47 protein-coding genes, 10 tRNA genes, 1 other RNA gene and 1 pseudogene (1 of these 59 only partly in view) are annotated in these 56,219 nt (G+C 69.2%); 14 read left to right on the top strand and 45 right to left on the bottom strand.

Going from position 1 to position 56,219, the window contains the following annotated elements; translation table 11 throughout:
• Positions 1–115: the final stretch of an alpha/beta hydrolase family protein gene (locus tag FQY64_RS04140; protein ID WP_146472449.1), read on the top strand. 770 nt of this gene lie to the left of the window's left edge; 115 of the gene's 885 nt are visible here — the last part of the coding sequence; its start codon lies beyond the left edge, outside the window; it ends in the stop codon at positions 113–115.
• A gap of 625 nt (positions 116–740) precedes the next feature.
• Here the strand turns inward: FQY64_RS04140 and FQY64_RS04145 are convergent.
• The 22 genes from FQY64_RS04145 to FQY64_RS04245 form a co-directional block, all read right to left on the bottom strand.
• Positions 741–1,880 carry a TrbL/VirB6 family protein gene (locus tag FQY64_RS04145; RefSeq protein WP_146472450.1) on the bottom strand — a complete coding sequence of 380 codons (1,140 nt, stop codon included), beginning with the start codon at positions 1,878–1,880 and terminating at the stop codon, positions 741–743.
• 28 nt (positions 1,881–1,908) lie between these two features.
• The gene (locus FQY64_RS04150; protein ID WP_146472451.1) at positions 1,909–2,724 is read right to left on the bottom strand and encodes a hypothetical protein; all 816 of its coding nucleotides are present in this window, start codon (positions 2,722–2,724) and stop codon (positions 1,909–1,911) included.
• A 12-nt stretch (positions 2,725–2,736) separates the two neighbouring features.
• The gene (locus FQY64_RS04155; RefSeq protein WP_146472452.1) at positions 2,737–5,193 is read right to left on the bottom strand and encodes a VirB4 family type IV secretion/conjugal transfer ATPase; all 2,457 of its coding nucleotides are present in this window, start codon (positions 5,191–5,193) and stop codon (positions 2,737–2,739) included.
• A 64-nt stretch (positions 5,194–5,257) separates the two neighbouring features.
• The gene (locus FQY64_RS04160; RefSeq protein WP_146472453.1) at positions 5,258–5,566 is read right to left on the bottom strand and encodes a VirB3 family type IV secretion system protein; all 309 of its coding nucleotides are present in this window, start codon (positions 5,564–5,566) and stop codon (positions 5,258–5,260) included.
• Complete coding sequence (locus FQY64_RS04165) at positions 5,559–5,924, bottom strand: TrbC/VirB2 family protein (protein ID WP_146472454.1); 366 nt, start codon at positions 5,922–5,924, stop codon at positions 5,559–5,561. Before FQY64_RS04165 ends, FQY64_RS04160 begins: the two co-directional genes overlap by 8 nt.
• A 30-nt stretch (positions 5,925–5,954) precedes the next feature.
• Positions 5,955–6,716, bottom strand: a complete 762-nt coding sequence (locus FQY64_RS15235; protein WP_186760851.1) for a lytic transglycosylase domain-containing protein — start codon at positions 6,714–6,716, stop codon at positions 5,955–5,957.
• 23 nt (positions 6,717–6,739) lie between these two features.
• The gene (gene virB11 / locus FQY64_RS04175; protein ID WP_146472456.1) at positions 6,740–7,777 is read right to left on the bottom strand and encodes a P-type DNA transfer ATPase VirB11; all 1,038 of its coding nucleotides are present in this window, start codon (positions 7,775–7,777) and stop codon (positions 6,740–6,742) included.
• 8 nt (positions 7,778–7,785) lie between these two features.
• Positions 7,786–9,030, bottom strand: a complete 1,245-nt coding sequence (locus FQY64_RS04180; RefSeq protein ID WP_146472498.1) for a TrbI/VirB10 family protein — start codon at positions 9,028–9,030, stop codon at positions 7,786–7,788.
• 11 nt (positions 9,031–9,041) lie between these two features.
• Complete coding sequence (locus FQY64_RS04185; RefSeq protein WP_146472457.1) at positions 9,042–9,797, bottom strand: TrbG/VirB9 family P-type conjugative transfer protein; 756 nt, start codon at positions 9,795–9,797, stop codon at positions 9,042–9,044.
• Positions 9,797–10,786, bottom strand: a complete 990-nt coding sequence (locus FQY64_RS04190; RefSeq protein ID WP_146472458.1) for a VirB8 family type IV secretion system protein — start codon at positions 10,784–10,786, stop codon at positions 9,797–9,799. Before FQY64_RS04190 ends, FQY64_RS04185 begins: the two co-directional genes overlap by 1 nt.
• Before the next feature lie 13 nt (positions 10,787–10,799).
• Positions 10,800–11,138 (bottom strand): TcpQ domain-containing protein, encoded by a 339-nt coding sequence (locus FQY64_RS04195; protein WP_229814917.1) that lies wholly within the window; start codon positions 11,136–11,138, stop codon positions 10,800–10,802.
• A 608-nt stretch (positions 11,139–11,746) separates the two neighbouring features.
• On the bottom strand, positions 11,747–13,378 hold the full coding sequence (locus FQY64_RS04200) for a type IV secretory system conjugative DNA transfer family protein (protein ID WP_229814921.1): 1,632 nt from the start codon (positions 13,376–13,378) through the stop codon (positions 11,747–11,749).
• A gap of 80 nt (positions 13,379–13,458) precedes the next feature.
• On the bottom strand, positions 13,459–13,695 hold the full coding sequence (locus FQY64_RS15020) for a hypothetical protein (protein ID WP_229814918.1): 237 nt from the start codon (positions 13,693–13,695) through the stop codon (positions 13,459–13,461).
• 139 nt (positions 13,696–13,834) lie between these two features.
• Positions 13,835–13,911: transfer RNA gene (locus tag FQY64_RS04205), tRNA-Arg, on the bottom strand.
• 92 nt (positions 13,912–14,003) lie between these two features.
• A tRNA-Ser gene (locus FQY64_RS04210) sits at positions 14,004–14,096 on the bottom strand.
• A 66-nt stretch (positions 14,097–14,162) separates the two neighbouring features.
• A complete protein-coding gene (gene csrA / locus FQY64_RS04215; protein WP_146472459.1) occupies positions 14,163–14,363 on the bottom strand; it encodes a carbon storage regulator CsrA in 201 nt (66 codons plus the stop codon).
• Positions 14,364–14,504: 141 nt separating this feature from the next.
• Positions 14,505–17,153, bottom strand: a complete 2,649-nt coding sequence (gene alaS / locus FQY64_RS04220; protein ID WP_146472460.1) for an alanine--tRNA ligase — start codon at positions 17,151–17,153, stop codon at positions 14,505–14,507.
• Between the two features lie 380 nt (positions 17,154–17,533).
• A complete protein-coding gene (locus FQY64_RS04225; RefSeq protein WP_146472461.1) occupies positions 17,534–18,046 on the bottom strand; it encodes a regulatory protein RecX in 513 nt (170 codons plus the stop codon).
• A gap of 68 nt (positions 18,047–18,114) precedes the next feature.
• Entirely contained in the window at positions 18,115–19,158 is a 1,044-nt protein-coding gene (gene recA / locus FQY64_RS04230) for a recombinase RecA (RefSeq protein ID WP_146472462.1), read from the bottom strand.
• Between the two features lie 170 nt (positions 19,159–19,328).
• The gene (gene lexA, locus FQY64_RS04235) at positions 19,329–19,970 is read right to left on the bottom strand and encodes a transcriptional repressor LexA (protein ID WP_146472463.1); all 642 of its coding nucleotides are present in this window, start codon (positions 19,968–19,970) and stop codon (positions 19,329–19,331) included.
• A 60-nt stretch (positions 19,971–20,030) separates the two neighbouring features.
• Positions 20,031–20,558 carry a CinA family protein gene (locus tag FQY64_RS04240; RefSeq protein WP_146472464.1) on the bottom strand — a complete coding sequence of 176 codons (528 nt, stop codon included), beginning with the start codon at positions 20,556–20,558 and terminating at the stop codon, positions 20,031–20,033.
• A gap of 288 nt (positions 20,559–20,846) precedes the next feature.
• Positions 20,847–23,444, bottom strand: coding sequence for a TonB-dependent receptor (locus FQY64_RS04245; RefSeq protein WP_146472465.1), 2,598 nt, complete (start codon positions 23,442–23,444; stop codon positions 20,847–20,849).
• 251 nt (positions 23,445–23,695) lie between these two features.
• Here FQY64_RS04245 and mutS point away from each other — a divergent pair, with 251 nt between their 5' ends.
• Both mutS and ffs read left to right on the top strand, forming a co-directional pair.
• Positions 23,696–26,233, top strand: a complete 2,538-nt coding sequence (gene mutS / locus FQY64_RS04250; RefSeq protein ID WP_146472501.1) for a DNA mismatch repair protein MutS — start codon at positions 23,696–23,698, stop codon at positions 26,231–26,233.
• Between the two features lie 217 nt (positions 26,234–26,450).
• An RNA gene (gene ffs / locus FQY64_RS04255) (signal recognition particle sRNA small type) lies at positions 26,451–26,547 on the top strand.
• Positions 26,548–26,640: 93 nt separating this feature from the next.
• Here the strand turns inward: ffs and moaC are convergent.
• The 3 genes from moaC to FQY64_RS04270 are packed head-to-tail and all read right to left on the bottom strand — an operon-like array spanning position 26,641 to position 28,683.
• Positions 26,641–27,132, bottom strand: a complete 492-nt coding sequence (moaC, locus tag FQY64_RS04260) for a cyclic pyranopterin monophosphate synthase MoaC (RefSeq protein WP_146472466.1) — start codon at positions 27,130–27,132, stop codon at positions 26,641–26,643.
• Between the two features lie 43 nt (positions 27,133–27,175).
• Positions 27,176–27,934, bottom strand: a complete 759-nt coding sequence (locus FQY64_RS04265; protein WP_146472467.1) for an MBL fold metallo-hydrolase — start codon at positions 27,932–27,934, stop codon at positions 27,176–27,178.
• Positions 27,934–28,683 (bottom strand): 3-deoxy-D-manno-octulosonic acid kinase, encoded by a 750-nt coding sequence (locus FQY64_RS04270; RefSeq protein ID WP_146472502.1) that lies wholly within the window; start codon positions 28,681–28,683, stop codon positions 27,934–27,936. Before FQY64_RS04270 ends, FQY64_RS04265 begins: the two co-directional genes overlap by 1 nt.
• 21 nt (positions 28,684–28,704) lie before the next feature.
• Here FQY64_RS04270 and FQY64_RS04275 point away from each other — a divergent pair, with 21 nt between their 5' ends.
• Positions 28,705–29,754 (top strand): glycosyltransferase family 9 protein, encoded by a 1,050-nt coding sequence (locus FQY64_RS04275; protein ID WP_186760849.1) that lies wholly within the window; start codon positions 28,705–28,707, stop codon positions 29,752–29,754.
• A gap of 87 nt (positions 29,755–29,841) precedes the next feature.
• On the opposite strand, the gene FQY64_RS04280 is transcribed toward FQY64_RS04275, so the two are convergent.
• Positions 29,842–29,932, bottom strand: a tRNA-Ser gene (locus tag FQY64_RS04280).
• Positions 29,933–30,029: 97 nt separating this feature from the next.
• Here FQY64_RS04280 and FQY64_RS04285 point away from each other — a divergent pair.
• Positions 30,030–30,437, top strand: a complete 408-nt coding sequence (locus FQY64_RS04285; protein WP_146472468.1) for a DUF6165 family protein — start codon at positions 30,030–30,032, stop codon at positions 30,435–30,437.
• A gap of 112 nt (positions 30,438–30,549) precedes the next feature.
• Complete coding sequence (locus FQY64_RS04290; RefSeq protein WP_146472469.1) at positions 30,550–31,254, top strand: PP2C family protein-serine/threonine phosphatase; 705 nt, start codon at positions 30,550–30,552, stop codon at positions 31,252–31,254.
• Between the two features lie 113 nt (positions 31,255–31,367).
• Here the strand turns inward: FQY64_RS04290 and dnaQ are convergent, their stop codons facing one another.
• From dnaQ to FQY64_RS04305, 3 genes are read right to left on the bottom strand one after another with little or no spacing between them, the layout of a single operon-like run.
• The gene (gene dnaQ, locus FQY64_RS04295) at positions 31,368–32,108 is read right to left on the bottom strand and encodes a DNA polymerase III subunit epsilon (protein WP_146472470.1); all 741 of its coding nucleotides are present in this window, start codon (positions 32,106–32,108) and stop codon (positions 31,368–31,370) included.
• 37 nt (positions 32,109–32,145) lie between these two features.
• Complete coding sequence (gene rnhA, locus FQY64_RS04300) at positions 32,146–32,610, bottom strand: ribonuclease HI (protein WP_146472471.1); 465 nt, start codon at positions 32,608–32,610, stop codon at positions 32,146–32,148.
• A gap of 7 nt (positions 32,611–32,617) precedes the next feature.
• Positions 32,618–33,352: a methyltransferase domain-containing protein gene (locus tag FQY64_RS04305; RefSeq protein WP_146472472.1), complete on the bottom strand. Its 735-nt coding sequence runs from the start codon at positions 33,350–33,352 to the stop codon at positions 32,618–32,620.
• A gap of 78 nt (positions 33,353–33,430) precedes the next feature.
• Between FQY64_RS04305 and gloB the strand changes: the two genes are divergently transcribed.
• The 3 genes from gloB to FQY64_RS04320 all read left to right on the top strand — a co-directional run bounded on the left by gloB (position 33,431) and on the right by FQY64_RS04320 (position 36,305).
• Entirely contained in the window at positions 33,431–34,207 is a 777-nt protein-coding gene (gene gloB, locus FQY64_RS04310; protein WP_146472473.1) for a hydroxyacylglutathione hydrolase, read from the top strand.
• Between the two features lie 41 nt (positions 34,208–34,248).
• Positions 34,249–35,439, top strand: a complete 1,191-nt coding sequence (locus FQY64_RS04315) for a lytic transglycosylase domain-containing protein (protein ID WP_386112933.1) — start codon at positions 34,249–34,251, stop codon at positions 35,437–35,439.
• Positions 35,440–35,519: 80 nt separating this feature from the next.
• A complete protein-coding gene (locus FQY64_RS04320) occupies positions 35,520–36,305 on the top strand; it encodes an enoyl-ACP reductase FabI (protein ID WP_146472475.1) in 786 nt (261 codons plus the stop codon).
• A gap of 84 nt (positions 36,306–36,389) precedes the next feature.
• On the opposite strand, the gene FQY64_RS04325 is transcribed toward FQY64_RS04320, so the two are convergent.
• From FQY64_RS04325 to FQY64_RS04385, 13 genes are all read right to left on the bottom strand, one after another.
• Entirely contained in the window at positions 36,390–38,366 is a 1,977-nt protein-coding gene (locus FQY64_RS04325) for a SurA N-terminal domain-containing protein (protein WP_146472476.1), read from the bottom strand.
• A 489-nt stretch (positions 38,367–38,855) separates the two neighbouring features.
• Positions 38,856–38,932: transfer RNA gene (locus tag FQY64_RS04330), tRNA-Asp, on the bottom strand.
• A gap of 71 nt (positions 38,933–39,003) precedes the next feature.
• Positions 39,004–39,078: transfer RNA gene (locus FQY64_RS04335), tRNA-Val, on the bottom strand.
• Between the two features lie 11 nt (positions 39,079–39,089).
• Positions 39,090–39,362: an HU family DNA-binding protein gene (locus FQY64_RS04340; protein ID WP_146472477.1), complete on the bottom strand. Its 273-nt coding sequence runs from the start codon at positions 39,360–39,362 to the stop codon at positions 39,090–39,092.
• A gap of 216 nt (positions 39,363–39,578) precedes the next feature.
• Positions 39,579–42,023 (bottom strand): endopeptidase La, encoded by a 2,445-nt coding sequence (gene lon / locus FQY64_RS04345; RefSeq protein ID WP_146472478.1) that lies wholly within the window; start codon positions 42,021–42,023, stop codon positions 39,579–39,581.
• Positions 42,024–42,241: 218 nt separating this feature from the next.
• Positions 42,242–43,525: an ATP-dependent Clp protease ATP-binding subunit ClpX gene (clpX, locus tag FQY64_RS04350; RefSeq protein WP_146472479.1), complete on the bottom strand. Its 1,284-nt coding sequence runs from the start codon at positions 43,523–43,525 to the stop codon at positions 42,242–42,244.
• A 145-nt stretch (positions 43,526–43,670) separates the two neighbouring features.
• Positions 43,671–44,297 carry an ATP-dependent Clp endopeptidase proteolytic subunit ClpP gene (gene clpP, locus FQY64_RS04355; protein ID WP_146472480.1) on the bottom strand — a complete coding sequence of 209 codons (627 nt, stop codon included), beginning with the start codon at positions 44,295–44,297 and terminating at the stop codon, positions 43,671–43,673.
• 101 nt (positions 44,298–44,398) lie between these two features.
• Positions 44,399–45,694 carry a trigger factor gene (tig, locus tag FQY64_RS04360; protein WP_146472481.1) on the bottom strand — a complete coding sequence of 432 codons (1,296 nt, stop codon included), beginning with the start codon at positions 45,692–45,694 and terminating at the stop codon, positions 44,399–44,401.
• 199 nt (positions 45,695–45,893) lie between these two features.
• Positions 45,894–45,978, bottom strand: a tRNA-Leu gene (locus FQY64_RS04365).
• A 65-nt stretch (positions 45,979–46,043) separates the two neighbouring features.
• Positions 46,044–46,119, bottom strand: a tRNA-Lys gene (locus FQY64_RS04370).
• Positions 46,120–46,165: 46 nt separating this feature from the next.
• Positions 46,166–46,242 (bottom strand) — tRNA-His (locus tag FQY64_RS04375).
• A gap of 24 nt (positions 46,243–46,266) precedes the next feature.
• Positions 46,267–46,343, bottom strand: a tRNA-Arg gene (locus FQY64_RS04380).
• Between the two features lie 42 nt (positions 46,344–46,385).
• Positions 46,386–46,462: transfer RNA gene (locus FQY64_RS04385), tRNA-Pro, on the bottom strand.
• 139 nt (positions 46,463–46,601) lie between these two features.
• Between FQY64_RS04385 and FQY64_RS04390 the strand changes: the two genes are divergently transcribed.
• Complete coding sequence (locus FQY64_RS04390) at positions 46,602–47,363, top strand: Bax inhibitor-1/YccA family protein (protein WP_146472504.1); 762 nt, start codon at positions 46,602–46,604, stop codon at positions 47,361–47,363.
• A gap of 82 nt (positions 47,364–47,445) precedes the next feature.
• Here FQY64_RS04390 and FQY64_RS04395 read toward each other — a convergent pair whose 3' ends face one another.
• The 3 genes from FQY64_RS04395 to grxC form a co-directional block, all read right to left on the bottom strand.
• Positions 47,446–48,453: an isocitrate dehydrogenase gene (locus FQY64_RS04395; RefSeq protein WP_146472482.1), complete on the bottom strand. Its 1,008-nt coding sequence runs from the start codon at positions 48,451–48,453 to the stop codon at positions 47,446–47,448.
• A 175-nt stretch (positions 48,454–48,628) separates the two neighbouring features.
• On the bottom strand, positions 48,629–49,024 hold the full coding sequence (locus FQY64_RS04400) for a carboxymuconolactone decarboxylase family protein (protein WP_146472483.1): 396 nt from the start codon (positions 49,022–49,024) through the stop codon (positions 48,629–48,631).
• An 87-nt stretch (positions 49,025–49,111) separates the two neighbouring features.
• Entirely contained in the window at positions 49,112–49,381 is a 270-nt protein-coding gene (gene grxC, locus FQY64_RS04405) for a glutaredoxin 3 (RefSeq protein ID WP_229814919.1), read from the bottom strand.
• Between the two features lie 190 nt (positions 49,382–49,571).
• On the opposite strand from grxC, the pseudogene FQY64_RS04410 reads away from it, so the two are divergent.
• The 4 genes and pseudogenes from FQY64_RS04410 to ppk1 all read left to right on the top strand — a co-directional run bounded on the left by FQY64_RS04410 (position 49,572) and on the right by ppk1 (position 56,216).
• A pseudogene (locus FQY64_RS04410) lies at positions 49,572–51,211 on the top strand (M48 family metalloprotease).
• Between the two features lie 741 nt (positions 51,212–51,952).
• Positions 51,953–52,651 (top strand): phosphate regulon transcriptional regulator PhoB, encoded by a 699-nt coding sequence (gene phoB / locus FQY64_RS04415; protein ID WP_146472485.1) that lies wholly within the window; start codon positions 51,953–51,955, stop codon positions 52,649–52,651.
• A 149-nt stretch (positions 52,652–52,800) separates the two neighbouring features.
• A complete protein-coding gene (phoR, locus tag FQY64_RS04420) occupies positions 52,801–54,123 on the top strand; it encodes a phosphate regulon sensor histidine kinase PhoR (RefSeq protein ID WP_146472486.1) in 1,323 nt (440 codons plus the stop codon).
• The gene (gene ppk1, locus FQY64_RS04425; protein ID WP_146472487.1) at positions 54,123–56,216 is read left to right on the top strand and encodes a polyphosphate kinase 1; all 2,094 of its coding nucleotides are present in this window, start codon (positions 54,123–54,125) and stop codon (positions 56,214–56,216) included. Before phoR ends, ppk1 begins: the two co-directional genes overlap by 1 nt.
• The last annotated feature ends 3 nt before the right edge of the window (positions 56,217–56,219 follow it).

Consider the following 56,219-nt stretch of genomic DNA (forward strand, 5'->3'; position numbering starts at 1 on the left):
CGAGCTGGACGGCGATACGCTCGGCACGCGAGCGGATCACTTCGCGTGGATGAAGCGGCCCGATGCGGTCGTCGACGGTCTGTTGTCGGCGCGCGCGGCGCCGGCGCTCGCCTGAGCACCGCGACATGCCGCCCGGTTGGCGACGGAAGCGGATACGGCGCTGTTCGCCTGTCCGCCCGAGGCTCCCCATCCGCATGCGGATCACCGGAAGGGCGGCTCGCCTCGGATCGGCTTCGCAGTCGCCGGCCGATCCAGCTCATGGCCTGCAACCGCTGCCGCGACAACGGGCAGCAGATGGCAGTCAGCACGCGCCGTGACGCTCCGCGGCGCGGCCGCCGCTTCCGGACAGGCGCCTGTCGCCCTCGCGCAGCCTCAGATACCTGGGCGCGGGCCGGACGAGGGGTCGGGGTGAGGGCGTACGCCGCAGGGGCATGGCTTCGTCGCATCGCGGCGGGACCAGTCCCGCCCTACGCCGCTGTAGAGACGCGTGACAGGCAGGCGCCTCATGACGCTCGCGCCCCCGCCCCGAACCGGTCCGCGTGCCGCACACGGAACGCACGCAGCGCCCAGCCGGTCAGCCATCCGCGTGGTGAAGAGAGCGCATCGCTCCGCCCTTTTCGACAACAGCCTCGCTAAAGACAGTCTTCACCATCCGCTGCGCTTCGCTTGGCAGGTTCCGAACGAGCGCCGCCCACCCGGTGGACGTGCCCGCCCCACTGGCGCGTAAATGCGCCTCATCGCTATCCACGCTCGCGTCCCGTAAGGGGGGTGCTTGCCGGCGGCGGCTTTACCGTGTCCTCAGCACCGGGACGGAGACCCGCGGCCGGCATGAGGATGCGCTCGGAGGGCCTGACCTCTCCGCGATCCACCGCATGGGCTCCAGTCGCGGAATAGCCGCGGAAGTTCGGCTCGCCAGGCCTTGACCCGACACTGCCATTGGCGGAACCAAACTGAGAATAGGGAGTGAACTGACCGAGCGTGCCCTGGAAAAAGCTGGCGGCCATCGGCGGGGCGGTAATGATCAGGACGGTCAAGATCAATCCCAGCCCCCCCTGCTGCAGCGCCAGACTGTTGATGCCTTCGGGGTTCGCGCCAAGAAACTTACCGGTCCAGAACATGATCGACACAGCCAGCACCGCATCAAGCGCGATCGTCACCATCACACTCAGGACCGCCAACGAAAAGAGCGTCCCTACCGCGTACCACAACCAGCGATGGAACAGTTGCTTGGTCTGCTCGAACAACAGGCACAAAACGAAGAAGGGGCCAAGCCCGACCACCAGAGCCATGGCGATCTTGTTCAACAGCAGCAACGCGCCTCCCGTGATGGCTGGCCCCGCGATGCCAATACCGGTGAACCACATATTGCGGTCCTTCTCCTGTTGAACTGCTTCGCTTCCTCCCGTGTGGAGCGAATCGATGCTGCTGAGTGCCAACTGCATGTACCCAAGGCTTCGATCGATCTTCTTTTCCGTGTCGTCATCATCGCCGCTGACGACTTCGGCGATCTCCTCCTTCAGTCCCTCGGTGAGATATTCGGAAATGCTGTTTCCCGCGATCGAGAAAGTGGTTGCCGCCGTCACGATGAGCATCGCCCTCAAGGAATGAGTGACGAACTGCATCATCGAGTCGCGACTTTGCCCGCTGACGATGCGGTAGCCCTGGATCATGATCCACAACGTCATGGCCGACAGCGCAACCCCGCCAACCCAGGTCATGGTTCGCGCCAACAGGTTTTCCTGGAACTCCTTCAGCTCATCGCTGATGAACGAGACCAGCTCGTGGAAGAACATGAGTTGGGATGCGTCGCTCAGCAACCCGGCTTTCGCCGGAAGCATCGACGAAAGGCCACCCAACGACGCAAGCAGATTCTGCTCCATAGGAAAGCTCACCTGAGTGATGCCCTGATCAACGTTCTCTCCTCCGCGCCTTTTGCAGCGCCATCCTCAGCGTGGCGCCCTGCGCAACCGTACCGAGCACGGCCTTCTTGCCGCGCATGGCGGCCTGCGCAAGCCGCTGCTGCTCCTGATTCAGCAGGTCCAGGTAGGCGTCGTACGCTGCCATGGATGCCTGCCAGAACTGGAGGTCCTGCTGCAGCCGGCCGACAAAACGGTTGACGTCGTTGTTGCTGCCCTCGATGTTGCCTTGGGTGTTACTCAACAGCCGCCGGGCCTCGATCAACCTCCACTCGGCCTCCACCTTCTGAAGGTGTTTCAGGATCTTGATGGTCTCGTTGAACTTCTTGTTCCGGGTGACCACGATCTGCCGACAGACGTTGACCTGCTGCGGACCGATCTCGCCATCGAGATCCGCCTTGAGCCAGCTCAACGCAATCGATGCGAGCGACCCGCCCTGCGGATCGCAATCCTCGATGCCGTAGGTCTCGTCACGCTCCTCGAGCAGGACGCCCTTGCCATGCATCTGCCCGACGAAGGCTTGCAGTGCGAACAGCTGCTGCCTCATATGCTGGTACGTCTGCACCCAGCGTCGCGCCTGCTGGGCATACTCGGCGTAGTCCTGGTATCGCTGCTGGTACGTGTTGAGCTGATTGAGGATGCTTTGAAACAGATTCGGCCCGATCTCGATGACACTCATGGTGTACGCCCGCGGCGCGGTGACCCATAGTCCGAGCGCAGTGGCCAGCAGAAGCGCACCCAGCTTCCGTCGCCGAACCGGCACGCCCGCTCGGGCGTGGACTGCTTCCCTACAGCCAAGGTTTTTCATGATGTCCTCCTTTCAGTCGTTCCGGGCCAATGTGGCCGTTGCGGGCTGCAGGCCCTTGCCGGAGCCTTTGCGATTCCGATAGAACTCGCTGAGCCACTGCTCGGGGCGCAGTTCATCGGACGTGGTGCCCAGTGCGCGCGCTTGCTGTTCCAGAACCCGATGCATGATCTCGATGTTGTCGGTCGACGCCGAGATGACCGCCAGATAGTCGTCGAGGCCGCGCAGGTTGAGCTGGCAGACCGTGGAGCCGTGGCCCTGTTTGACCAGGAAGCAACGCGAGCGCTCGTCGAGGTTCTTCACTACCTGGTATTCCGCCTCCGTGAGCTTCAGGCCGTCGACGTAGTCGTCGCGGCTGGCATTCGGGTTCGGAAGCAGGATCATCGTGGCCGTCTGTTCGACCAGCGCCGCGGCGATGTCGCTACGCAGCGCATCCTCCGGGCTTTGGGTGGCGAAGATGCCCAGACCGTTCTGCTTGCGGATGGTCTTCTGCTTGTTCTTGGCGAACTCCTTCAACCCGCCGCCGCCGTCGAGAATCTTCCAGAACTCGTCCATGACGTAGATCAGCGGGCGCCCGTCGATCAGCTCCTCCAGACGGTGCAGGAGGTAATTGATGACCGGCACTCGGACCTCGGGGTTGTCGATCACATCCGTATAGTCGAAGCCGATGATCGGCGCGCGTTCGAGATCGATCGTGTCGACCGGGTTGTCGAACACCCAGCCGAGCGAATTGCCCGCCGTCCACTTGCGCAGCCGCGAGAAAAGCCCGTCGTCGCCCATGTTGGGCAGGCTTTTCTGGAAGTTGGTCATGCTGCGCAGATGCATCGGCGTGTCGAGAATGCTCTCGACCGCGCGGAAGATGTCCTCCTCCTCCCGCGCGGTATAGACCGTCTTGCCGGCCAACACCTTGATCAGGTCCGCGAGGAACTGGACGTTCGCCTCGTTACGCTCGCACTGGAACGGGTTGAAGCCGGTCGGTCTGCCGTTCTCCAGCGCCAGATAGTTGCCGCCGCAGGCGCGGACGAAGATCTCGGCGCCGCGGTCCTTGTCGAAGAAGAAGATCGTGGGCACCGGCGTGAGCTTCTGCGCCTGACTGAGCAGGAAGTTGATCAGCGCGGTCTTGCCGGTGCCCGACTTGCCGATCACCATCGTGTTGCCGATCGCCTTCTCGCCCAGCGAGTCCTCGGCCGGATGGGTGGCATGGAAGTTGAAGTAGTACGGCTGACCGTTCGGGGTCTGCAGCGTGGTGATGCACTCGCCCCACGGATTGCGGTCCTTCTTTCCGGTGGCGAAGTTGTGCAGCGGGCACAGACCGAGGAAGTTGAGCGAACTTACATTCGCCAACCGCGTCCGATAGCGCCAATTGCCCGGCAATTGCGCGTAGAACGATGAGGCGACGGCGAGATCTTCCTTGGTCGAGACGAACCCGGCGTTCGATAGTTCCGCCCGTGCGGCGGCGACGTGCCGGGCGAGCTTCTCCTGGGCGTCCGCGTACACCGCGAGGGTGCAGTGGTACTCGCCGAGCACGAAGTTGCCGGAGGCGAGTTGGTCCATCGCGTGATCGAGCTCGGCGATCTGGCTGACGGCCTTGTCGCCGGACGAGATCATCATGCCTTTGGTGCGATCCAGCACCTTGAGCGCATCCTGGCGACCCATGGGGCTGAACGAGTGCGTGAGGACGTACTCGAAATCGAGATACTTCAGGCCGTTGAGGATGCCGGGGTAAGTGCCGTCCGGATACTCCTTGAGGTTGAGCATCGCCCCGAAATGGTTGGTGCCGTTCGGGGTCCGGATGACGAAGTCGCCGGTCTTGGCGGAGAACAGATGGCGGCTCACCGGCAGATAGCCGTACACCGGCGCATCCAGCACCGGGACCGGCTCGTCCACGCGATTGATGACATAGCCGAAGAACTCCAGCGTCTCCGAAAAGACGATGCCGTTCTCCGCCTCGTACATGCCGAGCCGGCATGGGGCGTAGTCGCGAAGCACCGCCTCCACGTTTCCGGCAAGTTCCATCACCTTGGCGATGGCCTCGTCCTGCTGGGTCTTCAGCACGCCGAGATCGGACGAGCGCTCGACGAAGCCTTTGCCGGTCACCACCGGACGATAGATCAGCGTCAGATACAGCTCGTTCTGCATCAGCTTCTGTTCCGACAGCGATGCGAAGTAGGCGTCGGACAGCGCCTGGTTGAATGGCTGCTCGAAGTGGCTGCGCACCTTCAGCCGCTGGCGGCGCCGCACGTCGTGCACCCAGAAGGCGACGTTGACGAAATCCGGCGCACGCAGCGTCTGCAGCAGGCGGTTGAACGTCTGGTGGCGATGCTCGATGTCCCATTCCTCGCGGCCCACGAACGGCAGCCCTTCCAACCTCCAGACGAGCAGGAAGTCCCCACCGCGGGTCTTCACGACCGATGGCGAGACATGGGTGGAAAGCGGGACGAAGTCGCTGATGGGCGTGTCGGGGGTGAACATCGGTGTGGCCTGGAAAAGTGCGCCGGCCGCGGCGTCCTTGCGTGCGGCCGGCGCGAAACGCGTGTCAGTTCCGGCGCGCGGGACGCTGCCGGTACTCGTTCGGCGAGAACACCCACATGCCTCCATGCAGCCCGAGGTTGCGCACCCGCGCCCGGAACTGCCAGCGCAGGCCGAGCAACCGGAAGATCATCTCGTCGCGCCGTGCCATCTGACGCATGACGAAGATCACCACCGGAATCAGGCCGAGGAAGAACAGGTTGATGTAGAAGGCCAGCAGCAGGCAGCCTCCGGCACCGAAGAAGAACGGCACGTACGGCACGCCGAGGAACATCGCCGGCCGCGTGCAGCCCCGGAACATGACGTCCTTACGCATGCAGCAGCGGCAGAACCGTGGTCAGCATCGCCGTGCAGTCCTGCGCCTCGTCGCCGATCAGCATCTTCGCGATCTGGCCGGCCGCGCCGATCAGCAGGCCGCCGATCAGGATCGGCGCCACGTCGGCGATGCGCTTGTGCGCGAACGCGATTTGATAGCCGGCGAAGATGATCGCGATCGTGACGATCGCGATCGACGCCATGTTGAGCAGACTGTTGATGTTGCCGAGGAAGCCGCAGACCTTCTCGTCGGTTCCGGCCAGCGCCTGCGCGAACGCCGTGACCGACACGAGGGCGGCGGTGAGACCAACGCCCGCCTGGGCGATGCAGCGGGTGACGATGGAGCGATGGGTCTTCATGGCTTCTCCTTGCGTTGGGAGTGGTGGGACTCAGAAAACGAAGGCTTCGTCCGTTGCGGCCGCCTCTGACGCGGCGCGAGGCGTCGACGGAGCGGAAGCCGACGTGGAAACTGCCTGTCCGGCCGCGACCAGTGTGGTGGGCATCGCCACGCCGACCGGCGCGACCGGTGGCGCGCTTGCCGGAGCAGCGGTCATGTCGCGCCGCGGCGACGTCTGGCCGGCATCCGGCACCGACGGCTCGACGCGGGTCACCGCCTCGAGGCGGCTTGGCGGACGTGCGAGTGGATAGCGCGAGACGGGGACGACACGACGGTCCACCCGACCGACCACCCGGATCGGCTCGTGCTGCGCGTCCACGGGCAAGCCACTGCGCTCGCGCATGGACGCATAGATCTTCTGGACGTAGCCGTGGCGGAAACCGGTGACGAAGTTGCCCGAGTAGTAGCAGCTGAAGGCCTTGCCCCAGTCGCCCTTCGAGCGGCCATAGCACTCTGCGAGGATGCGCGAACCCGCCTGCAGGTTCGGACAGGGTTCGAACGCCCTGGTGTACGAGTCGAGGCCGTACTTGTCGAGGTTGTAGCGGTTCACCTGCGCCAGGCCGAGGGAGAAGTTGTAGCCCTTCTGTTCCAGCATGCGCACGGTCGCCAGCGCCTCGTTGAGGTTCCGCGGCTGCCGGACGAGATGCCCGCCCACCACGCCGATCGCGTAGGGGTTGAAGGAGGACTCGACACGGACCACGTGCTGCATGACCTCGCGCGGAACCGCCAGATCCGGACAGGCCATCAGCTCCATTCCAGGCAGCATGCGCGTGCTCCTCAGGCGTCGAGCGTGCGCAGGGGATCGAAATCGATCCCGGTGATGTAGCGACGGCCGGCATGGGCCTTGATGTGCACGACGATATCGATCGTCAGCATCAGCAAGCGCTTGATCACCGCGAACTCGAGCCCCGCGCCTTCGTGCGAAGCCTTCACCATCAGCGCGAGCTGGTCCCAGGTCTGCGCGGTGCTGCCGGCGTGGCAACTGGTGATCGAGCCTGGGTGACCCGACGCGCAATTGCGGATGAAGTAGAAGGACTCGTCGCCGCGCAGCTCGGCGAGGATGATCCGGTCCGGCTTCATGCGCAGGCAGGCCTCCATGCAGCTCTTCGCGGTGACGTTGCTCGCGCTTTGTCCGCCTTTCGAGTACAGCAGGTGGACGACGTTGGGCTGCGGGATGAACAGCTCGCGCGCATCCTCGATCGTGATCAGCCGTTCGTCGTGCGGGATGTGGTGCACGAGCGCCTTCATGAACGTCGTCTTGCCGCTTCCGGTGGCGCCGGAGACCACGATGTTCTTCCGGTACTGCACCGCCTTGCGGAAGAATCCGCCGTAGTCGCGCGCCTTGCGCAGATCCAGCAGCTCGCGGTCGTGATCGCTCAGCTCCTGCCGCTGTTCGAGGATCTCGTCGAAGAAGCCGTCCTGCTGGTACTGCTCCAGCGTCCGGGTCTGGCGGGCGGGCAGACGGATGGTGATCGAGACCGATCCGGCCTCGCAGGCGGGCGGGATCACGAACTGCGCGCGCTGGCCGGTGGGAAACGTCAGCGACACCACCGGATCGACGTCCGTGATCCGCTGCCCGGTGCGGCTCTCGTTGACGACGGCGGTGCAGAACTGGCGCGCGCGCTCGAACGTGAGCGTCGGCACCTCGATCCGTTGCCAACCCTGGCGCGTCTCGATGTACAGCTCGCCAGGCCGGTTCACGCAGATTTCGGTGACGTCCGGCGACTCCATGAACTGACGGATGCCCAGCACCTCGTACTGGTACGCCAGGAAGTCGCCGGAAACGTGCGCGAGCGGTGCGTCGTCGAGCGGCATGGGTCGCCTCAGCGGGACAGCACGGCGGAGAAGTCCACATCGCGCGCGACGTAGACGTTGACCATCGTGCCGTGGTTGATGGTGACGGTCGCCGGGCGGTTCGCCGCGCGGTTGAGGGCCTGGTGCGCGAGACGTTCGACCGTGTGCGCGGTGTTGCTTTCGAACGGGCGCGAGACGACGACGCCGCCGCTGGTCACCTCCGTGGTGCTCGGTCCTTCCTCGGCAGCCGCGTACTTGAACGCGTCGCTGATCAGGCTGATCAGCAGCGCGGCGCTGATGCGGCTTCCCCAGTGCGCGCTGTAATGGCCCGGATGGCCTGCGCCGCCGAGGTTGTCGATGCCCGGACTGGCCATCGTCACGTCGATGCCGTTCGGGGTGAGCACGCGATCCCACATCACCGCCACGCGCGGGCCGTTCGGCTCGCCTTCGTAGCGGCCGAGCACCTTCGAGCCTTTCGGCAGCAGCAGCCGGCGGCCGTTGATGGAATACACCGGCTCGGTGACGACGCAGGAGGTGTAGCCGGGCACGTCGGTGACGATGCGGGTTTCGAGGATGCAGCGGATGTAGGTTCCGCGCGCGAGCAGCGCGTCGGGATTCTGGATCGCCTGCGCGCTGGTCCTCGGCTCGGCCTGCGGCGCCGGCTGGGGGCTGCCGCCCTGCGCGGCTTGCAGGCTCGCCTGCATCGCCTTGATGTACAGCTCGCTGGTGGGATCCTGCGGCGCGTCGGCGCCATCGGCCGGGCCCATCGCACCGATCCGGCGTTCGAGCAGCGACGGCGGCATCGGCGCGGGCGAAGGCGGCTCGTCCGCCGGCGCGAACGGATCGTCGGTGGGCGGCAGCGGCGGCAGTTCCGGCTGCTGCGCCAGCGCGATCGGATCCGCAGCCGCCGCCGGCTGCGCACCGGCAGTGGGCGGCAACGGGGCCGTCGGCGCCTGGAGCTCGGGCACCACCACAGCTTCCTCGCGCGGCTTCTTGGCCTCCTCGTCGGAGGTGCCGGCCGCCTTCAGTACCAGGAAGCCCATCACGCCGATCAGGCCGAGAATGCCGGCCAGGAACGCGAGCGCCTTGCGGTTGAGACGCTGCGCGTCGGTGGTGCGAAGCACCGGCGCGCCGGCATCGAGATCGGGAACCGCAGTACCGGCGCCGCCCGTCTGGCCGCCAGCCGGCCCATGGGCGCTGTAGTACGGGTTGTCGGCGAACGCCGCCTGCGATGCGCCGTCCTGGCGCGGGTCATGCTGGGGGCCGGAGCCCATCTGGTTCGGGTTCACTTGTGCGTCTTCCTGCGCAGACCGACCACGTTGTCGCCGTGGCGGATCACCAAGTAGGGGTACGTGCCGTGGACGATGATGGTGTTGTTCTCGACCGTCGTATTGACCACGAAGTCCTCGCCGTCCTTGCGATGGCGCGCGAACACGGCCGGGAAATTGCCGGTCGGGAACACGGTCAGATCCGCCATCCGCACGTAGGTGAACTTGCCGTCGTCGTAGACGTTCACCGGGATCAGCCACTTCTGCTTCGTGCGTGTGGCGTACTCGTAGTCGAAGTGGTAGGGCCGATCCTTGGCGATCGCCGTGCTGACTTCGGTCTCGTCCTTGACTTCGGCGACGGCGTCCGGGTCGACCGGATATTTGAACGCGATCTTGTAATGCACACCGGCCTGCTTGGCCTGATCCAACGCGCGCCAGTCGGTCGCGACCACCTTCAGCTCGAAGATGTAGGAGCGCCTTTCCGTGCGCACCAGCATGTTGGTGTCGACGTCGACATTCTTCGGCTTCAGATAGAAGACGTTGTCGCGCCGCGTCAGTTCCCAGCCATTGCTGAAGCCGGTGCTGTAGTCCAGCACCTTGTCGTTCGCGTCCAGCTCGATCTGGGTCGTGAGCCCCAGGCCCGTTCGCACCGGGTAGATGCGGTTGGTTTCGTACTCGTACTCCTGGATCACCTGCGCGGGGGCCGGCGCGGCCCAGACGGCGACAGCCGCGCACAGCAGGCCGGGGAGAATGCGGTCGCTCCAGCGGGACATCAGTGTTGCGCTCCATTTTGGGTCGCGGGTGCCACCGGGGCGGCGGCGCCTGCGGACGGGGATGAGGTCGTCGGCGCCGGTGCGGACGGCGAAACCGCGCCGGCCACCGTCGCACCCGGCGCACCGGGTGCTGCGCCGACCTGCAAGGCCGCAGCATCGGCCGCGGCACCGCCGATAACCGGCGCGGCACCCGGGGCTGCAGGCAGCACGGGCATCTGCGCGCCGGTCTGCACCGGCACGGTCGCTTCGAGCGGCGGCGCAGCCGAATAGTCGTTGTCGACCCGGTAGCTGGTGACGCGGAAGCCGAGCGGATTGGCGATCCGCTGCTCCTCGCTCATCTTCAGATTGCTCTTGTAGGTGAAGGTCAGCGTGGCGATCTTGCTGTCGAGCGGCCGGGTGGTTCCGGAGCTCTTGTCGTACAGGCTGCGCTGGAAGCGCACGGTCGCGCCGGTCGGGCGGGTCTTCTTGCCGTCGCCTCCCAGCAGCGTGATGCTGAGGATCTTCACGCGGATGGCCTTGCCCGGGCCGTACAGATGGAACGGCGCCTGCGGATTGCGGTCGTTGTGCAGCCCGAGGTATTCCGACGCCACTTCCGGCTCGGACATGGTGTTCACCAGCACCCAGTCGCGCAGCACCTGCTGTTCGAGGTCCCACGATTCGCGGGCGATGACGAAATGCGCGACGTTGCTGCGGTTGATCGCCTCCGCGGCGGTGATGTCGTGGGTGGAGAAATCCCCGCGCAGGCGCGCGACCGTCGCGGTGCCGGTGTAGGCATCCGCCATCACCAGGTACGGCACCCGCTCCTTCAGCGGCAGCAGCACGATGTACCCGGCACCGAGCATGAGCGCCATCGCGAGCGCGCCGACGGCGACCCACCATGCGCGGCGCTCGCTCCGGCGTGCCATGTCGGCAAGCGTCAGTTCGAAGTTCACCGCCTTGGCGACGGCGCCCTCCACCTGCGGGGTCGCGGCCTTCTTCCCGAATCGCATGCGAGCCCCCGCGTCAGTGCGAGGCGGCCGACTGGCCGCCGGCGGCGACCTCGCCGGAGTCTGCGGTCGCCGCCCGCACGACGATCCGGTTGCCCTGCAGTTCCACGGTCACCCCCTGCGCGGCGTAGGCCTGCGTGAGTTGCGCCGCGGCCTCGCGCACGTCGGTGGTGCGGACCTGCGAGGCCGCGCGGTGCAACGTGTAGTCGTAGGCATGCTCGTAAGCGAGCACGAGCCTGGCATCGCCGGCCCATCGCGCCAGCATCGACTTCAGCGTGCCGTCGGTCGGCGACGCCTGGAACACGTAGGCGCTGTGCAGCGGAATCGCCTGCGGCGTCTCGGCGAACTGATTCACCGGCTTCCAACGCCCGCGCACGCCCGGTGCATCGGGCGTCGCGCAGGCGAGCAAAACAAGGCAAAGCGTCGCGAGCGACGCCACGCGGAACATGCGGACGGTACCCACCTTCCAACCCCTGGCAATACGAAAGACGCGCGCACGCCGAACGCGTGCACGGACGGTCGCGTCGGGCCGGACGGCCCCGACGATCGAGCGAAGCGACTGGGAAACGGCCACCGGGCGGGCGGCCTGCAGAGGATCAGCGGCGGACCCGACGCGTGCGGCGTCGTGCGCTGTCCCGTTCCTTTCGAGATTTCTCCCCGACATGCGAAATCCATTCCGGGCGGGGCATCCGATGCACCGCCACCAACAAGCCCTGTTTCCTTCGTACCCTGCCCTTTCAGGTCAGCCGACCGGGCAGGCTCCCCAACTCAACAATGCCACATTGTGCGAATTTTTTGCACTTGCCGCAATCGTCTCGTGACCATCCGCACCCGGGAATGACGCACGGCGTCCAGTCTCCAGGGGCACCGGCGTCGCCGACCGTGAGGACTGTACGCGACCGCGTGCGACGCGCCCATGGGACGACGCCGGTCCCGGCACTCGGATTCTTCCGACGGACCTGCTCAGACTTCGAGCCGCGGCACCCCAACCTGCGGCAGCAGGCGCGATGTGAAGCGCTTCTCGCGGTAGTAGCGGATCTTCTCGCACATCACCGGATGCGGAATCCCTTCGTAAACGAAGACTTCCTTGTCGGGGCCCATCGCCTTGAGCTCCTGCGGCAGCATCAGCGCGCGCCGTTCCTCGGACTCGCTACGCGAATACTCGCGCCCGCGCGTGACGTTCTGCCGCCGCACCGTGGTGTAGCCCAGCATCTCGGAGTAGTCGTTGGCGTCCTGCTGCTCGCGCGGCGCGTACAGGATCTGCAGCGCGTGGTTGGTGACCAGCGTGCGCGCCACCTCCTTGCCGTACACCGCGTCCAGTTGCGCCATGCTCTGGATGATCGGCAGCAGTCGCAGGTTGTAGCCGGCCATGTAGGCGACCGCCTTGGCCAGGATGTCCACGCGACCGATCGAGGTGAACTCGTCCATCAGCAGCAGGCATTGGTGCCTGAGCGCCGGATTCTGCTGCGGCAGCTCCCTGGTGTTGAGATTGATCAGTTGGCTGAAGAACAGGTTCACGATCAGCCGGCTCTCGGCCAGCTTGTTGGGCTGGATGCCGAGGTAGATCGTCATCCGCTTGCGGCGCACGTCGGTCAGCAGGAAGTCGTCGGCGCTGGTGGCCGCATCCAGCACCGGGTTGATCCACGCGTTCAGGGGCTCCCTGAAGGTGCCGAGGATCGACGCGAAGGTTTCGTCGGCCTGCGAGAGCAGGTTGGAGAACGCGGTGCGGCAGTGGGTGCTGAGGAACGGCCGCTGCGCCAGCTTCTGCAGGTAACCCTTCAGATCGCTGCCGTCGCCGGAGGACAACCGGTAGATCGCCCCCAGGCTGGGCGCGCCGCTGCCGGGAAAGCCGTGCCGGCGCTCGTCGTCTTGGTTCTCGAACAGGTACAGCGCGAACGCCATGAACGCGTTGCGCGCCTGGCTGACCCAGAACTTCTGCTCGTCGGGTCCGTCGGGATAGAGCATCGCCGCGATGCTCATCAGATCCGAGATGCGGAACGCCGGGTCGCTCGAGACGTAGGTGAGCGGATTCCAGCGGTGCGTGCGGCGATCCTCGGCGAACGGATTGAAGAGGTAGACCTCGTGCCCTTGACTGGCGCGCCAGCCGCTGGTGAGCGCGAAGTTCTCCTGCTTGATGTCGAGCACGACGACCGAGTCGCGATACTCGAGGAGGTTGGGGATGACGACGCCGACGCCCTTTCCCGACCGGGTCGGCGCGGCGAGGATCGCGAACTGCTGTCCGTCCAGCTTCGCGAGCCTCCCGCCGACCTTGCCGACCACGATGCCGTTCGGCGAATCGTTGAAGAAGCCGTGGCGCGCGAGATCCGATGCGGTCGCGAAACGCGCCTGGCCGTGCAGCGCCCGCGGCTGCGGCTTGAGCATGAGCGCCACCAGCCCGAGGTACGCAAGCCCCGGTACGCCGAAGCCGATCCATCCGCCGAGCCGGATCGAGCCGGCATGCGGGCGATAGCGCGGGTCATCGAGCACCCGCAGGTAATCGAGGTAGGTCCCCCACTGCAGAAGACCGGTGTCGAGCTTCAGCAGCAGCAACGTGACGTAGCCCGACAGATACAGCCCGGCGGCGAGCGCCAGCACTGCGGTGGCTCCCGCGAACGCGAACTTCGCTCCCTTCTTCACTGCCTTCCCTGCTCCCCTTCCCCTGTTCCTTGCGAGATTCAGCGACGCAGCGGCCGCTCCCGCGCGCGCCGCGTCGGCGGCGTCTGCTCCTGTTCGATGCGCAGGTCGAGCCAGATGCGGGCGGCGTCGAAACTCACGGTCTCGTGCAGCCTCTCGCCGCTGGCGGTGACGATCGCGAAGCGCGGCAGCGCGCCGGGCCGGTCTCCGTCGCCTGCGCGGCATTGCACCACGCGATACGGGCCTCGGCTGTACAGCGGCGGGCTCTCGTGTTCCATCACGCTCGTTATTCCTTTGGGCATCGATCAGCCGCAACAGGATGACCGCCGCCCGAGCTCGACGTCAATCGCGTTGCTGCGTGCGTTGCGCCTGCCGGAAAGAACAAGGGCCGGCAATCGCTTGCCGGCCCCTGGATGATGGCGCGCCCGGAGAGATTCGAACTCCCGACCACCAAGTTCGTAGCCTGGTGCTCTATCCAGCTGAGCTACGGGCGCGAAGGCGGAGAAGTATGACGAGTCGAGAACGATCCGTCAATTGTCTGCTGAAGCAATCGCGAGCGCTGCATGGGCGGTGGCTCGCGTACGACTGGCGGAGAGTGAGGGATTCGAACCCTCGATACGGCTTTTGACCGTATACTCCCTTAGCAGGGGAGCCCCTTCGGCCTCTCGGGCAACTCTCCGATGTAACACGCGCTCAGCGGGTGCGAAGCATACCGGCTGCCCCACCCGCATCGCAAACGCCGCGCTCAGCCCGCGGCGTTCTTGTTCGGATCCGCGGGCGGTTCGCCGCGCTGGATGCGCTGATAGATTTCCTCGCGATGCACCGCCACGTCCTTCGGCGCGGTGATGCCGATTCGTACCTGGTTGCCCTTGACGCCGAGCACGGTGACGGTCACCGAGTCGCCGATCATGAGGGTTTCGCCGACGCGGCGCGTCAGGATAAGCATGTCAAACCTCCTCGTGCCGGCATTCGTCAGCCGGCGTGCACATCATGCGCTCGGCATGACGGATCGATATGGCCAAAACGTCACGTGGCCGCCGTCCAATCGACACCCCGGGGACGGCACAACGGACCACGTCCAGAGTTCTCACGCGATTTTCGCACTTACCCAGGCAGGGACGCCAGCCAAGGCCTGAACGAGCGCGGGGCCGTCGTCGCCACCGCCTTGGGCCATGTCCGGTCGTCCGCCCCCCTTGCCGTTGATCTGACTGGCGACATGCGCCAGCAGTTCCCCGGCCTTGACCTGCTGCACGGCGCGGCCATGCACGCCGGCGACGAGCGCGGCCTTGCCGTCGCGCGCACCGGCCAGTACGACGACGACATCGCCGAGCTGTTGCTTGAGGCGGTCCATCGCATCCCGCAATGCCTTGGCATCGAATCCCTCCAGCCGCGCGGCCACGACCTTGATGCCGGCGACGTCGACCGCCGAAGCCGCAAGATCGCTGGTGGCGCCCGACGCGGCCTTCGCCTTCAGCGATTCCAGCTCGCGTTCGAGCCGCTTCTGCCGATCCAGCAGCGCGCGCAAGCGGTCGGCGACATCGGACGGATGACCGCCAAGCAGACGCGCCGCCTCTTCCAACGCACGCTCCTGCGCTTCCACGAAATCGAGCGCGTGCTGTCCCGTCACCGCCTCGATACGGCGCACGCCGGCGGACACGCCGCTTTCCGACACGATCTTGAACAGGCCGATGTCGCCAGTGCGTGATACGTGCGTGCCGCCGCAGAGTTCGGTCGACGCTTCGCCCAGACGCAGAACGCGCACGCGTTCGCCGTACTTTTCGCCGAACAGCGCCAACGCGCCGAACTCGAGCGCCTCCTGCATTCCCATGTGGTGGATCTCGGCCGCATGGTTGCGGCGGATCTCGGCGTTGACGCGGCGTTCGATCTCCTCGAGCTGCTCGCCGGTCACCGGCTGGAAGTGGCTGAAGTCGAAGCGCAGCCGCTCAGGCGTCACCAGCGAGCCCTTCTGCACGACGTGCGAGCCGAGCACGGCACGCAGCGCGGCATGCAGCAGGTGGGTGGCCGAGTGGTTGAGAACGGTGGCCGCGCGGCGCGCCTCGTCGATCGCGGCGTGCAGGCGCTCGCCGCGACGGAGCGTGCCTTCGACCAGACGGCCCACATGGCCATGGAACTGGCCGGCGAACTTCTGCGTGTCGCGCACTTCGAAACGCAGCGCGCCGGTGGACAGCATGCCGGTGTCGCCCACCTGCCCGCCGCCTTCGGCGTAGAACGGCGTGCGATCGAGGAACACCACCGCGTCGTCGCCCGCCGCGATCGCATCGACCGGGCGACCGTCGCGCAGCAGCGCGACGACTTCCACGTCGTCCTCGATGTGACGCTCGTAGCCGAGGAAATGCGTGGGCGGCAGTTGTGCGGCGAGTTCCGCCGGCAGCGTGGTGGCGCTGGCGAACTTGCCCGCGGCGCGCGCGCGTTCGCGCTGCTCGGTCATCAGCCGCTCGTAGTCGTCGAGCGCGCCGTCGCCGAGCGCGGCGCCTTTTTCGCGCAGGATGTCGACGATGAGATCCGGTGGGCAGCCGTAGGTGTCGTGCAACTGGAACAACTGTTCGCCATCGATCCGCCCGCCGCCGGCCTGCAGATAGCCTTCGAGCCGCTGCATGCCGGAGTCGAGCGTCTGCGCGAACGCGGCTTCCTCGGCCTTCAGCGCGCGCTCGACGAGCTCGCGCTTGGCCGCGAGCTCCGGATACGCCTCGCCCATCACTTCGACCAGCGGCGCGACCATGCGCCAGAACGCGCCTTCGCCCTGGAGCGCGCCGAGCTTCCAGATGTGGCGGACGGCGCGCCGCACGATGCGGCGGAGCACGTAGCCGCGACCTTCGTTCGAAGGCAGCACGCCGTCGACGATCAGGAAGCTGCAGGCGCGGATGTGATCGGCGATCACGCGCAGCGACTTGTTGTGCAGGTCCTGTGCGCCGGTGATCTGCGCGGCGGCCCGGATCAGGTGCTGGAACAGGTCGATCTCGTAGTTGCTGTGCACGTGCTGCAGCACGGCGGCGATGCGCTCCAGGCCCATGCCGGTGTCCACGCACGGCGCCGGCAGCGGCACCAGCGTGCCGTCGACCTGACGGTCGAACTGCATGAAGACGTTGTTCCAGATCTCGATGAAGCGATCGCCGTCTTCATCGGGCGAGCCGGGAGGACCGCCGGGGATCTCCGGACCGTGGTCGTAGAAGATCTCGGTGCACGGACCGCACGGGCCGGTGTCGGCCATCTGCCAGAAGTTGTCGGAGGCGAACGGCGCGCCCTTGTTGTCGCCGATGCGGATGATCTTCTCGGCCGGCAGACCGACGACCTTGTGCCAGATGTCGTAGGCCTCGTCGTCGGTATGGTAGATGGTGACCAGCAGCCGCTCCGGCGGCAGCTTCCACACCTCGGTGAGCAGCTCCCAGGCCCAGATGATGGCGTCCTTCTTGAAGTAGTCGCCGAAGCTGAAGTTGCCCAGCATCTCGAAGAAGGTGTGGTGGCGCGCGGTGTAGCCGACCTGATCGAGGTCGTTGTGCTTGCCGCCGGCGCGCACGCAGCGCTGCGAGGACACCGCGCGCGTGTAGCTGCGCTTCTCCGCGCCAAGGAACACGTCCTTGAACTGGACCATGCCCGCGTTGGTGAACAGCAGCGTGGGATCGTTCGCCGGAATCAGCGGCGACGACGGCACCACGGCATGGCCCTTGCCGCGAAAGAACTCCAGGAAGTCGCGACGGATGTCGTTGACGGTTTTCATTCGCTCGGTATCGGTTCGGACCGGGCACGCGCACGGCCCCGGGGCCCTCTGGAATCGGGGCGCCGGGCCGGTCGGACAACGGCCGGAAAGTCGGTAAGCGTATCAGGATGCGCTGCGCCGCGGACAGGCGGGAAGTCGGCCGGTGCCTGTGCGGGTCATGTCGTCCGTGGCGCCAGGCACGCCGGCGCGCCTGCCCCGGGCAGCCTGGAACCACGTGGGGAGCGCGGAGCGGGCAGCCCCCTGATGCGACGTCGGGGTCTTGCCGCCTCCGCAGGGCGGGCGCCTTGGACCCAGGGGGAGGTGGGCGGGAGCGCGAAGGGGGAGCCGACGCGCTGCACGGGTGCGGCCTCGCCGCGGAGCGGAGTTCCTGCCTGCCGCGCTCAGGCGTCCGGGTCGCCCTCGCCGTCGTACGCGGCACTGCGGAACGCCACGTCGCGCGGGAAACCGCGACGCAGCAGCAATTCGGCGCCCTTGCGACGGGCCGCGTCGTCGGCTGGCCCCGCCGGGCCGAAGCGTCGGCGGATAAGGTCGCGGGCGAGCCGGTTCCAGTCGCCGTCGAAAGCGTCCAGCGCGGCGGCGATGGCGTCGCGATCGAGGCCGTGGGCCGCAAGTTCGGCGCGGATGCGGACCGGCCCGTACCCGGCCGCGGCGCGGCTGCGGACCAGGCTTTCGGCGAAGCGGGCGTCGTCCTGCCAGCCGGCCTGCGCCAGGCGCTCGACCGCGGCCTCGGCATCCGCACGGTCGTGGCCGCGGGCGGTGAGCTTCAGTTGCAGCTCGCGCCGGGAATGCTCACGGCGCACCAGCAGCCCGAGCGCCTGCTGGGTGGCGCTGGGCGGCGTACGGCGCCGGGACCGCGGGCTGCGGCCAGGTGGGTCGTCGGACGGATCGGACATCGGGGTCGGCCTCCGGGTGCGCGGCGGCGTCTGACGAGGACCCACCGCCGCGCACCCGGCTCCGGATTTCAGTCGTCGAGGCCCGCGAGGTCGTCCTCGCCGCCGCCGCGCGACACCACGGCGGGAACGAACTTCTCGCGCAAGGCCGCCTCGAGGCGGGCGGCGACCGCCGGGTTCTCCTTGAGGTACTGGCGGGCGTTCTCCTTGCCCTGGCCGATGCGTTCGCCGTCGTAGCTGTACCACGCGCCGGACTTCTCGACCAGCTTGGCGTCCACGCCCATGTCGATCAGCTCGCCCTCGCGCGAGATGCCCTCGCCGTAGAGGATCTCGGTGATGACCTGCTTGAACGGCGGCGCCAGCTTGTTCTTGACCACCTTGATGCGGGTCTGGTTGCCGATGATCTCCTCGCCCTTCTTGATCGCGCCGATGCGGCGGATGTCCAGGCGCACCGAGGCGTAGAACTTGAGCGCGTTGCCGCCGGTGGTGGTTTCAGGGCTCTGGCCCGGCATCATCACGCCGATCTTCATACGCAGCTGGTTGATGAAGATCACCAGGCAGTTGCTGCGCTTGATGTTGGCGGTCAGCTTGCGCAGCGCCTGGCTCATCAGGCGCGCCTGCAGGCCGGGGAGCTGGTCGCCCATCTCGCCTTCGATCTCGGCCTTCGGCGTGAGCGCGGCGACCGAGTCGACGACGACCAGGTCGACCGCGCCGGACCGCACCAGCATATCGGCGATCTCGAGCGCCTGCTCGCCGGTGTCCGGCTGGCTGACCAGCAGGTCGTCGACGTTGACGCCGAGCTTCTGCGCATAGACCGGATCGAGCGCGTGCTCGGCGTCGATGAAGGCGCAGGTCCCGCCGTTCTTCTGGCACTGGGCGATGGCCTGCAGGGTCAGCGTGGTCTTGCCCGAGGATTCGGGGCCGTAGATCTCGACCACGCGCCCCTTCGGCAGGCCACCGATGCCGAGCGCGATGTCCAGCATCAGCGAGCCGGTGCTGATGACCTCGGCGGCTTCCGCGCTGCGGTCGCCCATCCGCATCACCGAGCCCTTGCCGAACTGCTTCTCGATCTGGCTGAGGGCCGCGGAGAGCGCGCGCTTCTTGTTGTCGTCCATCGTCGTCGTCCTGGTGGTGTGCGGATTGGCGGCTAGCGTAGGGGGTGGCGGTCGCAGCGGTTAAGACGGCCGCGTCGGGGGCAGTGTGAATCGTTCGGCGGGTGGCCGCCTCGGGCGGAATCCGAGCGACGGCTGGGACTGCGCCGCGCCGCGTGCCGGAAAGGGCCGGCTCACCGGTTGGGCCTCACCAGGCCGCAGTACAGGCCCTCGATGGCGAAGTCCTGGCCCGGCCGCACCTCGATCGGCGCGTAGTCGGGATTGCGCGGCAGCAGGCGGATGCGGTCCTTCGCGATCTTCAGCAGCTTGACCGTCACCTCCTCGTCGATGCGCGCCACCACGATCTGCCCGGAACGCGCTTCGCGGGTGCGGTGCACACCGATCAGATCGCCGTCGAAGATGCCCTCGTCGCGCATCGAGTCGCCCTTCACCCGCAACAGGTAATCCGGCTGCGGAAAGAACACGCTGCGATCCATCAGCACGACCTCGTCGGAGCCGATGTCCGCGCCGATCGGCACGCCTGCGGCCACCTGGCCGAGCACGGGGAGCGCCAGCGCGTGTTCCTCGGCCGGCTTTGCCGCCGCTGCCGCTTCCGACGACGCCGGCGGCCGCAGCAGGCGCAAGCCGCGCGCGCGGCCCGGCAGCCGTTCGATGTAACCCGCGCGTTCCAGTGCCTCCAGGTGGTACTGCGCGGCACGCACGCTGGAGAAGCCGAACGCGCGCGCGATCTCGGTCTGGCTGGGCGGCAGGCCCTCGTGCTCGATGCGCTCGGCGATCAGCTCGAGGATGGCGCGCTGGGTGTCGGAGAGGCTCATCGTTAGTAGTAATACTACTAACCCTTGCCGATTGCAACGCCGTTGGGCGCAGGCCTGGAATCAGGCCGAAGCGGCCGTCGGATCGTCGCCGAGGAGCTGGCGGCGCAGGCCCTCGAGGGCGGCGGCGGTCGTCCGGCGGCGCACCGCCTCGCGGTCCCCATCGAAGCGGAACACCTGCGCCTGCGGATAGCCGCCGCGGCGCTTCCAGGCGATCCAGACGGTGCCGACCGGCTTGTCGGCGGTGCCGCCGCCGGGACCTGCGATGCCGGTGACGGCGACGGCGAGGTGCGCGCCCGAGTGCACCAGCGCACCGGACACCATCTCGATCACCGTTTCGCGGCTGACCGCGCCGTGCGCCTCGAGCGTCTGCGGGCGCACGCCCAGCAGCGCCTGCTTGGCCTCGTAGCTGTAGGCCACCATGCCGCAGTCGAACCAGCCGGACGATCCGGCAATATCGGTCAGCGTCTTGGCGATCCAGCCGCCGGTGCAGCTTTCGGCGGTGACCAGCATCAGACGCTGGTCGAGGGCGTGGCGGCCGACCTGTTCGGCGAGGCGGCGCAGCGCGCTGTCGTCAGGGGGAAGCGTCATGGGCGGACTATAGCGGCCGCGGGTACGGCGCGAAGCGGGAGAGGGGCTTGAGTACCAGCGAGGGTGGTGGCGGTCGGCGCTCGGGGCCCTCACCCCTCGTCCGGCCCGCCGCAGTGCGACGGGCGTTCGTCGGCGCGCGAGCCTGCGGCTCGCGGACGCGCCTCCTCACCCCGCAAGCGGGGAGGGGCTTGAGTACGAGCGGGGTGGTGGCGGTGGGCGTTCGCGGGACTCACCCCTCTCCCTCGCGGGAGAGGGGTGCGAAGCGCCGCGACGGGCGTTCGTCGTCGATCAGTACGCGACGCGGAAGGTGACGCCGTAGGTGCGCGGGGTGCCGAGGAACGCGTTGTAGGAATTGAACGGGTTGCCCGGCACCGGGGAGACGTTCTGCAGCGGCGCGTCGAAGCCGACCTGGACGTACTCCTCGTCGGTGATGTTCTGCCCCCACAGCTCCACCGACCAGCGCTTGTTGCGCGCGCCGATCACGAAGCGCGCGTTCAGCACGGTGTAGGCGTCCTGCATCTTCTCGACGTCGAGGTCGGAGCCGGTGTTGTAGTCGGACATGTACTTCGCCGCCAGATTCACCCGGCCGATCAGATCCGGCCCGAAGCCCCATTCGTAGGTGACCGCGGCGCTGCCGGACCAGTACGGCGCGAAGCTGACCTGGTTGCCGGGCAGTTTGTAGAGCGCGCCGGTGGGCGCGATGAAGTCGCCTCCCGGACGCTCGTCGCCGTAGCGGGTGTCGGCGTACATCAGGCCGCCCTGCACGATCAGCCCGCGCATCGGCTGCCAGAGGATCTCGGTGTCGACGCCCTGCGATACCACCTCGGGAATCGAGCGCACGACGAAGCTCGTGCCGAGGAAGCTGTTGAGCTGGAAGTCCTCGTAGGTCTGGTGGAACAGGGTGGCATTGATCAGCAGGTTGCCGTCGGCCCAGGTGGTCTTGGCGCCGAGCTCGTAGCTGTCGACGAACTCGCCGGGGAACGAGGTGTCGGCCACCGGCAGGATGCCCGCGCCGCCGCTGGACAGGCCGGTGTTGGACTGCACGCGGTCGAGATTGAAACCGCCCGCCTTGTACCCGCGCGCGGCGGAGACGAAGGTCATCACATGGTCGTTCCAGCGGTACGCGGCCTTGAGCGTGCCCGACCACTCCTTCTCCTCGCGCTCCTGGTGCGTGACGCGGCCGTTGTGCAGCGGGTTCGCCCACGGCAGGCAGCTGTAGCCGACGATGTTGCTGACGATCGCCTGCTGCTGCGCGGGCGGCAACGCGGCGAACGGCACGCCGCGCGCGGTCAGCGCGGCGGCGATGCGGCCGATCGCGGCGGGGCTGACGGCGCCGTTGGGAGCGAAGAAGCTCGCGCAGCCGATGCTGCCGTTCGGATTGCTGTAGCGCGAATCGAGCTCCTTGTCCTCGCGCGTGTAGCGCAGACCGAGAGTCAGGTCGAGCGCATCGGTGACGCGCCAGGTGTTGTTGGTGAACAACGCGGCGCTGCGCGCGTTCTGCGCGTAGCGGTCGCTGGCGCCGAAGCCCTGGAACGCGGTGTTGAACGGCCGCCCGGTCACCTGCGAGAGGAACAGCGGCGCGTCGGGGCGTTGGCCGAGCGCGGGATTGATCAGCGACACCAGCGCGGTGGACAGGTAAGGCTCGTACGCGGCGCCGATGCGGTAGGTCTCGTTGCGGGCCAGATCTTCATCGGAATAGAACAGACCGATCATCCAGTCGACCGCGCCGCTGGTGCCGGTCAGGCGGAACTCCTGGCTGAAGGTTTCGAACCGCGTGAGCGACTCGTCCTCGTCCGCGTTGCGGTACAGCACGTCGGCGCTGGAGAAGTCGAAATCGAGGCCGTTGATCGACTGCCAGTCGCGCTGCGCGGTGATCGAGGTCAGCGTCGCCGATTCGAACCACGGCACGATCCAGTTGACCTCGGCCGAGACGCCCTTGTCCTTGAGGTCCTGCTCGGTGCTGCGGTTGCTCCAGGCCACGCGGTCGAACGGGCGCGCCACCGGCGCGACGCCGCTGTCCGGCGAGAGCGCGTCGATGATCGCCGCGGTCGCGCCGCGCACCACGGTCACGCCGACGCAGCAGTTCTCCTCGCGGCTGGTGTAGTCGGCGATCAGGTTGATGTCGACCGCGTCGGTGGGCTCGAGTAGCAGCTGGCCGCGCAGGGTATGGAAGTTCTGATCGCCGTCGGCGGTTTCCTCGCGCGGGCCGGCGCCGGTGCGCACGTCGGTGAACCCGTCGCGCTCGCGCTTGGCGGCGTAGACGCGGAACGCGGCGTTCTCGCCGAGGGCGTCGTTGTAGCTGCCGGCGATGCCGAGCGCGCCGTAGTTGCCGATCGTCAGCTCGCCTTCCACGCGCTGCTGGTAGTCGGGGCGACGGGTGATGATGTTGATCACGCCCGCGGACGTGTTCTTGCCGAACACCGTACCCTGCGGGCCCTTCAGCACTTCGATGCGTTCGACCTCGCCGAGGTCGCCGAAGCCGACGCCGTTGCGCGGCCGGTAGACGCCGTCGATGACCACGCCGACCGAAGACTCGAGGCCGGCGTTGTCGCCGACGGTGCCGATGCCGCGGATGCGGGCGACGGTCTGCGCCTCGCTCTGCGTGCTGGTGACGGTGAGGCCCGGCGTCAGCACCTGCATGTCCTTGATGTCGCGCACACCGGCGTCCTGCAGCAGTTCCTGCGGCAGCGCGGTGATCGCCACCGGCACATCCTGCAGGGCCTCCTCGCGCTTCTGCGCAGTGACCACGATGCTGGACAGCGTGGTGGTCTCGTCCTCTTCGGTCGGCGCGGCGCTGCCTTCCTGGGCCTGCACCGGTGCGCTCGCGGCAATGGCCATCACGATCGCAAGCGCCAGCCGGGCGCGTTGCGGAGTCTTGCTCGGCATCACGATTTCCCCCTCGTTCGGTTGGTCGCAGCGGAAGCCGGGCCTCCCCTGGCCGTCCGTGGCGGCACCGTGCTCGGCATGCCCGGCCACGCTAGCACTTTCTTAACGGCGCCCGTGCGGCGCCGCAGCAATCCGTGCTGGCATACTTCCGGCCGTTCCGCGCCCGCTCCGGGCGCGCGCTTTTTCCGACGCCCGCCGTGTCCGACACCGCCCTGTCCGCCGCCGCGCGCAACGCGGAGCACACCCCGCTGATGCGCCAGTACTTCGCCGCCAAGGCCGAGTACCCCGACGTGCTGCTGTTCTTCCGTATGGGCGATTTCTACGAGCTGTTCTACGACGACGCCCGCAAGGCGGCGCGGCTGCTCGACATCACCCTGACCCAGCGCGGCGTCTCCGCCGGCCAGCCGATCCCGATGGCGGGCGTGCCGGTGCATGCCTACGAGAGCTATCTGGCGCGGCTGGTCGCGCTCGGCGAATCGGTGGCGATCTGCGAGCAGATCGGCGACCCGGCGCAGGCCAAGGGCCTGGTCGAACGCAAGGTGGTGCGGGTGGTCACGCCGGGCACGGTGACCGACGAGGCGCTGCTGTCCGAGCGCCGCGACACCCTGCTGATGGCGGTGGCGCGTGGCAAGGCCGGCTATGGGCTGGCCTGGGCCGATCTCGCCGGCGGGCGCTTCCTGGTCAACGAAGTGGGCGGCGAGGACGCGCTCGAGGCGGAGCTGGCGCGGCTGGAACCGGCCGAAGTGCTGCTGCCCGACGAAGAAGGCTGGCCCGCATGCCTCACCCAGCGCAGCGGCGTGCGCCGGCGCGCGCCGTGGCTGTTCGACGCCGACAGCGGCCGCCGCCAGCTGCTGCGCTTCTTCGGCGTGCACGACCTGTCCGGCTTCGGTCTGGAGGACCGGCCGCTGGCGGTCTCCGCCGCCGCCGCACTGCTGGGCTATGTCGAGGAGACGCAGAAGCAGCGCCTGCCGCACCTGACCTCGATCGCGGTCGAGGCCGGCGACGGCGCGATCGCGATGAACGCGGCCACCCGCCGCCATCTCGAACTGGATTCGCGCGTCGACGGCGACCACCGCACCACCCTGCTCGGCGTGCTCGACAGCACGATCACGCCGATGGGCGGACGTCTGCTGCGACGCTGGCTGCATCGTCCGCTGCGCGACCACGCCACCCTGCGTCTGCGCCACCAGGCGGTGGCGACGCTGCTCGAGCAGCGCGCCTGCGAACCGCTGCGCGAGCGTTTCCGCGCGCTCGGCGATCTCGAACGCATCCTCGCCCGCGTGGCGCTGCGCAGCGCGCGTCCACGCGACCTGTCCACCCTGCGCGACGGTCTGGCGATGCTGCCGGAGATCCGCGCCCTGCTCGCCCCGCTCGACTCGCCGCGGCTGCAGGCGCTCGCCGCCGAGCTCGGCGAGCACACCGACAATGCGGCGCTGCTGGCGCGCGCGATCGTGGCGCAGCCGCCGGTGCTGGCGCGCGACGGCGGGGTCATCGCCGACGGCTACGACGCCGAACTCGACGAGCTGCGCCAGCTCGCGAGCAATGCCGACCGGTTCCTGATCGATCTGGAAGCGCGCGAGCGCGCCGCCACCGGCATCGCCACGCTCAAGGTCGGCTACAACCGCGTGCACGGCTACTACATCGAGATCAGCAAGGCGCAGGCCGACAGGGCGCCGACGCACTACACCCGCCGGCAGACGCTGACCGGCGCCGAGCGCTACATTACCGAGGAACTGAAGCAGTTCGAGGACAAGGTGCTGTCGGCGCGCGAACGCGCGCTCGCCCGCGAGCGGCTGCTGTACGAGCACCTGCTCGATGCGCTCAACGGAACGCTCGAGCCGCTCAAGCGCTGCGCGGCGGCGCTGGCGGAGCTCGACGTGCTGGCCTGCTTCGCCGAGCGCGCGCAAAGCCTCGACTGGTCCGCGCCCGAGCTGCGCAACGAGCCCGGGCTGTGCATCGAACGCGGCCGCCATCCGGTGGTGGAAGCGGTGCGCGACGAGCCGTTCGAGCCGAACGATCTGATGCTCGACGGCGGCCGCCGGATGCTGGTGATCACCGGCCCGAACATGGGCGGCAAGAGCACCTACATGCGGCAGAACGCGCTGATCGTGCTGCTCGCGCACATCGGAAGCTTCGTGCCGGCCGCGCGCGCGGTGATCGGACCGATCGACCGCATCCTCACCCGCATCGGCGCGGGCGACGACCTCGCGCGCGGGCAATCGACCTTCATGGTCGAGATGGCCGAGACCAGCTACATCCTCCACCACGCCACCGACTGCTCTCTGGTGCTGATGGACGAGATCGGACGCGGCACCTCGACCTACGACGGCCTCGCGCTCGCCGAGGCATGCGCGCGCCATCTGGCGCAGGTCAACCGCGCCTACACGCTGTTCGCCACGCACTACTTCGAGCTGACCGCGCTCGCCGAGCCCGGCAGCGGCATCGCCAACGTGCATCTGGATGCGGTCGAGCACGGCGACCGGCTGGTCTTCATGCACGCGGTGAAGGACGGCCCGGCCGACCGCAGCTTCGGCCTGCAGGTGGCCGCCCTCGCGGGGCTGCCGAAGGCGGTGATCGCGCAGGCGCGCGCGCGACTGGCCGAGCTCGAACAGCAAAGCCGCGACGCGCCGAAACCCTCGCTCACACCGCTGGCGCTGGACGCGCCGCAGCAGTTCGGCCTGTTCCCGCCGAGCAACGCGGCGCTCGAGGCGCTGGCGGCGCTCGATCCGGACGAGCTGACGCCGAAACAGGCGCTGGAGGCGCTGTACCGGCTGAAGGGGCTGCTGTAGACGGGCTTCGGCCCGCCATCGGCCTGCGGCACGCAAGCGCGCCTCGTCACCCGATGAACGGGCGAGGGGTCGCAATACGCGGAACGAAGGCCTCACCGCGATCGCGTTCAGCCGCTGCGACCCGACGCGCCGCGTTGTGCGCTACACTGCGCGCCCTCGCGAAGCCGTCGCTGGCGTTCGCCGCGCGGCGACATCGCGCACACGTCCATGGTGGCCCCGTTGGCGCCTCCGCGACGATAGGTCGAAAACCCCGCCAGGGCCGGAAGGCAGCAACGGTATCGGCTGATTCGGGCGCCGGAGTCACGCTGGCGGGGCCGCCGCCTTTTCGCGGCAACGCAACCGTCCCGCCGCGCCCCGCCCTCTACGCGATACGTAGCGGGCACCGCCAGCCGCGCACGCGGCGCAGCTCAGCCGGTTTCCCCGAAATCCCGCCGGCCGCCGCGCTTGGCGAGCACCCGCGCCGGCCCCAGCACGATGCGGTGGCCGAGCGCCTTGCACATGTCGTAGACCGTCAGCGCCGCGACCGTGGCGCCGGTCAGCGCCTCCATCTCCACGCCGGTGCGGTGGGTGGTGCGCACCGCGCATTCGATCCGCAGACTGCGCTCGTCGTGCCAGTCGATCGCGATCCGGCAGCCGTCGATCGGCAGCGGGTGGCAGAACGGAATCAGCTCGTGGGTGCGCTTGACCGCCAGGGTGCCGGCGACGACGGCGGTATCGACGATGCCGCCCTTCGGCCCGCGCAGGCCGGACGTGCGCAACTGCGCCGCCACGGCCGGCGGAAAACGCACCCGGCACTCCGCGCGGGCTTCGCGCGCGGTCACCGGTTTTCCCGACACGTCCACCATCGCCGGCCGCCCGGCGGCGTCCAGGTGGGTGAGCTTGGGTGCGTTGCGCGCCATGGCGCTCTCCAGACGAAGCGGACCGGCGATTGTAGGCGCGATGTCAGAGCGGCTCCGCGCGCGGCGCGGTCGGCTCGGCCAGCGCGATCGCCTCGCCGGGCTGGGCGACGCGGTACCCGCGCGCGCGCAATGCCGCCCCGTCGCCGGAGCTGGCGTAGTGGTACAGCACGCAGCGCGCGAGCAGGCCGGGCGGGTATTCCCGCTCGAGATCGTCGATGCCGCTGTGCGACGGATTGCCATGCAGGGCGCAGTCGTGCGCGACCAGTTCGCGGTCGTTGGCGACCGCCGCCAGCATCTCCGGAATCGGGCGGGTGTCGCCGGTCCACACCAGGCTGCCCTGCAGACGCAGGCCGAATGCGGTGTCCGGCCAGTGATGACGCACCGGAAAGGTCTCCAGACGCACGCCGTCGTGCCAGAACGCGCGCCCCACCGGGATGAGCTGGAACGCGTCCCAGAAATTCGCGCCGCCCTCGGCCAGCACGTTCGGATAGTCGCCTACCCGCTGGTGCAGATGCGGCACCAGCGCCGCCGGCACGTACAGCCGCACCCGGCCGCGCCGTTGCGCGTCGAAGTAGGTGGCCACGAACAGGCGTTCGAACCCGGCGATGTGGTCGAAATGCGTGTGGGTCAAGAACAGCGCCCGCGGCGGCTCGCCGTAGTGCGCAAGGCAGGCGGTCAGCCCTTCCCCGCCGCAGTCGATGGTCAGCCACGGCGCGCCGTCGCGCTCGATGGTGGCCATCGCCGAGCCCAGTTCGACCGCCGCCGCGTTGCCCACGCCGTGGAAGCGCAGCGCCCAGACCATCAGTACCCCCGGCTCCAGTTCTGGTCGTAGGCGCCGCGCAGGCGCGACCAGCAGGTCAGCACCTCGTCCACGCCGCGCGTGCCGCGCACCTTCAGCAGCGAGCGGCGCAGGCGCGCCAGATTGCGCTCGCGCCAGCCCGTTTCGGGAATGCGCAGGCGGCCGCGGTCCAGATCGATCACCCAGCCGCGGCGCGCGTCGTCGAACAGCAGGTTGTGCGCGTTGAGATCGGCATGATCGAGGCCGGCGCGATGGCAGCGCGCGATCAGGCGGCCGGCCTCGGCCCAGGGCGCCTCGGCGCCCTCGTCGGCGAGACGGTCGGCGAGCGATCGCACGTCGGCGATGCGTTCGATCAGGATCGCCGCGCGATACGTCCAGCCCTCGCGCCGGTACCAGGCGGCGATCGGCCGCGGAACCGGCACGCCGCGCCGCGCGGCCGCGCGCAGCAGCCGGAACTCGACGAAGCTGCGCGTGCGGTGCGGGCCGTGGAACAGGTAGCGGTCGCGGCTGATGCGCGCGGCGAGACCGCCGCGCCGGTAGTGGCGCAGCACCGCGGCGCCGAATGGCGCATCCACGAACCAGGCGCTGCCGCGTCCGCCGCTCGCCACGGGCTGCGCGTGCCCGCCCCAGGCGCGCGGGTCGAACCATTCGGCCCTGGCTTGCCGCACGCGCGTCTGGTCGAACAGAATCGCGCCGTCTCCGCGTTCGTCACGCAACGGCGTCAACCCCTCGGCGGCGTCGTACCCCAGCATCCGGCCGAGTCTAGCAGCCACGTGCAAACGATTCCCCGCTCCCTCTGCCTGCTGCGGCTGTCCGCGCTCGGCGACGTCACCCACGTGGTCCCGCTGGTGCGGACGCTGCAGGCGGCATGGCCGGAGGTGGCCATTACCTGGGTGATCGGCAAGGCGGAGCACCGTCTGCTGGCCGGCCTGCCGGGCGTCGAGTTCGTCGAATACGCCAAGGACAGCGGCCTGCGCGGCATGCGCGAGGTCCGCCGCGCCTTCGGCGGACGCCGCTTCGACGCGCTGCTCCATCTGCAGGTGGCGGCGCGCGCCAACCTGCTGTCCGCCTTCATCCCCGCGCGGCGGCGGATCGGCTACGACCGCTCGCGCTCGAAGGACCTGCACGGGCTGTTCGTGCGCGAGCGCATCCCCGACCGGCCCGGCATCCATGTGCTCGATGCGATCGGCAGCTTCGCCGAGCCGCTCGGCCTGAAGCAGACCACGGTGCGTTGGGATCTGCCGGTGCCGGACGAGGCCCGCGACTGGGCCCGCGCGCGGTGGCCCGAGGACGGCACGCCGACGCTGCTGGTCTCGCCCTGTTCGAGCCACGTGCTGCGGAACTGGCGCGCGGAACGCTACGCCGCGGTCGCCGACCACGCCGCCTCGCGCGGGTGGCGGATCGTGCTCTGCGGCGGACGCAGCGAGCTGGAGCGGCGCACCGCCGACGCCATCCTGGCGGCGATGCGCGCCCCCGCCCTCGACCTGGTCGGCAAGGACACGCTCAAGCAACTGCCCGCCCTGCTCGAACGCGCCACGCTGGTGATGACGCCCGACTCCGGCCCGATGCACATCGCCAATGCGGTGGGCACCCCGGTGCTGGGCCTGCACGCGGCCAGCAACCCGCGGCGCAGCGGGCCGTATTCGGACATCCGCTACTGCGTGGACCGCTACGACGCCGCGGCGCGCGCGTTCCTGGGCAAGCCCGCCGAGGCGCTGCGCTGGGGCACCAAGATCGAGTTCCCGGGCGTGATGGACCTGATCGCCGTCGCCGACGCCGTCGACGCCTTCGAGCGCTTCCGCGCCGATCGCGGCCTGGCCTGAGCCGCCGGGCGGGCGCGCCATCCGCCCTCTCTCTGCGGGCTGTCTCCAGACGCGCGAAAGGCCCCGCGCGGGGGCCTTTCGTGTATCTGGCGGAGAGGGTGGGATTCGAACCCACGGTACGGTAGAACCGTACACCGGATTTCGAATCCGGCGCATTCGACCACTCTGCCACCTCTCCGGGTGGGCCGCGAATGATACGGATGCGACCGCGGCGAGACAAGGCAGGGGCGGTGGCGGGCGCTACACTGGGCGGCCCCATTCACGAGCTGAACCGCATGTCCGAGATCCTGGTGCCGGTGTCCTTCGGCGAATTGCTCGACAAGATCGCCATCCTGCAGATCAAGTCCGAACGCATCGCCGACGAAGCCAAGCTGGCCAACGTCCGCAACGAGCTGTCGGCGCTGGAGCGGACCTGGATGGCGCACCCGGCCGCCGGGCACGACATCGCCCGCCTGCGCGCCGAGCTGAAAGCCGTGAACGAGCGGCTGTGGGACATCGAGGACGCGATCCGGATCAAGGAGAAGCGGCAGGAGTTCGACGCCGAATTCGTCCGCCTGGCGCGCAGCGTCTACTTCGAGAACGACGAACGTGCGCGGATCAAGCGCGAGATCAACACCGCGCTGGGATCGACCTACGTCGAGGAGAAGTCCTACCAGGACTACCGCACCGGCGCGGCGCCCTGAGCCGGGCGGATTCCCGCCCCCCGGCTGGGGGTTTGCCCGCGCTTCCGACACGGGCCCGCTGCCGCCGCCTGCGCTACCCTCGCCTCTGCCGCACCGCAGGGACGCCCTGCCGATGATCGAATTCGGACACCTGACCCACGTCGGCCTGCGCCGCGACCTCAACGAGGACACCTACTACGCCGACGGCGAGCTGGGCCTGTGGCTGGTGGCCGACGGCATGGGCGGGCACCAGTACGGCGAGGTGGCGAGCGCGCTGGCGCGCGACACCCTGGTGCGCGAAGTGGCGCGCGGCGCGAGCCTGGAGCAGGCGATCCGCACCGCCGACGAGGAGATCATCCGCACCTCGCGCCGCCGCAACGACGCGCTGCCGATGGGCACCACCGTGGTGGCCGCGCGGATCCAGGGCCGGCGCTTCGAAATCGCCTGGGTGGGCGACAGCCGCGTCTACCTGTGGCGCGACGGCCAGCTCGTGCAGCTCTCGCACGACCACAGCTACGTCGAGGAACTGATCGCCGGCGGCGTGATCACCCGCGAGCAGGCGCGCACGCATCCGCATCGCAACGTGGTCACCCAGGCGCTCGGAGTGACCGACCCGGCCCAGCTCAACGTCGAAACGCTGACCGGGGAGCTGCGGCCGGGCATGCAACTGCTGCTCTGCAGCGACGGCCTCACCGAGGAGGTCGACGACCGCAACATCGCCCAGGTGCTGGCGATGACCGACTGCAGCGCGCAGGAATGCGTCGACACGCTGGTGGCCGCGGCGCTGGACGGCGGCGGCTCGGACAACGTCACCGTGGTGCTGGTGCGCTACCTGTAACCCGCTGCGACGCCACGCGTCTTCCGGCGCGGCCGGATCAGCGTCGGCCGAACGGACTCCACGGTCGCGCTCGCGACGACGGCGCGCTCCGCAGCTACTCCCTCCTGCGATCCCTACGCCGGCTCGGCCTCGACCGCCTCGATCCGCGGTTCGACCGCGTCCCACACGCACTGCCCGCCGGCTTTCGCGCGCAGCTTCTCCAGTCGCGCGGCGTGCGCCGCCAGCTCGTCCTCGCTGACGCGCACGCGCGGACGCGGCGCGGTGAGGTCGTAGCGCAGCTCGGCGGCCGCGGTGCCCGCCTCCGCGTCCTCGGCCAGGGCGAAGCCGATCTCGCTCTGGCCCGACGTCAGCGCCAGGTAGACCTCGGCCAGCAACTGCGCGTCCAGCAGCGCGCCGTGCAGTTGGCGGTGCGAGTTGTCGATGTCGAACCGGCGGCAGAGCGCGTCCAGCGAATTGCGCTGGCCGGGGAAGCGCTGCCGCGCCAGCGCCAGCGTGTCCTCGATGCTGCAGCGGTCGGCCAGGCGTCCGTACTGCGGGCCGAGCCGGGACAGTTCGTAATCGAGGAAGCCGACGTCGAACGCGGCGTTGTGGATGACGAGCTCCGCGCCGTCGATGAACGCCAGGAACTCGTCGACGATCTCGGCGAATTTGGGCTTGTCGGCGAGGAACTCGAGCGTCAGCCCGGTGACTTCCTGCGCGCCGGCCTCGAAATCGCGCTCGGGATTGAGGTAGCGGTGGAACGTGCGACCGCTCGGACGGCGCTCGACCAGCTCGATGCAGCCGATCTCCACCACCCGGTGTCCGCGTTCCCAGCTCAGGCCGGTGGTTTCGGTGTCGAGAATGATCTGTCGCATCGACTTCGGTGTGGGCGGGCGTCGCGGAGCGCGCAGACTAACCCGAACCCGTCGCAGTCGCCGACGCGCCGCGCTGGCGGACCGCCTCGGCGCGCGCCAGCGCGTCCACACGCTCGTTCTCGGCGTGGCCGGCGTGCCCGCGCACCCAGTGCCAGCGCACGACGTGGCGCCGGGTGGCGGCGTGCAGCCGCTCCCAGAGATCGCGGTTCTTGACCGGCTCGCCGCCGGCGGTGCGCCAGCCGCGCGCCACCCAGCCACGGATCCACTCGGTGATGCCCTGTCGCAGGTACTGGGAATCGGTGTGCAGGTCCACCTCGCAGGGCTCGGTGAGCGTCTCCAGCGCCTGGATCGCCGCCATCAACTCCATACGGTTGTTGGTGGTGAGCGGCTCGCCGCCGGCGATCTCGCGTTCCCGCTCGCGATAGCGCAGCAGCGCGGCCCAGCCGCCGGGACCGGGATTGCCGAGGCAGGCCCCGTCGGTGTGGATTTCGACCTTCTTCATCGCGGCATTATCGCCGCGCGCCCGGGTCCTCGTCCGTCGCTTCGCGGCCGTCGACGCGCCGGGTCGGCAGTGCCACCGCGCGCGGCGCCGGCTGCCAGCCGAGCCGCACCACCGGCGCGGGCGGAATCAGCGCGCGCACCCGCTTGCTGACCGTGAAGCCGATCGCCGCGCGCAGGCGATCGCCCGCGCCGACGCCGGCATCGCCGCCCTGCCGCGCGTTCCAGTGCGCGCCGAGCCACTGCAGGCTGACCGCATCGCCCGCGAAACCGGCACGCCGCAGCGCGAGCTGCCAGCGCGCGGCGCCGCGGGCACGCAGGCCGGTACGCGCCCAGTGCAGCCGGTAGGCGCTCCACGGGTTGAGCGCGGCCAGCCACAGGGTGCCGCCCGGGGCGAGCACGCGCTCGCAATCCGCAAGCAGTGCGTCGGGCGGGATGCCGTCGTCCAGCGCGTGCTGCACCAGCACCAGGCCGAACGACTCGCGCGGGAACGGCAGCGGCAGCGCGCACCGCACCTGCCCCGCGAAGCCGCGCGGCGTGCGCCGGAGCACCACGCCGCGGCTGCGCCCCTCCAGCGCCGGCGGGGCCGCGCCGTCGACGCCGATCCACAGCCACGGCATCGCCGGGGCGGCCGCCAGCAAGCGCGTCCGCACGCCATCCTCGGCCGCCAGCAGGCCCTGCCCCGCGGCCTGGCCGAACCAGTCGAGCGCGGCGCCGGATTGACGGGGGCGTAAGGTCGCGGGCATGGTCGGGCGGGCGCGGGGGTTCGCCGATTCTCGGCCAACCCCCTGCGCCGGAAAAGCCGCCTCCGTCCCGGTCCCACCATGCGCCCGCAGCCGCTGCCCGCCCTCGGCGACAACTACATCTGGACCCTGGACGGTCCGGCGGGCGCCCTGGTGGTCGACCCGGGCGAGGCCGCTCCGGTGCTGGCGGCCGCCGCGGCCGGGCTGCGTCCGGCCGGCATCCTGCTGACCCACCATCACGCCGATCACATCGCGGGAACGCCGGCGCTGCTAGAACGCTGGCCGACGCTCCCGGTGCTGGCGCCGGACGACGCGCGGATCCCCTTCGCCACCCGGCGGGTCGGCGACGGAGACACGGTCGATCTGGCCGGCTGGACGCTCCGCGTGCTGGCCGTGCCGGGGCATACGCGCAGCCACGTCGCCTATCACATCGATGGCGGCGAAGGCCAGCGCATCCTGTTCTGCGGCGACACCCTGTTCAGCCTGGGGTGTGGTCGGCTGTTCGAAGGTACGCCCGCCCAGTTGCTGGCCTCCCTGCGCCGCCTGGCCGCCCTGCCCGCCGACACGCTCGTCTGCTGCGGACACGAATACACGCTCGCCAACGCGGCCTTCGCCCGCGTGGTGGACCCCGAAAACCCGGCGCTGCTGCGCCGCCTCGAGGAAGCCGAAGCCATGCGTGAACAAGGCCGCCCGACCCTGCCCAGCCTCCTGGCCGAGGAGTCCGCCGCCAACCCGTTCCTGCGCGTGACGGCCCCCGCGGTCCGCGCCGCCGTCGCCGCCCGCCTGGGCCGCGCGCCGGCCGACGAAACCGAGACGTTCGCCGAATTGCGGCGCTGGAAGGACGGGTTCCGCGCATGAAGCGGGTGTGGACGGCCCTCCCGGCCCTGCTGCTGGCCGGGATGGCGGCGCGTGCCGGCGAGCCGGCGGTGCTGGCGGCGGTCGGCCCCGCCCTTCCGCCGCCGACACTGGCGGCGGCGACGCCTGCGGCCCCGGCGACGACCGGGTCGGCGCCGGCCGACAGCGCGGTTGCCGTCGCCGGCGAGCGCAGCGGCCTTGAGATCTATCGCCGCTTCCGCGAGGGGCTGGCGTCGACGCCGTGCGCGAGCGAGGCCAGCCAGCGCTACCGCGCCCACTTCGCGCACGCGCCGCAGCGGCTGGCCAGGGACGGCGACCTGCTGCCGCTGTTCGGCTACGTGGTCGACGCCCTGCGCGACGCCGACCTGCCTACCGAGTACGCGCTCATCCCCTTCGTCGAGAGCGGCTATCGCCCGGCCGCGCGCAGCCCCTCCGGCCCCGCCGGCCTGTGGCAGATGATCGCCGTCACCGCGCGCAACCACGACGTGCCGATCCGGGACGGCTACGACGGACGCCTGTCGCCGGTGGATTCCACCCGCGCCGCGGTGCGCTACCTCAAGACCCTGCACGGCATGTTCGCCGGCGACTGGCGCCTGGCGGTGATGGCCTACAACGCCGGCGAGTACCGGGTGCTCGGCGCGCTCAGACGCAGCGGCATGACCGCCGCCAACGCGCAGCCGGAACGGCTCGCCGGCATGCCCGAAATCACCCGCGCCTACGTGCGCAAGCTCGACGCGCTGTCCTGCCTGCTCGCGCAGGCGGAGGAACGGGCCGAATGGCGTGCGGCGCTCGACCGGCCCGTCCCGCGGCTCGAAGCGGTGCCGGTGCCGGCCGGCGTGACCAGCATCGCCGAGTTCGCCGCGCGCACCGGGCAGGATCCCGAGCGCCTGCGCCGGCTCAATCCGGCGCTCGCCCACGGCGGCCTGCGCCGCGTCGGCGAGAAAGCGCGGCTGCTGGCGTGGGCCGGCCCGGCGCCGGCGGCAGCCGGCTCCGATGCCGTCGCGACCGGTCCGGCCGCCGCCGCCGCGTCGTCGCCCCCGGCCGCCACGGAGGCGGCAGGCGGCACGGATGCGGTCGAGCATGTGGTCAGCCGCGGCGAGAACGCCTGGACCATCGCGCGCCGCTACGGCGTGCGCGTGGCCGACCTGCTCGAGCGCAACGGCCTGTCCGCACGCGCGGTGCTCAGGCCCGGCCAGCGTCTGCTGATCCGCGCGCTCGGCCCCGGCCCGCGCTGAGCGCTGGCCTGCCCGTTCGACGCGCGGCACACTAGAGCCTTTGCTCGGCGGCGTACGCCGCGAACACGAGGAGTGGCTCAATGGGTTTCCTGCAAGGCAAGCGCGCGCTCATCACCGGCATCGCCAGCGAGCGCTCGATCGCCAGCGGCATCGCCGAGGCGATGCACCGCGAGGGCGCGGAACTGGCGTTCACCTACCAGAACGACAAGCTCAAGTCGCGCGTCGAAGAAGCGGCCAGGGAGTACGGCAGCGATATCGTGCTGCCGCTCGACGTCGCCTCCGACGAACAGATCGCCGCCTGCTTCGAGCACCTGGGCCAGCGCTGGGACGGCTTCGACATTCTCGTCCACGCCATCGCGTTCGCGCCGCGCGAAGCGATCCAGGGCCACTTCCTCGACGGCCTGACCCGCGAAGGCTTCGCCATCGCGCACGACATCTCGGCCTACTCGCTCGCCGCGCTCGCCAAGGCCGCGCGCCCGATGATGCAGGGCCGTCGGGGCGCGATCCTCACCCTCTCCTACCTCGGCGCCGAGCGCGCGCTGCCGAACTACAACGTGATGGGCGTGGCCAAGGCGAGCCTGGAGGCGGCCGTGCGCTACCTCGCCCTCAACCTCGGGCCCGAGGGCATCCGCGTCAACGCGATCTCGGCCGGCCCGATCAAGACCCTCGCCGCCGCCGGCATCGGCGGTTTCCGCAAGATTCTCGGCCACGTCGAGCAGTACGCGCCGCTGCGCCGCAGCGTCACCATCGAGGACGTCGGCAACGCCGCCGCGTTCCTGTGCTCGGACCTCGCCGCCGGCATCACCGGCGAAGTGACCTACGTCGACGCCGGCTACAACATCCTCGGCATGACCGGCATCGAATGACGCCGGCACCGCAACGCGACGAAAAAAGGCCCGGCATCGCTGCCGGGCCTTTTTCGTTTGCGGGCTTGCGGGCTCTGCGACCGCTCAGAGGTTGGCCTCGTTGACGGTCACCTTCATGCGCGTGCGCAGCGCCTTCAGCAGCGCCTCGATCTCGCGGCGCGCGGCGTCCTCCGCCATCGGTTGCTGCAGGCTGGCGCGCTCCATCGGGTTGAGCTCCTCCAGACGGCCCGGCTGCGCCGCGCTCACCGCGAACACCACCGCCCGCCCGTCCTCCAGCAGCGCGCGACCGAACGAGCGCTTGCCGGCCGCAGGCGCCGGCACCGCGAACATGGCCTCCGAGGCCTCGGGGGTCGGCACGGGTTGCCCGCGGCGGATGCCGGCATGGGTTTCCGGCGCGGCCAGGCCTTCCGCGGCGGCGATCGCCTCCAGCGTCTCGCCGCCGCGCGCACGCGCCAGCAGCGCATCGGCGCGCGCCTCCAGCGCCTTGCGGGCGCGCGCCGCGCGCACGTCCGCCGCCACCCGCTCGCGCACTTCCGTCAGCGGCGGCAGGCGCTCGGGCTCGTGCCGGGTCACGCGCAGCAGGACGATGTGCTCGGGCGCCAGTTCGATCGGATCGCTCACCGTCCCGTCCTGGATCAGGGTGTCGGAGAACGCCGCGCGCTGAACGTTCGGGTTGGCGAGGATGCCGCTGGGTTCGCCGCGGCTCACCGGGCCGAGCGTGCGCACCTGCAGATTCAGCGCACGCGCCGCCGGCGCCAGCGACGAGGGGTTCTTCAGCGTCGCATCCACCAACTGGCTCGACAGCTCGCCGAACACCCGCTCGCGCTCGCTCTGCGCGTGCTCGGTCGCCAGTTGTTCGCGCACCTCCTCGAACGGACGCGCCTGACCGGCCTTCACCTCGCGCAGTTGGATCAGATGCCAGCCGAACTCGGTCTTCACCGGCTCGCTGATCTGCCCGGGCTTCAGCGCGAACAGCGCCTGCTCGAATTCCGGCACGGTCGCGCCCTTGCCGAGCCAGCCGAGATCGCCGCCCTGCGCCTTCGAGGCGTCGTCGGAGTACTTGCGCGCCAGCGCGGCGAAGTCCGCGCCCGGCGCCTTCGCTTCGGCCGCGATCCGCCGGATCTTCGCCTCGGCGGCCTTGCGGTCGGCGTCGCTCGCGCCTTCCGCCACCCGCACCAGGATGTGCGACGCCAGACGCTCCTCGGCGGCGGCGAAGCGGTTCTTTTCCTGCTCGTAGCGCTGGCGCAGCGCCGCTTCGTCCGGCGCGGCGGGCGCCGGCAGATCGGCGGCGCGCAGCTCGACGTATTCGATCCACACGCGCTCCGGCATGCGGTAGCGGGCGGAGTTGGCGCGGTAGTGGGCTTGCAATTCGGCGTCGCTCACCGCGGCCGTGTCCGCCGCCGGCGCCGGCAGCGTGAGCACGGAAACATCGCGCTTCTCGCCGAGCAGCCGCACCGTTTGTGCCAGTTCGGCCTGGGTGACGAACGCGCTCGATTCGAGCGCGCCGGTCAGCACCGCGCGTTCCAGTTCCTCGCGCACGCGCTGCTCGTAGCCGCGCGGGGTGAACGGCGGCTGCGCCGAGGCCAGCATCTGCAGATAGCGCTCCTGGTTGAAACGCCCGTCGACCTGGAACGCGGGCGTCTCGGCGATATTCCTGCGCACCAGCGCATCGCTCACGGCAAGCCCGGCGCGACGCGCGGCCATCTGCGCCAGGCGCTCGTCGACGAGCACGTCGAGGATGCGGCGGCGCATGTCGGGCGTGTCGAACTCGCGCGCGTCGAAGCGCTCGCCGAGCGCCTGCCGCATGCGCTGGCGCTGGAAGTCGAGCCGCTCGCGGAACTCGTCCTGGGTGATCTGTTCGTGTTCCCACAGCATCGACGCCGGCCACCATGCCGGCGCATCCGGCCACCACGGCGGCGGCGCGTCGATCCGCGCGACCGACGTGTCCGCACGCTGCACGAGATATTCGTTGATGCCCAGCAGGGCGAACGGAACGATCAGCAGGCCGAGGATCACGGTGGCGATCCAGCCCGAGGTCTTTTCGCGGAGTTTCTGCAGCATGTGCGATGCGCTAGCCAGTCGAGCCGGCGAGTTTAGCGCGGATGTCCCACCCCCGCCGGCCGGCCGGCACCCCAGGCGCATCGATCCGGGCGCGCTCCGACCGGGCGTGTTCCCGCCCCGGCCGGGCCGCCGCAGGCGCCGGGCTGAATTCCCCCATCACACGCGAACGTCCCAGCCGTGCCGCATGCGGCATCGCGGATGCCCCGCGCCAGCGCGTCGCCCGCCGGCGCGGAAGCGGGAACCCAACGACGTCGGCTGCCGCCTGTACGGCGGCCATGGATCTCCGCTTGCGCGGGGATGGCGGCGAATGGGCGGGCGCGGACGGCTTTGCGCTCGCGCGGATGACGACTGACGTGCGCTGCGCGCGGATACGAGGAAAGCGACGCGAAATGCGGCGAGAACGCGAAGTCCGCCGGCATCATCGGCCACCGGCGCCGTGGCGGCAGCCGGAAAAAACGAAGGCGCCGTTACCGGCGCCTTGCGAAGAAGTGGCGGAGTGGACGGGACTCGAACCCGCGACCTCCGGCGTGACAGGCCAGCATTCTAACCGACTGAACTACCACTCCGCACTGGAGAGCAAATTGTACTGTCCGCTTGCGGTGCTTTCAACGCTTTCCTGCAGGCGACCAGTCCGAACTGGTGGGTGCTGAGGGTTTCGAACCCCCGACCCTCGCCTTGTAAGGGCGACGCTCTACCACTGAGCTAAGCACCCAGGCGAGTCGCTTAGTTTACAGCGTCCTTCAGCGCCTTGCCAGCCTTGAAGGCCGGGTTCTTCGACGCCTTGATCTTGATCGTCGCGCCGGTCTTCGGGTTGCGGCCCGTGCGCGCGGCGCGCTTGCGGACCTGGAACGTACCGAAGCCGACGAGGGTGACCGCGTCGCCCTTCTTGAGCGCCTTGGTGACGACGCTGACGAACGCATCGACGGCGGCGGCGGCGTCGGTCTTGGAGATTTCGGCGGTGTCGGCGACGGCGGAAATCAGTTCGGCCTTGTTCATGTGTGCTTGGGCTCCCTGTGCGGATCGGTCCGCAGGTTCTTATGAACCGGTCGCCCTGACGTGGGACGACCGGTCGACTTTGCCGCGGCGTTTCCTTGAAGTTCAGCTACGACGCGGTTCGCGCCGTTATACCAGCGGGTTTTGGGGCACGCAAGCCGCAAAGCTAGCAACGGCGCGGGTTTCCGCCCAATCGGCACACATCGCCAGCGGCCGGCGTCAGTGTTTGACCCCGGCTTGGGTGGCGACCTGTTCCTCCTCGCGCACGGGCACCTGCTCGCCGTGGTCGACGGCCTCGAGCTGCTCGGCCGACGCCGGCTGCGACAGAGGCCGTTCCAGGGCGATGTCGAGCACCTCGTCGATCCACTTCACGGTGACGATCTTCAGGCCTTGGGTCACCGTCTTCGGCATGTCGGCGAGATCCTTGCGGTTCTCCTCCGGGATGATGACCGTGCGGATGCCGCCGCGCAGCGCGGCCAGCAGCTTCTCCTTCAGACCGCCGATCGGCAGCACGCGGCCGCGCAGGGTGATCTCGCCGGTCATCGCCACGTCGGCGCGCACCGGAATGCGCGTGAGCATCGACACCAGCGCGGTCGCCATCGCGATGCCGGCGCTCGGGCCGTCCTTCGGCGTGGCGCCTTCCGGCACGTGCAGGTGGACGTCGTGTTTCTGCAGGAAGTCGAGGTCGATGCCAAGCCGCTCGGTGCGCGCGCGCACCACCGACAGCGCGGCGGAGGCCGACTCCTTCATCACGTCGCCGAGCTGGCCGGTCAGCAGCAACTGGCCGCGGCCGGGCACCAGGGTGGACTCGATCTGCAGCAGATCGCCGCCGACCTCGGTCCAGGCCAGGCCGGTGACCAGGCCGATCTCGTTCTGCTGCTCGGCGCGGCCGAAATCGAAGCGGCGCACGCCCAGATACTTCTCGAGATTCTTGCCGGTGATCTTGACCGGCCCCTTGGCGAGCTTCTTCGGGCCGGCCAGCGCCAGCTCCTTGACCACCTTGCGGCAGATCTTGGAGATCTCGCGCTCCAGATTGCGCACGCCCGACTCGCGCGTGTAGTAGCGGATGATGTCGGTCACCGCCGACTCCGCAACCTGGATCTCGGCCGGCCGCAGACCGTTCGCCTTGATCTGCTTCGGCAGCAGATAGCGCATCGCGATGTTGAGCTTCTCCTCCTCGGTGTAGCCCGGGATGCGAATGACTTCCATGCGGTCGAGCAGCGGCCCGGGGATGTGCAGCGAGTTGGAGGTCGCCACGAACATCACTTCCGACAGGTCCAGATCGACTTCCAGATAGTGGTCGTTGAACGCCGAATTCTGCTCGGGGTCGAGCACCTCCAGCAGCGCCGCCGACGGATCGCCGCGGAAGTCCATCGCCATCTTGTCGATCTCGTCCAGCACGAACAGCGGATTGCGGCTGCCGACCTTGTTCAGGCCCTGCACGATCCGGCCCGGCATCGAGCCCACGTAGGTACGACGGTGGCCGCGGATCTCGGCCTCGTCGCGCACGCCGCCGAGCGACATGCGCACGAACTTGCGGTTGGTGGCCTTGGCGATCGACTGGCCGAGCGAGGTCTTGCCCACGCCCGGCGGACCCACCAGGCACAGGATCGGGCCGCGCATCTGCTTCACCCGCGACTGCACGGCGAGGTATTCGAGGATGCGCTCCTTCACCTTCTCCAGGCCGAAGTGATCGGCGTCGAGCACTTCCTGCGCGACCTTGAGGTCCTTGCGGACCTTGGTGCGCTTCTTCCACGGCACGCCCAGCAGCCAGTCGAGATAGTTGCGCACCACCGCCGCCTCGGCCGACATCGGCGACATCTGCTTGAGCTTGTTGAGCTCGTTGCGCGCCTTCGTCTCCACCGCCTTCGGCATGCCGGCCTCGGCGATGCGGCGGGTGAGTTCGTCGATGTCGTTCGGAGTGTCGTCCAGCTCGCCCAGCTCCTTCTGGATGGCCTTCATCTGCTCGTTGAGGTAGTACTCGCGCTGGCTCTTCTCCATCTGCGACTTCACGCGGCCGCGGATGCGCTTTTCGAGCTGCTGCACGTCGATCTCGCCTTCGATCAGCCCGACGAGCAGTTCGAGCCGCGCGCCGACGCCCGCGGCTTCCAGCAGGCGCTGCTTGTCCGCCAGACGCACGCCGAGGTGGGCAGCGACGGTGTCGCCGAGACGGCTCGGCTCGTCGATGCCGGCGAGCGTCTGCATCAGCTCCGGCGGCAGCTTGCGATTGCCCTTGACGTACTCCTCGAACAGATTCATCAGCGTGCGCACGATCGCCTCGATCTCGCGCTCGCTGCGATCTTCCGCCTGCTCCATCAGATGCGCGTTCGCCGCCAGCACGCCGCCGCGCTCGAAGATGCGCTCCACCTTTGCGCGCGCCACGCCTTCCACCAGCACCTTGATGGTGCCGTCCGGCAGCTTGAGGAGCTGCAGCACGTGCGCCAGCGTACCGACCGCGTACAGATCGTTCGCGCCGGGATCGTCGACCTCCGCCGACTTCTGCGCGACCAGCAGGATCCGCTTGTCGCCTTCCATCGCCAGATCGAGCGCCCGGATCGACTTCTCGCGACCGACGAACAGCGGGATCACCATGTGCGGGAACACGACGACATCGCGCAATGGCAGTACCGGCAGGTCGATCGTTTCGTGTTCGTGTGTGCTCATGGGGGCTCCGGATCGAACGGGACGGGGTCGCTCTAGGACCCAATGGAAACAGCGGCCGTATCAGCGTCTTCTGAAGACCGGTTATGGGGCGAGGGAGGCCCAGATGCAAGCGGCCCGCGACGGAGCGCGGGCCAGCTAGGTGAAGACGGGATGAAATCAGCGACGCGGGTCGCGCTACGCGAACGCCGGCGTCGGGAAATCCCCGACACCGGGCCCATTCAGTCGCCGGACGCGACCCTCGGCGCCGCGGCGGGCGTCTGGTAGATCAGGTACGGGGCGGTCTTCTGCTCCACCACCGCTTCGTCGACCACCACCTTGCTGACGTTCTCCATCGACGGCAGCTCGTACATGGTGTCCAGCAGCACCGATTCGACGATCGTGCGCAGGCCGCGCGCGCCGGTCTTGCGCTTGAGCGCCTTGCGTGCGATCGCGGTGAGCGCGTCGGGACGGAACTCGAGTTCCACGCCCTCCATCTCGAACAGCTTCTTGAACTGCTTGGTGATGGCGTTCTTCGGCTCGGTGAGGATCGACACCAGGGCGGCTTCGTCCAGCTCCTCGAGCGTGGCGACCACCGGCAGGCGGCCGACGAACTCGGGAATGAGGCCGAACTTGATCAGATCCTCGGGTTCCACATCGGCCAGCACGCGCCCGACCTCGGCCTTGCGCTGGCTGCTCTTCACCTTGGCGCCGAAGCCGATGCCGCCGGAATCGGTGCTGCGCTGCTGGATGATCTTGTCCAGACCGGCGAACGCGCCGCCGCAGATGAACAGGATGTTGCGGGTGTCGACCTGCAGGAACTCCTGCTGCGGGTGCTTGCGGCCGCCCTGCGGCGGCACGCTGGCGATCGTGCCTTCGATCAGCTTCAGCAGCGCCTGCTGCACGCCCTCGCCCGACACGTCGCGGGTGATCGACGGGTTGTCCGACTTGCGCGAGATCTTGTCGATCTCGTCGATGTAGACGATGCCCTGCTGCGCCTTGTCGACGTCGTAGTCGCACTTCTGCAGCAGCTTCTGGATGATGTTCTCGACGTCCTCGCCGACGTAGCCCGCCTCGGTGAGGGTGGTGGCATCGGCGATCGTGAACGGCACGTTCAGCAGCCGCGCCAGCGTCTCCGCCAGCAGCGTCTTGCCCGAACCGGTCGGGCCGATCAGCAGGATGTTCGACTTGGCCAGCTCGACGTCATCGTTGCGCTGCCGGCTCTCGATCCGCTTGTAGTGGTTGTACACGGCCACGGCGAGCGTGCGCTTGGCGCGCTGCTGGCCGATCACGTACTGGTCGAGGACCTCCAGGATCTCCTTCGGCTTCGGCAGGTGGCTGCGCGTGGATTGCGACTTCTCCTCGAGTTCCTCGCGGATGATGTCGTTGCACAGCTCGACGCATTCGTCGCAGATGAAGACGCTGGGGCCCGCGATCAGCTTGCGGACTTCGTGTTGGCTTTTGCCGCAGAACGAGCAGTAGAGGATCTTGCTGCTGTCGTTGCGGCCGTGACGATCGTCGCTCATGCCCATGCCCAAGTGATGCGGTGCACTGATCGCGCGAACCGGGGCCCGGTCAGTGCGGCGGCCCGAGAATAACACAGCCATCCGGCCGGGCCCGGCCCCGGATCGGCACGTTCAGGATGCAAGTCCGGTGCCTCGCGCGAGGCGCTCAACCCGGCTGGATCGATTCGTCCGGACGACGCTCGAGCACGTGGTCGACCAGCCCATACTCGCGCGCGGCGTCGGCGCTCTTGAAGTTGTCGCGCTCGGTATCGCGCGCGATCGTCTCCAGCGTCTGGCCGGTGTGCTTGGACAGGATCTCGTTGAGGCGCTGACGCAGCGTGAGGATCTCGCGCGCGTGGATGTCGATGTCGGTGGCCTGGCCCTGGAAGCCGCCGAGGGGCTGGTGGATCATCACGCGCGAATTGGGCAGCGCGTACCGCTTGCCCGGCGCGCCGGCGGCCAGCAGCAGCGCGCCCATGCTGGCGGCCTGGCCGACGCAGATGGTGCTCACGTCGGGCTTGATGTACTGCATGGTGTCGTAGATCGCCAGCCCCGCGGTGACGATGCCGCCGGGCGAATTGATGTACAGGTGGATGTCCTTCTCGGGGTTCTCGGCCTCGAGGAACAGCAACTGCGCCACCACCAGGTTGGCCATGTGGTCGTCGATGCCGCCGACCAGGAAGATCACCCGCTCCTTGAGCAGGCGCGAATAGATGTCGTAGGCGCGCTCGCCGCGGCTGGTCTGCTCGACCACCATCGGAACGAGATTCAGGGCCTTGGTGCGGTTGTCCATGGAGTACCCGGGATGTGGCTGTCGCCGAAAACTTACGGCCCGGTCAACTTGGGGCTAACCGGGCCGTAGCGCAAGGGGGCGCGTCGATTTTCCGTCGCGCGTTACAGACGGATCGCCTCGCCGAAGCTCAGCTTCTGTTCGGTGTGCTGTGCGCGGTCGGCGATCCAGTCGATCACCTGCTCTTCCATCACGCGCGCCTGCAGGCCGGCCATGAGCTGTGGGTCGTTGCGGTAGAGCTCGATCACCTGCTGCGGCTCTTCGTAGGTGGAGGCGATGAGCTGCAGCGTCTCGGTGACGCGACGCGGATCCAGCGTGAGCTGGTTGCGGCGCGCCACCTCGCCCACCAGCAGGCCCACCAGCACGCGCTTGCGTGCCGCGTCCATGAACTCCAGATGGGCATCGGCCGGCGGATTGACCTGACGGCCCTGGCGGCGCGCCTGCTCGATCGCCTGGCGGGCGAGCTCGCGGGCCTCGTTCTCGACCAGCCGCGGCGGCAGTTCGACGTGGCTGTAGGCGGCGATGAGCTGCTCGCCGACCTCGCGGCGCAGGCGGGTCATCAGCGCGCCTTTCAGCTCGCGCTCCAGGTTGGTGCGGATGTCGGCGCGGAACTGCTCCAGCTCGCCGCTCTTGACGCCGAAGCTGCGGATGAACGCGGCATCGACTTCCGGCAGCACGGGCTCGGACACCTTCACCACCTTCAGGTGCACCTGCACCTTGCGGCCGGCGAACTGCGGCACGCGCCAGTCGGCCGGAAACTCGACCTCGACCGTCCTCTCCTCGCCGGCGCTCATGCCGAGCAGCGCGTTCTCGACCGCCGGGAACATCGTGCCGGAACCGAGCACGCTGGCGCCGCGCTCGGTGCCTTCGGCCGGGATGCGCTCGCCGTCGGCCTGCGACCAGGTCTCGATCTCGACCGCGTCGCCGGCCTGCGCCGGGCGCTCGACGGCCTGCCAGCCGCGGCGCTGCAGACGCAGGTTCTCGATCATCGCGTCGATGTCGGCGTCAGTGACCTCGGCGGTGTGGCGGATCACCTGCAGCCTGGCGACGTCGATCTCGCCGAAGTCCGGCACCACCTCGAAGGTGGCGACGTACGACAGGCCGTCCGCCTCCGGCGCCGGCTCGATGCGCGGGCTGCCGGCGATCTGCAGCGCGTTCTCGCGTACGGCCTGGCCGAAGCCCTCGCGCAGCAGCTCGTCCAGCACCTCGGCGCGCACCTGCGCCCCGTAGCGCTGTTCGATCACCTTGGTCGGCACCTTGCCCGGGCGGAAGCCCTTGATCCGGGCGCCGCGCGCGATTTCGCGCAGACGGGCGCCGACCTGGTTCTCCAGCCGGTCCGCCGGAAGGCGGAAGGTCACGCGGCGCTCGAGGGTGCCCAGCGATTCGACCGAAACTTGCATATCCACTCCTGCGGCCGCGGTGCGCTGCCGCGGCATGAAAAAGACGTTGGGTGACGGGCTTCCGACGGCTCCCCGGCCTGCACGGCAGGCCCGCCAGCGGAACGCGCTAGTGTGGCCGATCGCGCGCCGGGCCGCCAGCGGGGGCGCGTCGGCGAGGCGACGGACGGCCGCGCCCTCGCCCGCCGCGTACGGTCGAGGCTGGTGCGAAAGGTGGGACTCGAACCCACACGGGGTTACCCGCTGGAACCTAAATCCAGTGCGTCTACCAGTTCCGCCACTTTCGCGTGCGCGCCGATTGTAGGCGCGGCGGTCAAGAAAAAGGCACCGGGTTCGCCGGTGCCTCGAAAGATGGTGGGCCGTCTAGGATTCGAACCTAGGACCTACTGATTAAGAGTCAGCTGCTCTACCAACTGAGCTAACGGCCCGAGTGAGACGCGGAATCTTAAGGGAGACCTCGCGGCTCGTAAAGGGTGGGGTGGCTGAGGGGACTCGAACCCCCGACAACTGGAATCACAATCCAGTACTCTAACCAACTGAGCTACAGCCACCACGGTGAAGTCTTTGCCGCAGGCTGGCGCGCCCAGCAGGACTCGAACCTGCAACCACCGGCTTAGAAGGCCGGTGCTCTATCCGGTTGAGCTATGGGCGCGTGCAGGGGATGGTAACCGACACGCCCGCCGCGCCGTCCGGATGGTCGGGGCAGAGGGATTCGAACCCCCGACATCCAGCTCCCAAAGCTGGCGCTCTACCAGGCTGAGCTATACCCCGAATACCGGGACTTCCGGGCGCGCCAACGCCGCGAAAGGCCCGTCATTGTGGGCAGCGCCGTCGAGCCTGTCAATGCGGCCACACACGTCGCCGGCGCACGGTTATGCTGGCGCCTTCATCGATGAGCGAAGGAGCTCTCATGCGCAGCGGCAATCCGGTTCTGAAGGAAACGACCTTCCTCGACCTCGGCAGCGGCAGCGTCGTGCGCGGCAGCGCGGACGCGATGACGCTGAACGGCACCGTCCACAAGACGCTCCTGCTGCTGTTCCTGTGCGTGCTGACGGGCGCGTTCGCCTGGTCGCAGGTCACGGTGACGCCGGACGGCGCGGCGACCGGCTACCTGCCCTACGCGCTGGGCGGCGCGATCGGCGGCCTGGTGCTGGCAATCGTCACCGCGTTCAAGCCGGCCTGGTCGCCGGTGACCGCGCCGCTGTACGCGCTGCTGGAGGGCTTCTTTCTCGGCGCGCTGTCGGCGCTGTTCGAGGCGCGCTTTCCCGGCATCGTGATGCAGGCGGTGCTGCTCACCTTCGGCACGCTGGCCGCACTGCTGATGGCCTACCGCTCGGGCCTGGTGCGCGCGACCGAGAACTTCAAGCTCGGCGTGGTGGCGGCGACCGGCGGCATCGCCCTCGTCTACCTGGTCAGCATCGTGCTGCGCCTGTTCGGCACCGACATCCCGCTGATCCACGAGTCGGGCCTGGTCGGCATCGGCTTCAGCCTGTTCGTGGTGGTGATCGCCGCACTGAACCTGGTGCTCGATTTCGACTTCATCGAGAGCGGCGTCGAAAGCGGCGCGCCGAAGCACATGGAGTGGTACGGCGCGTTCGGCCTGATGGTGACGCTGGTGTGGCTGTACGTGGAATTCCTGCGCCTGCTGGCGAAGCTGCAGTCGCGCGACTGACCGCGGCGTAGCGCGGACAGGAAAACGGGGCGCCTGGCGCCCCGTTTCTTTTGGCCGCGATGGTCCGGCGCGGCCGGCCGGCTCAGAGCCGCGACGCGATCGCCTTGGCGAAGGCCAGCGTGGTGCCTTCGCCGCCCAGGTCGGGGGTCAGGCTGTCGCGGGCTTCGAGGGTGGCGACGATGGCGCGCCGCAGGCGGGCGGCCTGCTCGACCTGGCCGAGGTGGTCGAGCATCTGCCCCGCGGCCAGCAGCAGCGCGCAGGGATTGGCGATGCCCTTGCCCGCGATGTCGGGCGCCGAGCCGTGCACGGCCTCGAAGATCGCCGCCTCGGTGCCGATGTTGACGCCCGGCGCGAGCCCCAGTCCGCCGACCAGTCCGGCGCACAGGTCCGAGATGATGTCGCCGAACAGGTTGGTGGTGACGATCACGTCGAACTTTTCCGGCTGCATGACCAGCTTCATGCAGCAGGCGTCGACGATCATCTCCTCGACCTGGATGTCGGGGTACGCCTGCGCGACCTCGCGCGCGGTGCGCAGGAACAGACCGGAGGTCGACTTGAGGATGTTCGCCTTGTGGACGACGGTGACCTTCTTGCGGCCGATGCGGCGCGCCAGGTCGAACGCGTAGCGCACGATGCGCTCCGAGCCGCGACGGGTGACCTTCTGCGTGAGCGTGGCGGTCTCGCCGTCCTCGGACAGCGTCTGGCCTTCGCCGATGTACGCGCCTTCGGTGTTCTCGCGCACCGTGATCAGATCCACGCCGCTCGGAAAGCGCGAACGGGTGTTGGGGAAGGACTGCGCCGGACGGACGTTGGCGTAGAGGTCGAAACGCTTGCGCAGTTCGACGTTGATCGAGCTGAAGCCTTCGCCGACCGGCGTGGTGAGCGGGCTCTTGAGCGCGATCCGGTTGCGGCGGATCGATTCCAGCGTGGCCGCCGGCAGCAGCTCGCCGTGTTTCTCGAGCGCGACCAGGCCGGCATCGACGAATTCGTAGGACAGGCCGAGCTGCATCGCATCGAGCACGTGCAGGGTGGCGTCCATGATTTCCGGGCCGATGCCGTCGCCGCGGATCACGGTGATGGTGTGGGTCATTGCGGGATTTCCAGGCAGGCGAACGCCGCGCGGGCGCGCGGCGTCGGGGGAGAAACGGTGGTTGCGATTATGCCAGAAGCGCCCTGGCGGGCCGGTCAGGCGGCGGCTGGGCGGAGGCGGCTTGGGGCGGCGGGTCGCGGCTGACGCCGCTCCTGCAGGGGGTGTGGGTGTGGCGTCAGGCGCCGTGGTCGTGCGCGGGCGGCGCTTCGCCCTGCCCCGCTTCGAGCTGGTCGAGGAAGTCGACCGCGCGGCGCAGATGCGGGATGACGATGCTGCCGCCGACCACCAGCCCCACCGAGAACGCCTCGAACATCTCCTCGCGGCTCACGCCGGCTTCCTTGCACTGGGCGACGTGGTAGCTGATGCAGTCGTCGCAGCGCAGGACCAGCGAGGCGACCAGGCCCAGCAGCTCCTTGGTCTTCACGTCCAGCGCGCCGGGCTGGTAGGTCTGGGTGTCGAGCGCGAAGAAGCGGCGCACGACCTGGTTCGGCTCGGCGAGGATGCGTTCGTTCATGCGCTTGCGGAATGCGGTGAACTGGCGCACGCGGTCGCCGTCGTGATGTTCGCTCATGGATTCGTGTTCCCCGGAAGTGGTCGCCGCGCGGATTCGCGGCGGGAAGGGCTGCGGTCGGTGGCGTCTCCGGCCGCAGGGCGCGGCTCAGGCCTGCCCGCCCGCGAGCAGCGGTTCGAGCTTGCCGGCGCGATGCAGCGCCATCATGTCGTCGTAGCCGCCGACGTGGACGTCGCCGATGAAGATCTGCGGCACGCTGGTCCGGCGGGTGCGCTCGATCATGCGCGCGCGCTCGGCCGGATCGGTGTCGACGCGGATCTCGCGCCATTGCCGGCCCTTGCTCTTGAGGAAGTTCTTGGCGGCCACGCAGTACGGGCAGACGGCGGTGGTGTAGATCGTGATCTCGGGCGTGCTCACGCGGCTCTCCTTCGTGCGACGCAGGGATGATGGGCACGGCGGCAGGCCTTTTCCAGCCTGCGCGCGCATCGCGGCGTTCCAGCGGCCGCACGAGGCGCGAGCGGCTCCGATTAACGGCCGATTCACACGGTCGCCGCGTCCTCGGCGCATTCTGGCGAGGTTCCGCGTGGGGTATTCGTCGAGGTTTCCTTTGCGCCGCATCGTTCCGTCGGTCCTGGCCGTCGCGCTGGCCCTGGCCGCGCCCGCCGGCGCGCAGGACACCGCGCTGCCCGACATCGGCTCGTCCGCCAACGAGGTGCTCACACCCGCGCAGCAGGCCGAATACGGCGAGATGCTGCTGGCGCAACTGCGGCATCACGGCTACGTGCTGGAGGACCCGCTGCTGGAAAGCTGGCTGGACACGCTGGGCAACCGGCTGGCCGCCAACAGCGATCGCCCACGGCAGCCGTTCACCTTCTTCCTGCTGCGCGAACGCGACATCAACGCGTTCGCCACGCTGGGCGGCTACGTCGGCGTGAACGCGGGACTGGTGCTGGCCGCCGACCGCGAGGACCAGGTCGCCGGCGTGCTGTCGCACGAGATCGCGCACGTCACGCAGGACCACGTGCTGCGCGCGGTCGAGCGCGCGCAGCGCGACTCGGTGCCGATCCTGCTCGGGATGCTGGCGGCGGTCGCCGCCGCCTCGGCGTCGAACAGCAGCTCCAGCGACGATGCCGCGCAGGCGGCGATCGCCTCGGCGATGGGCCTGATGCAGCAACGGCAGATCAACTACACGCGCTCCAACGAATCGGAGGCGGACCGCCTCGGCATCCAGACGCTCGCCCGCAGCGGCTACGACACCGAGGGCATGGCCGAGTTCTTCGAGAAGATGCTGGTCGCCTCGCGCGCCAATCGCGGCAGCGATCCGTTCTATCAGGTGCCCGATTACCTGATGACGCACCCGATCACCACCACGCGCATCGCCGAGGCGCGCGAGCGTGCCGAGCGCCTGCGCCGGGCGCGCGGCAGCGGCGAGGTCTGCGTGCGCGATCCGGACGGCCCGGACACCTGCCGGCACGACGACACGCCGCGCGCGCCCCTCGATCTGGCCACCGCCGGCAATCCGCTGCTGCCGAGCGGCGTGCGCCTGGATGGCGCGCTCGCGACCGGCGGCACCGGGCTGTTCGACTACGCGAGCGGCTGCGGGTGCTCAGCGCGGACACCCCGCGCGCGGCGCTCACCGAGTACGAACGGTTGGCGGCGGTCAAGCCGCTGACGCCCGCGCAGCGCTACGGCCGGGCGCTGGCGAGACTGCGCGCCAACCGCGCGGATACCGCGGCGGAGGAACTCGCGCGCCTGCTGGAGGAACGGCCGGGGTCCGGCTGGGTCGCGCTGGCGCTGGCGGAGGCGGAGGCGAAGGCCGGTCGCGCGGGCGAGGCGGACGCGCGTTTCGAGGCCCTGCTGCGGCAGGCGCCCGGCAACCGCGCGATCGCGCTGACCTACGCGGCCGCGCTCAACGAGCGCGGCACCGCCGAAGCCGGTCGGCGCGCGCAGGCGGTGCTGCGGCCGCTGCTCGGCACGGCCGGCAAGGACGTGGTGTTCCAGCGCACGTTCGCGCGCGCTTCGGAACTGGCGGGCGATCCGGTGCGCGCGGGCGAGGCGTACGCCGAGGCCGCGTATCTCGGCGGGCGGCCGGAACTGGCGCTGGTGCAGCTCAACAATCTGAAGCGCCGCGAGGATCTCGACTACTACGCGCGGGCGCGGATCGAGGCCCGGATCGCCGCCATCACGCCGACGGTGCTGGAACTGCGGCGGCAGGGCGTGCGGGACCCGGACGCGCGACGCGACTGACGTGGCGGACGACGCGCCGAGCGCGGCGCGTTGGTAACCGCCCGACCGCCTCCCAATGGCCCCGGCCTTCGCCGGGACGACGTCCCGGATGATGGCGTGGGACGTTGGGCTTCGCCTTCGGCTCAGCCCAACCTACGAATTCGGCGCAGTCGCGTAGGGCGGGTTTCCACCCGCCGCGCCGGCGGCTGCAATCCGGCGGCGGGTCAAGACCCGCCCTACCGCCCTGCGGCGGCAGGGCGTGCGGGACCCGGACGCGCGACGCGACTGACGTGGCGGACGACGCGCCGAGCGCGGCGCGTTGGTACCCGTCCAATGGCCCCGACCTTCGCCGGGACGCGGATGATGGCGTGGGACGTTGGGCTTCGCCTTCGGCTCAGCCCAACCTACGAATTCGGCGCAGTCGCGTAGGGCGGGTTTCAACCCGCCGCGCCGGCGGCTGCATTCGGCGGCGGGTCAAGACCCGCCCTACCGCCCTACGAATTCGGCGCAGTCGCGTAGGGCGGGTTTCAACCCGCCGCGCCGGCGGCTGCAATCCGGCGGCGGGTCAAGACCCGCCCTACCGCCCTCCGAATTCGGCGCAGTCGCGTAGGGCGGGTTGCAACCCGCCGCGCCGGCGGCTGCAATCCGGCGGCGGGTCAAGACCCGCCCTACCGCCCTTGCCGCACCCTTGCGGCCCGGGTGTCACCCGACGGTCACAAAACCGTAGTGTACTGAGGCCGTCGAGCCAGTCGGGACCAGCGCGTGCAGAAGCGGATCCTCATCGTCGAAGACGAGCCGGCCATCCGGGACATGGTGGCCTTCGCGCTGCGCAAGGGCGAGTTCGAGCCGGTGGTCGCAGGCGACGCCCGCGAGGCGCAGTCGGCGATCGCCGACCGCGTTCCCGACCTGATCCTGCTGGACTGGATGCTGCCCGGTACGAGCGGACTGGAGCTCGCCCGCCGCTGGCGGCGGGAATCGCTGACGCGCGAGATTCCGATCATCATGCTGACCGCGCGCGGCGAGGAGAACGACCGCGTCGGCGGGCTGGAGGCCGGCGTCGACGACTATGTGGTCAAGCCGTTCTCCGCGCGCGAGCTGCTGGCCCGCATCCGCGCGGTGCTGCGCCGTTCCCGCCAGGACGACGAGGAAGGCAGCGTCGCGGTCGGCCCGCTGCGCATCGACGGCGCCGCGCACCGGGTGTTCGCGAAGGTGGAGGGCAGCGAGCATCCGGTGCAGATCGGACCGACCGAATACCGCCTGCTGCACTTCTTCATGACCCACGCCGAGCGCGTGTATTCGCGCACGCAGCTTCTCGATCACGTCTGGGGCGGCAGCGTGTACGTGGAGGAGCGCACGGTCGACGTGCACATCCGCCGCCTGCGCAAGACGCTGGAACCGTTCGCGCTCGACGGCATGGTGCAGACGGTGCGCGGCGCGGGATACCGGTTCTCCGCGAGTTGACTGGATTCGGGATTCGAAGCGCCGGGGTTCGGGTTTCGGTGGCAACGGTGGGATGATCGACTCCTCGCGCGGGCCTTGCCGGCGGTCCGCGCCGCGCCGCAACCCCAACCCCGAATCCCCAATACCGAATCCCGATCCCGCCCCCGCTCATGACCCCCAGCGCCCGCTCCGCCTGGTTCCGCACCCTCGGTCAGCTCGGCCTGATCCTGCTGGGCGCGGCGGTCGCGGGGCTGCTGGTGGGGCGGCCGTGGCCGGTGGTGACGCTGGCGGCGCTCGGCGTGGTCGCCTGGCATTACCTGCGGCTGCGCCGCGTGCTGGTGCGGCTGACGGCGCGCCAGCGGCTGCCGCCACCGGCGGGCGAAGGGGTCTGGAACGAGCTGGACCGCCTGCTGCACCGCAGCCAGTCCGAGATGCGCGCACGCAAGCGCCGGCTGATCGAGATGCTGCGTGCGTATCGTGCCGCCGCCGAGGCGCTGCCGGATGCGGTGGTGGTCGTGCAGCGCGACTCGCAGCGGATCGAATGGTTCAACCACGCCGCGACGCAGTTGCTGCGCCTGCGCTATCCGCAGGACCTCGGTGCGCCGCTCGCCGACCGGCTGGCGCCGCTGCCGCTCGCGCACTGGCTCGCCACCGGCCGTCACGCCGAGCCGCTGGAAGTGGCTTCGCCGTGGACGCCCGGAGCCACGCTCAGCTTCCGGCTGATCCCCTACTCGGAGAACCTCTGGCTGCTGGTGGCCCGCGACGTCAGCCGCCTGCTGCAGCTCGAGCAGATGCGGCGCGATTTCGTCGCCAACGTCTCGCACGAGCTGCGCACGCCGCTGACCGTGGTGCACGGGTATCTGGAGATGCTCGATCCCGACGAGCATCCCGAGTGGGCGCCGATGCTGACCGAGATGCAGAAGCAGTCGCAGCGCATGGCGCAGCTCGTCGAGGATCTGCTCACCCTGTCGCGGCTGGAGTCGCAGGAGGGCCTGGCCTACGAGGAACCGGTGGCGATGGCGCCGCTGCTGGCCACCCTGCGGCGCGAGGCGGAGGCGCTGAGCCAGGGGCGGCACGAGATCGTGGTCGAGGACAGCGCGGGCGTCGACCTGTACGGCTCGGCGAAGGAGCTGCACAGCGCGTTCTCCAACCTGGTCGGCAACGCGATCCGCTACACGCCCGCCGGCGGCCGCGTCGCGGTGCGCTTCCGGCCCGAGCGCGGCGGCGCTCAAGGCGTCGTGCTGGAGGTCGCTGATACCGGGTATGGCATCCCGGCCGCCCATCTGCCGCGCATCACCGAACGTTTCTACCGCGTGTCCAACAGCCGCTCGCGCGAGAGCGGCGGCACCGGCCTGGGGCTGTCGATCGTCAAGCACGTGCTGCATCTGCACCAGGCCCGGCTGGAGATCGCCAGCGAAGTGGGCCAAGGCAGTACATTCTCGTGTCACTTCGGCGCCGAACGCGTGCGCCCGCGCCTGCTCGAGGTGAGCTGATGACCATCGTCGATGCGTCCGCCGTTCCCGAACCGCTGCCCGAAGGCGATCTGCTGCGCGATCCGCGGCTGTACTTCAACCGCGAGCTGTCGCAGCTCGACTTCAATTTCCGCGTGCTGGCGCAGGCGGAGGACGCGCAGATGCCGCTGCTGGAGCGCCTGCGCTACCTGTGCATCTCCTGCACCAACCTCGACGAGTTCTTCGAGATCCGCGCCGGCACGCTGCGGCACGCGCAGGACCTCGGCTTCGGCGCCGGCCCCGACGGACTGACGCCGGCGCAGGTGCTGGCGCGCATCCACGACCGCGCCGCGGACCTGGTGGCCGCGCAGTACCGCGTGTGGAACCAGGTGCTGCGTCCGGCGCTGGCGGAAGCCGGCGTGCGCGTGCTGGGACGGCAGTCCTGGGACGCCCGCCAGGTGCGCTGGCTGCGCAGCTACTTCCGCGACGAGATCATGCCGGTGCTTTCGCCGCTCGGACTCGATCCGGCGCATCCGTTCCCGAAGATCCTCAACAAGTCGCTCAACATCGTCGTCGTGCTGAAGGGCCGCGACGCGTTCGGCCGCGAGGGCAATCTCGCGATCGTGCGCGCGCCGCGCTCGCTGCCGCGCATCATCCAGTTGCCGGAAGCGGTGTCCGGCGGTCCGCACGATTTCGTGTTCCTGTCCTCGGTGCTGTCGACCTTCGTCGACGAGCTGTTCCCGGGCATGCAGGTGCAGGGCGCCTACCAGTTCCGGGTGACGCGCAACTCGGAGCTGCTGGTCGACGAGGCCGAGGTGGACAACATCGCGCTGGCGCTGCGCGACGAGCTGGCCGGTCGCGGCTATCTGCGGCCGGTGCGGCTGGAGATCGCCGAGCAGTGCCCGACCTCGATCGTGCAGATGCTGCTGCACAACTTCGATCTGCCGGAAAGTGCGGTGTACCGGATCGACGGCCCGGTCAACCTCAACCGGGTGATCCAGGTCTACGACATGGTGCAGCGCCCGGACCTGAAGTTCCCGCCGTTCACGCCGCGGCAGTTGCCCGGCAGCGATTCGATGTTCGAGCGCATCGCCGGCGGCGACGTGCTGCTGCACCACCCGTTCGACGCCTTCAATCCGGTGCTGGAGCTGATCCGTCAGGCGGCCGAAGACCCCAACGTGCTGGCGATCAAGCAGACGCTGTACCGCACCGGCAAGGACTCGCCCATCGTCGAGCATCTGGTACAGGCCGCGCGCAACGGCAAGGACGTCACCGTGGTGGTGGAGCTGCGCGCGCGCTTCGACGAGGAGGCCAACCTGGGCCTGGCCGACCGCCTGCAGGAGGCCGGCGTGCAGGTGGTGTACGGCGTGGTCGGCTACAAGACGCACGCCAAGATGCTGCTGATCGTGCGGCGCGAGAACGGCGTGCTGCGCCGCTACGTGCATCTCGGCACCGGCAACTACCACAGCGGCACCACACGCACCTACACCGACCTCGGCCTGCTGACCTGCGATCCGGACATCGGCAACGACGTCCACCAGATCTTCCAGCAACTGTCCGGGCTGGCGCCGGCGATCAAGCTCAAGCGCCTGCTGCAGTCGCCGTTCACGCTCCACGCCGGGATCGTCAAGCGCATCGAGCGCGAGGCGCGTCACGCCCGCGCGGGACGGCCGGCGCGCATCGTGGCGAAGATGAACGCGCTCAACGAACCGCAGGTGATCCGCGCTCTGTACGCCGCCTCGCAGGCGGGCGTGCGCATCGACCTGATCGTGCGCAGCGCGTGCACCCTCCGCCCGGGCGTGCCGGGCGTCTCCGACAACATCCGCGTGCGCTCGATCGTCGGTCGTTTCCTCGAGCACCACCGCGTGTACTGGTTCGCCAACGACGGCGAGCCGGAGCTGTTCTGCTCCAGCGCCGACTGGCTGGAACGCAACCTGCTCCGGCGCGTCGAGGTGTGCTTCCCGATCCTGGCGCCGGATCTGGCGCAGCGGGTGTTCGACGAAGCGCTGGCGAACTATCTCGACGACACCGTCAACGCCTGGGAACTGCAGGCGGACGGCGAGTACCGCAAGGTCGCCGCGCCGGAGGCGCCGCACTCGGCGCAGCAGGCGCTGTTGGATCGCATCTGCGGATAGCGG

Source organism: Vulcaniibacterium thermophilum, assembly GCF_007923255.1.
Lineage (GTDB): Bacteria > Pseudomonadota > Gammaproteobacteria > Xanthomonadales > Xanthomonadaceae > Lysobacter_F > Lysobacter_F thermophilum.

What these genes read in the sequence shown, in the direction of transcription:
- ppk1 (WP_146472487.1), top strand. Translation starts at nt 54,123, where the DNA reads ATGACCATCGTCGATGCGTCCGCCGTTCCCGAACCGCTGCCCGAAGGC.
- clpX (WP_146472479.1), bottom strand. Translation starts at nt 43,525, where the DNA reads ATGAGCGACGATCGTCACGGCCGCAACGACAGCAGCAAGATCCTCTAC.
- FQY64_RS04145 (WP_146472450.1), bottom strand. Translation starts at nt 1,880, where the DNA reads ATGGAGCAGAATCTGCTTGCGTCGTTGGGTGGCCTTTCGTCGATGCTT.
- virB11 (WP_146472456.1), bottom strand. Translation starts at nt 7,777, where the DNA reads ATGCCGCTCGACGACGCACCGCTCGCGCACGTTTCCGGCGACTTCCTG.
- recA (WP_146472462.1), bottom strand. Translation starts at nt 19,158, where the DNA reads ATGGACGACAACAAGAAGCGCGCGCTCTCCGCGGCCCTCAGCCAGATC.
- FQY64_RS15020 (WP_229814918.1), bottom strand. Translation starts at nt 13,695, where the DNA reads ATGGAACACGAGAGCCCGCCGCTGTACAGCCGAGGCCCGTATCGCGTG.
- rnhA (WP_146472471.1), bottom strand. Translation starts at nt 32,610, where the DNA reads ATGAAGAAGGTCGAAATCCACACCGACGGGGCCTGCCTCGGCAATCCC.
- FQY64_RS04225 (WP_146472461.1), bottom strand. Translation starts at nt 18,046, where the DNA reads ATGTCCGATCCGTCCGACGACCCACCTGGCCGCAGCCCGCGGTCCCGG.
- FQY64_RS15235 (WP_186760851.1), bottom strand. Translation starts at nt 6,716, where the DNA reads ATGGAGCTGATGGCCTGTCCGGATCTGGCGGTTCCGCGCGAGGTCATG.
- FQY64_RS04340 (WP_146472477.1), bottom strand. Translation starts at nt 39,362, where the DNA reads ATGAACAAGGCCGAACTGATTTCCGCCGTCGCCGACACCGCCGAAATC.
- FQY64_RS04190 (WP_146472458.1), bottom strand. Translation starts at nt 10,786, where the DNA reads ATGCGATTCGGGAAGAAGGCCGCGACCCCGCAGGTGGAGGGCGCCGTC.
- FQY64_RS04150 (WP_146472451.1), bottom strand. Translation starts at nt 2,724, where the DNA reads ATGAAAAACCTTGGCTGTAGGGAAGCAGTCCACGCCCGAGCGGGCGTG.
- FQY64_RS04395 (WP_146472482.1), bottom strand. Translation starts at nt 48,453, where the DNA reads ATGACCCACACCATCACCGTGATCCGCGGCGACGGCATCGGCCCGGAA.
- FQY64_RS04400 (WP_146472483.1), bottom strand. Translation starts at nt 49,024, where the DNA reads ATGAGCGAACATCACGACGGCGACCGCGTGCGCCAGTTCACCGCATTC.
- FQY64_RS04325 (WP_146472476.1), bottom strand. Translation starts at nt 38,366, where the DNA reads ATGCTGCAGAAACTCCGCGAAAAGACCTCGGGCTGGATCGCCACCGTG.
- tig (WP_146472481.1), bottom strand. Translation starts at nt 45,694, where the DNA reads ATGCAAGTTTCGGTCGAATCGCTGGGCACCCTCGAGCGCCGCGTGACC.
- FQY64_RS04290 (WP_146472469.1), top strand. Translation starts at nt 30,550, where the DNA reads ATGATCGAATTCGGACACCTGACCCACGTCGGCCTGCGCCGCGACCTC.
- gloB (WP_146472473.1), top strand. Translation starts at nt 33,431, where the DNA reads ATGCGCCCGCAGCCGCTGCCCGCCCTCGGCGACAACTACATCTGGACC.
- FQY64_RS04245 (WP_146472465.1), bottom strand. Translation starts at nt 23,444, where the DNA reads ATGCCGAGCAAGACTCCGCAACGCGCCCGGCTGGCGCTTGCGATCGTG.
- FQY64_RS04315 (WP_386112933.1), top strand. Translation starts at nt 34,249, where the DNA reads ATGGCGGCGCGTGCCGGCGAGCCGGCGGTGCTGGCGGCGGTCGGCCCC.
- moaC (WP_146472466.1), bottom strand. Translation starts at nt 27,132, where the DNA reads ATGGCGCGCAACGCACCCAAGCTCACCCACCTGGACGCCGCCGGGCGG.
- lon (WP_146472478.1), bottom strand. Translation starts at nt 42,023, where the DNA reads ATGAGCACACACGAACACGAAACGATCGACCTGCCGGTACTGCCATTG.
- alaS (WP_146472460.1), bottom strand. Translation starts at nt 17,153, where the DNA reads ATGAAAACCGTCAACGACATCCGTCGCGACTTCCTGGAGTTCTTTCGC.
- FQY64_RS04270 (WP_146472502.1), bottom strand. Translation starts at nt 28,683, where the DNA reads ATGCTGGGGTACGACGCCGCCGAGGGGTTGACGCCGTTGCGTGACGAA.
- FQY64_RS04265 (WP_146472467.1), bottom strand. Translation starts at nt 27,934, where the DNA reads ATGGTCTGGGCGCTGCGCTTCCACGGCGTGGGCAACGCGGCGGCGGTC.
- dnaQ (WP_146472470.1), bottom strand. Translation starts at nt 32,108, where the DNA reads ATGCGACAGATCATTCTCGACACCGAAACCACCGGCCTGAGCTGGGAA.
- FQY64_RS04180 (WP_146472498.1), bottom strand. Translation starts at nt 9,030, where the DNA reads ATGGGCTCCGGCCCCCAGCATGACCCGCGCCAGGACGGCGCATCGCAG.
- FQY64_RS04155 (WP_146472452.1), bottom strand. Translation starts at nt 5,193, where the DNA reads ATGTTCACCCCCGACACGCCCATCAGCGACTTCGTCCCGCTTTCCACC.
- phoR (WP_146472486.1), top strand. Translation starts at nt 52,801, where the DNA reads ATGACCCCCAGCGCCCGCTCCGCCTGGTTCCGCACCCTCGGTCAGCTC.
- FQY64_RS04320 (WP_146472475.1), top strand. Translation starts at nt 35,520, where the DNA reads ATGGGTTTCCTGCAAGGCAAGCGCGCGCTCATCACCGGCATCGCCAGC.
- FQY64_RS04305 (WP_146472472.1), bottom strand. Translation starts at nt 33,352, where the DNA reads ATGCCCGCGACCTTACGCCCCCGTCAATCCGGCGCCGCGCTCGACTGG.
- FQY64_RS04240 (WP_146472464.1), bottom strand. Translation starts at nt 20,558, where the DNA reads ATGACGCTTCCCCCTGACGACAGCGCGCTGCGCCGCCTCGCCGAACAG.
- csrA (WP_146472459.1), bottom strand. Translation starts at nt 14,363, where the DNA reads ATGCTTATCCTGACGCGCCGCGTCGGCGAAACCCTCATGATCGGCGAC.
- FQY64_RS04160 (WP_146472453.1), bottom strand. Translation starts at nt 5,566, where the DNA reads ATGCGTAAGGACGTCATGTTCCGGGGCTGCACGCGGCCGGCGATGTTC.
- lexA (WP_146472463.1), bottom strand. Translation starts at nt 19,970, where the DNA reads ATGAGCCTCTCCGACACCCAGCGCGCCATCCTCGAGCTGATCGCCGAG.
- FQY64_RS04165 (WP_146472454.1), bottom strand. Translation starts at nt 5,924, where the DNA reads ATGAAGACCCATCGCTCCATCGTCACCCGCTGCATCGCCCAGGCGGGC.
- FQY64_RS04285 (WP_146472468.1), top strand. Translation starts at nt 30,030, where the DNA reads ATGTCCGAGATCCTGGTGCCGGTGTCCTTCGGCGAATTGCTCGACAAG.
- FQY64_RS04390 (WP_146472504.1), top strand. Translation starts at nt 46,602, where the DNA reads ATGCGCAGCGGCAATCCGGTTCTGAAGGAAACGACCTTCCTCGACCTC.
- FQY64_RS04185 (WP_146472457.1), bottom strand. Translation starts at nt 9,797, where the DNA reads ATGTCCCGCTGGAGCGACCGCATTCTCCCCGGCCTGCTGTGCGCGGCT.
- clpP (WP_146472480.1), bottom strand. Translation starts at nt 44,297, where the DNA reads ATGGACAACCGCACCAAGGCCCTGAATCTCGTTCCGATGGTGGTCGAG.
- mutS (WP_146472501.1), top strand. Translation starts at nt 23,696, where the DNA reads ATGCGCCAGTACTTCGCCGCCAAGGCCGAGTACCCCGACGTGCTGCTG.